Source organism: Streptomyces sp. JH34 (genome assembly GCF_029428875.1).
GTDB lineage: Bacteria > Actinomycetota > Actinomycetes > Streptomycetales > Streptomycetaceae > Streptomyces.
Genome location: NZ_JAJSOO010000001.1, coordinates 1 through 56,361, shown reverse-complemented (window position 1 = coordinate 56,361; position 56,361 = coordinate 1). Strand labels below are relative to the sequence as shown.

Below are 56,361 nucleotides of genomic sequence, written 5' to 3'. Positions count from 1 at the left end.
TTGCCGCGCTACGCCGCCGCAGCCAGGAGTTCGCAGCCCTTTGGGACACCCACGACGTCGCGGTGCGCCGCATGGACCACAAGAAGATCGTCCATCCCACGCTCGGCGTCATCGAACTCGACTGCTACAACCTGCTCAGCGAGGACGGACGCCAGCGTCTGCTGTGGTTCACCGCGCCGCCCGGAAGCCGGGGAGCCGAGCAGCTGGAACTGCTGTCTGTCATAGGGACCCAGGACCTCAGCGTCACCGAGGGCACGGCACCGGAGAAGTTGCCCGCGGCGGAGTCCCGATCGCCGCGCTGACCCGCGCCGCAGGGGGAGGGCCAGGTCGCCGGGGCAGGCGCGCTTGTCGCCCTTGTCGTCGCCTACCGCCGTCAGCGCGTCGACGAAGCCGGCGCCCACCGCGAAGCTACCCGACTCCACACCGAACGCTTCTCCCAGGCCGTCGAACAACTCGGCTCCAACTCCCGGGCCGTCCAGCTCGGCGGCGTCCACGCCCTGGCCGGACTCGCCGACGACGCCCCCAACGACAGCCTCCGCCAGACCTGCATCGTCCCGGGGAGCCGCCATGCACTTCGGGCACGGATGGCGTTCGACGAGATCGGCTTCCGACCCGGCGGGTGGGGCAAGCTCTTGAGGGTCCGTCATGAGCCCGGGTTTTCGCACAACTTAAGTCGCAGAACTGCCCTCCTGTCACTTATGAGTGAGAACGGCTTCTGAGACCCGATCCGGGATTTGACGGTCTCCGGATGCCCACTTTTGATCTTGCTCGGGCAAAGGGTCGTTTGTGAGAGGGCGGAGTGCAGGGCCGCGGCGCGCGCCGTTGTCCGGCCCTCACGCCATGGCCCGGGCCCACCGTCTCTTCAGTCCAGGTCGGACATGTCGAGCACGAAGCGGTAGCGGACGTCGTTTCGCCGGAGGCGGTCGAGTGCCGTGTCCACCTGTGACGACGGGAGTACTTCGATGTCGGCGGCGATGCTGTTGTCAGCGCAGAATCGGAGCATCTCGGCTGTCGCCAGGCGGCCTCCGCTGCCCGCGGAGCTGAGCTTCTTGCGGCCGATGAGCAGGTCCATGGCCTCGACGGTGACGGGGCCCAGGTACCCGAGGAGGCTGAGGGTGCCGTCCATCGCCACCAGCTTCAGATACGGGGCGAGGTCGTGAGGGTCGGGGATGGTGTCGATGACGACGTCGAAGGTGTCGCGTGCCGTGGCCATCTGCTGGGTGTCGGTGGAGTCGATGAGGTCGTGAGCGCCGAGCTTGCGGGCATCGTCGAGCTTGTCCCGGGTGCGGCTGATGACGGTCGCGGTGGCGCCGAGTGCCACGGCCATCTTGACAGCGAGGTGGCCCAGGCCGCCGAGGCCGGCCACGGCGACGCGACTGCCGGGGCCCACGCCCATGGAGCGCAGGGGTTCCCAGACGGTGACGCCGGCGCACATCAGCGGGGCGGCTGCGGCCGGGTCGAGGCCGGAGGGGAGCGGGTAGGCGAAGGTGTCGCGCACGACGTATTCGCGGGAGTAGCCGCCCAGGGTGGTCGACCCGTCCTGCCGGTCGGTGCCGCCGTAGGTCAGAGTCGGGAAGGAGTGGCAGAAATTCTCCTGTCCAGCTTCACACATGGCGCACACGCCGCAGGAGTCGACGATGTTGCCCACCGCGACGTGGTCGCCGACCGAGAAGGTGGTCACCTCGGGGCCGGTGCCGGTCACCACGCCGGTGAATTCGTGCCCGGGCACCAGGGGCGTTTTCGTGTGCTGGTCGTAGGCGTGCAGGGCGTGCAGGTCGGTGTGGCACACGCCGCAGTAGTCGACCTGCACCGCGATGTCATCCGGGCGCAGGTCACGGCGCTCCAGCGACGTGCGCCGCAGCGCCGTCGGACCGGCCGCCTGCCATCCGGTGGTCGTCCGCATACGTGACTCCTTAAACAGACTGTTCTGTCTGTCGCAGCGTAGGTGTGACCGCACCCCAAGGCAAACCAACTGTTCTGTTTGGTAAGATGCGGGCATGCCGGAACAGCCCCAGACCTCGCGAGGCGCCGCGACCTACCAGCGCATCCTGGAGGCCGCCACGGAAGAGTTCGCCCAGCACGGCATCGCCGGGGCGCGCATCGAACGCATCGTGACGGCAGCGCGCACCAACAAGGCACAGCTCTACGCCTACTTCGGCGATAAGGAACGACTCTTCGACGCGATCTTCCTCAGTTCGCTGGAGCGCATCACCAACGTCGTGCCCATCGACGCCGACGATCTCGCGGACTGGGCTGTCCGTCTCTACGACGAATACCTGCGCCGCCCCGACCTCATCCGACTGGCGACCTGGACACGACTGGAGCGCCGTCCTGACGGGCACCTCGTCGAGATGCACCAGCACTACGACGACCGCAAGCTCAGGGCCATCGCCGAGGCCCAGGACGCCGGGCGGGTCCGCGCAGGTGACCCGTTCGACATCATGGCCATGGTCATCGCCATGTCCATGGCCTGGTCACCGGTCAGCAACGTATATGCGGCCAGCAGCCAAGAACCCGATGACCTACATGACCAGCGCCGCGCCCTGCTCCGCGACTGCGTCCAAAGCGCCACCGCGGCCGGCAGAGGCGACGCATCCCCCTCGTGACTGCCACCAACATCCGGTGACACTCACGCACGTTGCCTGGGCCTCGGCCAGGACCGGCCCAGGCCTCATGCCGGAACTGCCGCTGCCTCCACCTGCGGAGCGCGCGGGCCGGGCACCGTGGCCCCGGTGGCCGCAAGGTCCAGGTCGAGACGGGTGTTCATATCCAGTTCGAACCTGCCGTACGGGTTCGCATGGGTCCAGAACAGCGGCCCCATCTCCTTGTCGACCTTCTTCTCCGCCCTGGTGTTGATCTTCAGCACCAGCTGGATGAACAGCTCCACCAGCGAGTCGGTGATCTCGGTGTGCCGCACATGGCGCAGCGCGGCCAGCGGCGTCAGCCGCATCGGCGGCTTCATCCGCTCCAGGTTCGCCGGGTACTCCTTCGCCGCCCGCCCGCCCGCCCGCCCGCGCCCGCCAGGCGTCCACCTGCTTCTCCGACACATCCGCGAACAGGTCAGCCGGAAGATCCAGCTTCCGCACCCGCTGGAGCTTGTCCACCTCCGCGAACAAGCTCTCCAACCCCGGGGCTCCAGGGTCGGCTTCAGCTCGGTGAAGAACGACCGCCACCGCCCGCCCCCGGCCACCGCCTGGTCCCCAGCCGACTCGTCGCCGTCCTCGTCGCCCGCCACCAGGTCTCCCAGCCGCGAGCGGGCCGCGTGGGACAGCCGGTCCACGGTGGTACGGCAGAACCGCATATCGATGAGGAGGGCAAGCAGACAGCCCGGCAACTCATGAGCGGCTGCCATCCAGAGACCGGCGCCCGGCTGATCCGTACGCAGACGTCGTCCCGCGCACACCCGTCGGCGAAGCTGACGACCGCCCGGCTGGTCGAGGCGATCGAGGCCGCGGCCGAGGAGAAGGGCGTGACGGGCGCCGAGTTGCTGGAGGGCGAGCCGAAGCAGCAGAAGGTGCTGGCCCAGCAGCAGCGGATGGTGCACCGGTTCGGTGACCGGCACCGGATACAGGTGACGACCCTGCACAGGCTCGCCCGCGCCGCCGGCCTCTCGCTGGACGACGTTTACGGGGAGAGGGAGCTGGCCGAAGCGCGCGAGCACGCGGACCAGCGGGTGGACGATCGGGTCCGCGGCTGGGAGGAGAGCCGGGAGGTCCCCCGGCCAAGGCCGTGTCGTCGCGCTCCCCGACCGGACTGCGCAGGAACACGTCCTCCTGCCGGACCGGGCAGTCCTCCAGGAGGACGTCCACACTGCCGGAGGCCCGTATGCCGAGCCTCCAGTTGTCCAGGACGCTGAGCCCCGGCGTCCGCCGGGACAGGACGGCGGCGGCCGAGCAGGTCACGCCTGCCACCTCCACCCGTGCCGACACCACGAAGTCAGTGGCGATCGGCCCCGTGCCGGTCCAAAGGACTCCCAGGGCCTACGGGCGCCCCTCGGCTCTACTCGACGCAGGGCAGCGACGGTCGTGCCGTCGTGCCGGGCGGCGGCCAGGAGCGCGGTTCTCCGTGTGGCGACGCAGTTACGAGGGAGCCCGTCCGAGCCTCTCCGCCTGTCCCGTCCGGTCAGCTCGTGGCGCGTACCGCGTCCATGATCAGGGCGGCGACCTCCTTGGGCCGGGACATGGCGACCGCGTGCGACGCACCCTCGATCTCGACGACGGTCGCCTCGGCCCGCTCGGCACCGAACCGCTCGACCTCTGGGTTGATCGCGTGGTCGGCGCCCGCCACCAGGGCCCAGGAGGGCTTGGTCTTCCACGCGGCAGCGGAAGCAGTCTCCTCGAACGCTGCGGCAGCCAGCGGACGCTGCGTCACCGCCAGGACCTTGGTCACGTCGACGGGCAGGTCGGCGGCGAAGACGTCCGGGAAGGCCTCGGGCGCGATGGTGACCTCGACTGCGGAATCCACGCCCTCGACGGGGTACGTCCACTGCTTCAGGTTGCTCACCAGCGGGCTGTCGGGGAACCGGCCCTGCAGTTCGCCGAGGCTCTCGCCCTCTTCGAGGACGTAGGCAGCCACGTAGACCAGACCGACGACGTTCTCGGTGGTGCCGGCCACGGTGATGAGCGCACCGCCGTAGGAGTGCCCGACCAGGACGACCGGACCGTCGATCCGGGCAGCCACGGAGGCAACGTACGCGGCGTCGGAGGCGAGCCCGCGCAACGGGTTGGGCGGCGCGATCACCGGGACGCCGTGACTCTGCAACTCGGCGATGACCCCGGACCAGCTTGCCGCGTCGGCGAAGGCTCCGTGGATGAGAACGGCGGTGGGATTGGTAGTAGTCATGTCAGGGTTCTCTCTTCGCGTTCAGGCGGTGTGAAGGGCGGCGCGCAGGGTGTCGACGGCCAGCGTGATGGCGGTCGCTGCTGCGTGGGTCTCGCGCAGGGCGTTGAGCATCACGAAGTCGTGGATGACGCCCTGGAACCGCACGGCGGTGGTGGGCACGCCGGCCTCACGGAGCTTGGCCGCGTACGCCTCGCCCTCGTCGCGCAGGACGTCGGCCTCGCCGGTGATGACCAGGGCCGGGGGCAGTGCGGTGAGCTGCTCGGTGGTGGCACGCAGCGGAGACGCGGTGATCTCGGCGCGCTGCGCCTCGTCGGTCGTGTACTGGTCCCAGAACCACTGCATGCCGTCGCGGCGCAGGAAATAGCCGGTAGCGAACTGGTGGTAGGAGCCGGTGTCGAAGGCCGCGTCGGTAACCGGGTAGAACAGCACCTGCTGGACGAGAGGTACGTCGCCGCGTTCCTTCGCCATCAGAGTCAGGGCGGCGCTCATGTTGCCGCCGACGGAGTCCCCAGCCACGGCCAGCCGCGAGCCGTCCAGGTACTTGGAGGCACCCTGCTGGACGACCCACTGGGCCACCGCGTAGTTCTGCTCGATGGCGACCGGGTAGCGGGCGTCGGGCGACAGGTCGTACTCGGGGAAGACCACGGCGGCACCCGCGCCGACGGCGAGTTCCCGCACCAGACGGTCGTGGGTGTGGGCGTTACCGAACACCCAGCCCGCACCGTGGATGTAGATGATCACCGGGAGAGTGCCCTCTGCACCGGCGGGCCTGACGATCCGCGCGCGGACACTGCCCGTCGGCCCGCCCGGAACGGTGATCCACTCCTCGTCGACCGCGGGCTTGTCGATCTCACCGGACTGCACCTCGTCGACGGCCTTGCGTCCCTCCGCCGGGGGCAGGTCGAACAGGTACGGCGGATTGGCGGTCGCCGCCGCGAAGGCAGCTGCTGCGGGTTCCAGCACCGGCTGAACGGGCTCGACAGTGTCGGACATGTGAGTCTCCTGGAATGTCTATGGGGATGCCGGTTCTTCCGGCACCACGGCCAGGATCCCGAGAGGATTTCCGAAGCCGCTGGCCGTCACGCTAAGGCCACCGGCCGCACTGCGATTGCCCATGGGTGCACCGCTGCTGTGCGCGTAGCGCACGGATGCTTCCGGCGCTCTCCACCACAGCCGGCGAACGGATGGGTGCGTGCACTGTGAGGCCAAGTCCTGTGCACTGGCGGGACATGGGGGTGCGTCCCGTCGTGTCTATCGTGATGGCGAAGAAACCGCGGCAGGAACACACAGGGCCTGCCCTCGTCATGGAGGCACGGCGAGAGTCGGTGGAGTTCACTCGCTTCGATGCGCGTAAACGGACATTCGAGCATGACTGAATCGCCGAAGTCCGCTGCCACAGGCATGACGTGAATCTACATCGCTTTCTCCCGGAAGGGCTGTCAAGAGATGTCACCCATGCCCGTCGGCGGACTGGTTCCGCACGCCATCGACAATGCCGCGGACCTCATCGTCCGCAACGCGAAGATCCACACCGGCAACCCGAGCCGCCCGCACGCGGAGGCGCTCGCCATCCGCGACGGCGTCAACACGGTCGTCGGTGACGACAAGGACGTGGCTCCCCACGTCGGCGTGGGCACGAAGGTGGTCGACGCGCCCGGACGACGGGTGATCCCCGGCCTCAACGACTCCCACCTGCACGTGAGTCGGGGTTCGAGCTGACAGATGCGGTGCTGTGTGCGGACGGTGCTGTGAAGTCCCCGGTGGACTTGACACTGTTGCCCGAGCATCGGCGTGGTCGCCGAAGGAACAAACCCCGTGCGCCGGTGGTCGACGACGACCGGGAGGCCGGTATGGCTTGTCTCTGACGCCCACTCGGTGTCAAAAACCGACACCCCGCCCCCTGCCATGACGTTGGTAAGTTGGTCAAACGAGAAGACGTGACGGGTACGGGCAGACCACCACGACGACGGGGGCCATGGCCGCTCGGCGTGCGAGGTTCAAAATTCGATGCTGTGGGACCGATGATTTTTTCGCTGTGCCGCTGTCCCATCTGCATCAGAAGTACGGCACCTCCACGTGGAGCGGAGAGAAGAGCATGTCAGCAACTCGCCAGCCGACGGGCACCGTGAAGCCGACGGTTGTCTCGAGCGACGGCACCCCCATCGCGTTCGAGCAGTCCGGCAGCGGGCCTACGGTAATCCTGGTGTCCTCGGCGCTGGCTGACCGCTCCGACACCAAGAAACTCGCCGGCCTCCTCGCCCCGCACTTCACCGTCGTCAACTATGACCGCCGCGGCCGGGGCGCCAGCGGCAACAACGCCGACTACACGGTGCGGCGCGAGATCGACGACATCGCGGCGCTGATCGAGCATGCAGGCGGTATTGCCTCGGTGTTCGGCAGTTCGTCCGGTGCGGTACTCGCCCTGCGCGCCGCCGCGGCCGGCCTGAACATCAAGCGGCTCGCGCTCTACGAGCCGCCCTTCGCCGTCGCACCCAGCGACTTCGGACCGCCGCGGGACTTCGCACGGCACATCGACGGCCTGATCGCCGAGGACCGGCGCAGCGAGGCGGTCAAGACCTTCATGACCAAGGCCCAGGGCATGCCCGCGTTCATGGTCGGATCGATGCGGCTGATGCCCGGAGTGTGGTCGAACCTCAAGGCAATGGCCCATACCCTGCCCTACGACATCGCGGTCATGGGCGACACCCAGCAGGGCAAACCCCTCACCTCCGAGATGTGGTCGCCCGCGACTGCACCGACCCTCGTCATGACCGGCTCCAAGAGCCCAGACGGCTTCCAGAGCGCCGCGCGAGCGGTCATGGAGGTGCTGCCCGACGCCGACCATCACACGCTCCAGGGCCTCAATCACGGAGCGGTGGTCATGGCGCCCAGGAAACTCGCGCCGAAGCTCATTGAGTTCCTTCAAGGCTGAGCTTGTTCTTGATCTTCTGGCTTCGAACGGCGTCCCGAACTTGATCACCCAGCCAGGGGTTCGCCGGACGTGGGGGCGGCCTTCGTCTGATCATGTGCTCCGACCACGGTGCACGTGACCGAGACGAAGGCCGTGAGGGTGTCTGCTGTCCGGAGGGAAGCGTTCGCGGAAGCGTCAGGCCTTCGGGGAGAGTTCCAGGAGTGTCTGACCGCCCGGCGCGACGAGTTGTTCGAGCTGACAGATGCGGTGCTGTGTGCGGACGGTGCTGTGAAGTCCCCGGTGGACTTGACACTGTTGCCCGAGCATCGGCGTGGGCACGGCGCGATGTACGGCGGCCTGAACCACGGCCGGACCGATATGGGCCGGCTGCGGAAAGTGCTGCTGCGGGTTTCGATGGTGGACGCCTGGTGCTGGCGGTTGATGTGTCGCCGTGGCTTCGCTACGGATCGCCAGGGAGTCCTTCGCCGTGCCGGGGGGACCCGACCGTGGTACGAACGCGCCCACGAACTCCGCTCCGCCGGCGAGGGGCCGCGCCGATGGGGGATGGTGCGGGAGAAGCCCCTGCCGGACGGATGAGAACCCGATGCCGGCGGCCGCCTGCCTTGCCCTCAGTCGAGACGCAGGTCGGAGAGCTGCTGTTCGAGCACGGTGACGTCGTCATCGGGTGTCTCCCCGGGCGGGCGGGGGACCATGACGGCGGCCAGCTCGCCGGCCGCCCGCCGTATGCGCCCGGGCAGGCCCTCTGTGTACTCGTCACCGCCGGATCCCCAGTCCTCGGACGCTGCGTACACCGCGGTGGGGACGACGGCGGCGCGCAGGTAGGCGAAGAGCGGGCGCAGGGCGTGTTCCAGGACCAGGGAGTGGCGGGCCGTGCCTCCCGTCGCCCCGAGGAGAACCGGCTTCCCGGTGAGGGCGTCCGGGTCGATCAGGTCGAAGAAGGACTTGAACAGCCCGCTGTAGGAGGCGGTGAACACGGGGGTCACTGCGATCAGACCGTGGGCACCCGTCACCGAGTCGATCGCGGCGGCCAGTGGGGGTGACGGGAAGCCCGTCACGAGATTGTTGGCGACGGCGACGGCCAGTTCGCGCAGCTCGATGACATCGACCTGCACGTCGTGGCCCCGGTGGGTGAGTTCGCCGCGGGCCGACTCGACGAGACGGTCGGCGAGCAGACGTGTGGAGGACGGGGTGCTCAGCCCGGCGGACACGGCGACGAGTTTCATGCGGCGGACACCTCCTGAACAGCCCGCAGCGACTCGTGGGTGGGAGCGTCCGGCACGTCGGCCGAGCGGCCGATCGCGAACTCCTTCCGCAGGACGGGCACCACCTCCTCGCCGAGCAGGTCGAGCTGTTCCAGAACGGTCTTCAGGGGCAGTCCCGCGTGGTCCATCAGGAACAACTGCCGCTGGTAGTCGCCGACGGTCTGTCGGAAGGAAAGCGTCCGGTCGATGACCTCCTGGGGGGAGCCCACCGTCAGCGGAGTCTGCTCGGTGAACTCCTCCAGCGACGGCCCGTGCCCGTAGACGGGCGCGTTGTCGAAGTACGGCCGGAACTCCCGTACGGCGTCCTGGGAGTTCTTCCGCATGAACACCTGACCCCCCAGCCCGACGATCGCCTGCTTGGGAGTGCCGTGCCCGTAGTGCGCGTATCGCCGCCGGTACAGCTGCACCATCCGCCTCGTGTGGTCGGCCGGCCAGAAGATGTTGTTGTGGAAGAAACCGTCGCCGTGGAAGGCCGCCAGGTCGGCCATCTCCGGAGAGCGGATCGAGCCGTGCCAGACGAACGGCGCTACGCCGTCCAGCGGCCGGGGCGTGGACGTGAACCCCTGCAGTGGCGTACGGAACGTGCCCTCCCAGTCCACCACGTCCTCGCGCCACAGCCGGCGCAGCAGTGTGTAGTTCTCCTTGGCGAGGTTGAGACCCTGCCGGATGTCCTGCCCGAACCACGGATACACCGGTCCGGTGTTGCCTCGCCCCATCATGAGGTCGACCCGGCCGTCGGCCAGGTGCTGGAGCATCGCGTAGTCCTCGGCGATCTTTACCGGGTCGTTGGTGGTGATCAGCGTCGTGGCAGTGGAAAGGATCAGCTTCTCGGTACGAGCAGCGATGTAGCCGAGCATCGTGGTAGGTGACGACGGCACGAACGGCGGATTGTGGTGTTCACCGGTCGCGAAGACGTCCAGGCCCACCTCCTCCGCCTTGAGTGCGATGGTGACCATCGCCTTGAGGCGTTCGTGCTCCGACGGGGTACGGCCGTCGGTCGGATCGGGGGTCACGTCCCCCACCGAGAAAATACCGAACTGCATGGGGGCCTCTTTGTTTCGGCAACTGTGTGGGTGCCGAAAATGTAGGCACCGGCCGGATGGCCGTGATGTCTGTGCGTGCAGAGAGGCTTGCCCGTCAGCGCTCTCCCGGCCGGGTGATGGGCCGCTGCCTGCCCGGCCGCACGTGTGCTGCGTCGGGCAGGCGCACGGCGCTCCTGAACGTGGTACCTCCCCAGCCGTCCCGCGTGTCAGTGCGACAGGGCGGCGACCAGGTACTGATCCGCTCCGGGGCCTCCCTGTTCAAGGCGATGGATCGGGATGCCAGTCCATCTCCATCGGAGATGAGCGAGCCCATCCGGCGTGTGCGGGGAAAGGAGGCCGTCCGATATCTGCCGCAGCCGCGTCGACGCCCTGACCTGGGCAACCACGGTCCCGGTGCACGCAGAGAACAGTTAGAGTGCACTGACGGACAAATATTCACCAGCACATCGCCTCTCCTGCAGTCGCTGCACAGCCATCGGGCCGGTGGGACTTCGGCAAACGCGACGCAGGGTGACCGGGAGACTGCGTCCCGGAGTGGAGCGCGGTCATCAGTCGGCACGGACGGAGTCCGGGTTCGGTGGACGAGTGCAGGAGGATTGGGTCGTAGATGGCAGGAGCAGGCGGTCCGCTGTCCCGTAGCGGTCTGCGCGGCCGAGAGACCGAACTCGTAGAGCTTGAGGCGCTGATCACCTCCGTGGCCCGCACCGGGAGCGGCGGGTTGGCCCTCATCCAGGGCGAACCGGGCATCGGCAAGACCACGCTGCTCGCCGAAGTGGTCTCCAAGGCCGTCACAGCGGGATTCTCGGTCGGCGTCGGCAAAGCGGACGAGTTGCATCACGTCGTTCCGCTCTCGTCGTTGGCAGCCTGCGTCCTGCACGGCGATCAGCCACTGCTGACCGGCGACGACTTCGCCGAACTGGCCCGCAACCACGATCAGCGAATCTGGCTGGTGGAGCGCCTGGCAGAGGCGATCGAGACCAGAGCCGGCAGCGCGCCGGTACTGATCAGCCTGGACGATGTGCAGTGGGCCGACTCGCTGAGCCGGTTCGCCCTGCAACAGCTTCCGACACGCCTGCGTACATCGCCGGTGCTGTGGGTGCTGACCGGTCGACGGGAACCCACGGGACCGGCGGAGGAGATCGTCGCGGCCGCGACCGTCCTGCCGACGGTCACCGTCTCCCTGGGGCCCCTGTCCGGTGCGGACATCGCTCAACTGGCCGGCGACACACTCGGCACCGCCGTGGACGCACGCGTGCGGGAACTGCTCGACGGAGCGGGCGGTAACCCGTTTCTCGCTGTCGAGATGCTCACGGGGCTGCGGACCGCGGAGACGTCGAACGACCCCGTGCCCCCAGGGCTCGTAGTGGGTGTGCGCGGCAGACTCAGGTCCCTGCAGCCCGACACCCTGCGGTTCCTGCAGATGGGAGCGGTACTGGGACGCCGGTTCGCTTTCCACGACGCTGCCGTGCTGTGCGGCCGGTCGGCCGCCACATTGATCGCGGCACTCGAGGAAGCCGTGTGCGCCGGACTCCTGGACGACGACGGTGATCATCTGGTCTTCCGGCATGATCTGCTGCGCCAGGCGGTTTACGTCGACATCCCGCCGTCAGCCCGGAAGGCTCTGCACCGGGAGGCTGCCCGCAATATCGTCACTGCGGGCCACCAGCCGATCGACGCGGTGCCGCACATCCTCAGGGGAGCTCTGCCCGGGGACGAGGAAGCCGTGGTGCTGCTGCAGCAAGCGGCCGACGCCGTGCTGCCGGTCACGCCGGGCCTCGCGGCCGACCTGATGACGCGCGCACTGGAACTCGTGCCGTCAGCACATCCGCTGCGGTTCGCGGTGGGGGAGCAGGCGATCTTCTGCCTGACACGGGCCGGCCGGAACAGAGAAGCTCTGGAAACGGGCGACCGGCTATTGGCCGGCCGGCCCCCGCTGGAAGGGTTCAGCCGACTGCAGGCCGCCCTGGGCAGCACGCTCTGGAACATGGACCGCACCGGCGAACTGCGCCGCCGGGTCGAAGCCGCTCTTGCCACGGGGGGCGCCGCCCCGGAGATCGGGGCGAGGCTGGCCGGCCTACGTACTCTGGCCATGTCCCGGGAGCATGATCTGGTCGCGGCGCGTGAAGCCGGCGAGGCCGCGCTGCGGGCGGTCACCGCCATCGGTGACCGGGAGGCGACCACCCTGGCCCTCTCCGGGCTCGGAGAGATCGCGCAGAACGCAGGGGAGAACGCGGTCGCGCTGGAACGTTTCGCCGCTCTGAGCGCCATCGATTCCAGCTTCCTCCCCGAAGAGATCGTCGCGCACCTGCACGTCGACGACTTCGCGTCCGGTGAACGGCTGATCCGGCAAGCGACGGACGCCGGGGCGAGCCGTCAGGCAATGCTGCTGTGGGCCCAGGGACAGTACGATCTGGGACTCGGCCGGCTCGATGACGTCGACGCCGACTTCGTGACCATGGAGCGCCTGGAAGACGAGGTGCGGGTATCCGTCCAGCAGGTGAACGGCCGTGTGATCCGCTCCCGGATCGCACTGCTGCGGGGTGACCGGGAAGGGGCGCGGGAGCACTTGGCGGAGGCGCGGGAACGGCTGGCGGCCAAGCCGAGCCCGGGCAACACAGCTGCGGTGCGCTTCCTGGAGGCGGTCCACGCCGGGGCCGACGGGGACGTCGGCCTCGCCGTCGAAAAGATCCGGCAAGTGCAGCGAGAAGGTCCCTTCATGCGCTGGCGGCTTCTGCGCAACTGGGTCGATTCCGCGATACGCATAGCCCTGCGAGGCGGGGAGCTGGAGCTCGCCGAGCACCTGGCCGAACAGGCCAGGGCCCACGCTGAGCGCAACCCCGCCGTGCCGACCGCCACCGGCATCGGGGCGCAAGCCACCGGGCTGGTGAAGAGCAGTGTGGCCGAGCTCGAGCGCTCCGTGGAACTGCTCAGCACAGGCCCTCGTCCGCTGGTCCGGGCCGCCGCATACGCGGATCTCGGACAGGCGCTCCTGACAGCAGGCCGGAGACGTCAGGCGGTGAGCGCGCTGACGCACGCCCGTGACGAGTTCGCCGGAACAGATGCTCACGCCGAAGCGGCGCAGGTGCAGGATGCTCTGCGAGGCGCGGGGGAGGGCGGTCGCCAGGCAGCGACCACCGAGCGCCCCGTAGCGGGATGGGGGGCACTGACGCTCTCGGAGGAGAGGATCGCGCGCCTCGTCGCCGAGGGGCACACCAACCGGTCGGCTGCGGACCTGCTCGTTGTCTCCCCCCACACGGTGAACACCCACCTGACGTCCGTGTTCCGCAAGCTGTCGATCAACTCCCGGGTGCAGCTCGCCAACTTGGTCATGGCCCTGCCCGACGACTGAGGGGACGCGTTGGTACGTTCACGCGATGCCCTGCCGAACCTGGGCACGCTTGGCTGGGACGTTCCCCCACCCAGTCGGAGGTCACTGGCATGCACACATGTAGCTCTGCACCGCCGACCATCGTGCTTGTGCACGGTGCGTTCTCGGATGCCTCGTCGTGGGCGGCGGTCATCAGGCTCCTTCAGGACGCCGGACTGACCGTGCGCGCCCCGGCGAACCCGCTGCGGGGTCTGGCGCATGACGCCGCGTACCTCGGGAGTGTGGTGCGTGCCATCGACGCCCCCGTGGTGCTGGTCGGTCACGACTACGGTGGCTCGGTCATCACACAGGCCGCCGCCGATGCCGACAACGTCGTGGCGCTGTGCTTCGTCGCGGCGTTCAGTCTCGATGCGGGCGAGTGCGTTCTGGACATCATGAACCGCTTCGCCCCTACTCCAGTGGCCGACGCGACCTTCACCGCGGCTGTCCCCACTCGGATGTCGGGCGGCCCGGACAACGAGCTGTACATCCGTGGGGAACGATTCCCGCAGGTGTATGCCGCCGACCTTCCACCCAGCCTCGGAAAGGTGCTTTCGGTGGCGCAACGCCCGATCGCCTGCAACGCGCTGACCAGCAGATCGGGCGCGCCGGCGTGGGCTACGAAACCATCCTGGTACGCCATCGCGACCGCCGACCGGATACTCAACCCCGCCGCTCAGCGCTTCATGGCGCAACGCATGGCGGCGACCGAGCACGTGCTGGACGGTTCCCACGCCGTCGCGCTGTCGCAGCCCGACGCCGTATCAGCGATGATCCGCGAAGCGGCCGGACAGCGACCGTAGCGGCGACGAGCGCACGCGACACGGCCTTTGGGCGGCTGGGCACTCTCCCGAAGGCATCCCGGCAGTGGCCTGCCCCCGGTGCGTAGAATCTGTTCGAACGGAAGACGAATTCAGGCCGCTCCCACGGCCTCCTGGAGTCCGCCGGTCCGCGACACCCACCTCCGCCACAGACATCACTCAGTAGGGCACCAGCATGCTTCCACCAGGCCGACGACCGGTGCGGCGCATTGCCGCCCGCTGGACCGGGACCATGGCGCTGGCACTGGCCATCACCGGATGTGTCAATGGAACCGGTGGCGGATCCGACACCGGCAAGGTCGACTCCATCACCGTGCTCGACTACTACACCGACGAGCCCGAGCACACCCAGTGGAGCGAGATGCTCACTACTTGCGGCAAGGCCGCCGGTGTCAGGGTCGAGCACACGAGCGTTCCACCGGCGTCGCTCGTCCCCAGGGTCCTGCGACAGGCATCGTCACGGACCCTCCCCGATCTGTTGATGCTGGACAACGCCGACCTGCAGCAGGTGGCGCAGACCGGCGCACTGACACCGCTGGACCGGTACGGCATCGACACCAGAGGCTTCGCCGCGGGCATCCTGTCTGCGGGCACGTATCAGGGAAAAGTCTACGGGCTGGCCCCCTACGCGAGCACGGTCGCCCTGTTCTACAACAAGGACATGCTCGCCGAGGCCGGCGTCGCCGTACCCAGGACCTGGGGCGAACTGAAGGACGCGGCGGCCGAGCTGACCGGTCCGGGGCGTTACGGCATGGCGGTCGACGCGAGCGCCACTTTCGAGAGCAGTTGGCAGTTCCTGCCCTTTCTGTGGTCCAACGGAGGAGATGAGAAGCAGTTGGACACCCCGCAGGCCGTCCAGGCGCTCCAACTGTGGGTGGACCTGGTGAAGAGCGGATCCATGTCGAAGTCGGTGCTGAACTGGACGCAGGCCGACGTCCACGATCAGTTCGCCGCCAGAAGGACGGCCATGATGATCAACGGCCCCTGGCGGATACCGGCCCTGAACGAGGACGAGAACCTGCGCTGGGGAGTGGCCACCGTGCCCGTCCCCCGGGCGGGACAGACCCCGGTCACGCCACTCGGCGGCGAGGTGTGGACGGTTCCGCAGACTGCTTCCGGGGCCAGGCAGGAGAAGGCCGCCCAGGTCCTCGCCTGCCTGAACGACTCCTCGAACATGCTCACCCTGGCCGAGCAGCACTTCACCGTGCCCTCCCGTCCCGCGGTGGCCGCCCGGTACGCCGAGCGGAACCCGTCCATGACTGTCTTCGCCGAGAGCGTGGAAACGACGCGCGTCCGGACCGGCGAACTCGGCGTCAGGTGGCCCAAGGCGGCGACCGGCCTGTACACCGCCATCCAGTCAGCGGTGGCGGGGGAGCAGACACCGAAGGAAGCCCTCAGGGACGCGCAGCAGATCGCGACCAGCGACTGAGTCGTCCCCCGCACCCTCTTCGGGAGCACGGTCAGGGCGTCCGTCCATGCCGGCCTGCTGCTCGTTCCTTCTCAGCGCGTCGTCACTGCCGGCTCCGCCACCACCGGCGGAGCCATCAGGTGAGGAGCGGCCCTTTCCCACTCCTGCGTCGCTGATCTAGCGGGTTCACGCGATGTGCCGCCCCAGGGCCGGCTGGCACGGTGTTGCAGTAGGCACACACCAGCCGAAGGGCAAGACCATGGCGCCGTACGTCCAGGAGGGAAGCGCACCGGGCAGCTTCCACACCACTGATTCACTGCCCACTCAACACAGACGGGCGTACTGGCGCGAGGCCCTGTCCCAGACTTTCGGTGCCGTGAGCATGACCGTCCCCGACGAGGTGTGCTCCGGAGCGATCCGCGCAACACCGCTCGGCCGGCTCCAGGCCGTCACGGTGGACGGCGACTGTCTCTCCGCCGTGCGCACGCGCCAGCTCGTCAGCCAGGACGACCAGGACGAGTACGTCGTCGTCAAGCTGCTGGAAAAAGGAGTAGCCCGCCTGGAACAGGATGGCCGTGAAGCACTCCTCAGCGCCGGGGACATTTTCGTCTACGACATGGCGCGTCCCCTCCAACTGCATCTTCCCCAGCCCTTCCGAACCAAGTCACTCGTCCTGCCAAGAGACGTCTTGGGCCTGAGGGAGTCCGAGACGGCGCACGTCACGGCCTGCCCGCTCGGCCCCGACACCTCCCTCGGCGGCCTGCTCTCGCCCTTTCTGGCCGGGCTCGTGGACGGCGCCGGCAACTACCAGCCCCGCACCAGCGAGCTGATGGCCCGCAACATCGTGGACCTGCTCGGTGTGCTGGCCGACGAGGTCAGCGGACGGCCGGCGGAGGAAACGCCCGGCGGGAACCGGGCACTGCTGCTACGGATCCAGGCATTCATCGACCGTCATCTCGCGGACCCCAATCTGACCCCGCAGACGATCGCCCGGGCCCATCACATATCCCTGCGCTATCTGCACAAGCTGTTCGAGAGTGAGGACGCCACGGTCGGCCGGTGGACCCAGCGGCGTCGTCTGGAGGAGTGCCGACGCGATCTGGGACTGCACGGAAACGCCACGATCGCCGCAGTCGCACACCGCTGGGGTTTCACCAGTGCCGCCCATTTCAGCCGGGTTTTCCGGGCCACCTATGGAATGACCCCCCGTGAGTGGCGCGGTACCCGGCGCGGCAGGTCGCGCCATTCGCAGGACTCGCCGATGTCTGAATCCGACGCGCGCTTCTCTCTCATGCCGTGATCCGTTCAGCCTGTCGGACGGTAGCCTCCGACCTGACCGTCTTCGCCTGGTCGACACCCTCGCCGCCTCCGGCGAGAAGGGTCTGCAGGCGCTCCGGTCGGCACGCTCCGAAGTCCGTGACCGTGTCCGGTCGTCGGCCGCTGAGTATGCCCCGGAGGCCGACGGTCGGATCACCGTCGTTCTCCACGGTGTCCTCGTGATCGCCGAACAGACAGGACGTGGCCGCGACCTGGAAGTAGACCTACGGCCACCATCTGACGGCATCCGTCGACCACGGCCCCGGCGGAACCGGAGAGCCCGTCGCCGCCTCAGACCAGGAAACGCGGGCTCCAGCACGGCAGCGGACCACATCGTCCCCGCCCAGCTGCCCAAGCACCACCGGCGAGGGCGGCGGACGCTGATCCGCACGGACTCGGCCGCCGACACCCACGATTGCGTTTCCCGGCTCGCGAAGCGAGGATGATGGCTGTCCTACTCGGTCGGCATGACGGTCACCGAAGTGATCCACGAACACATGCTGAAGATCCTCGCCCCGGCCTGGACGGCGGCGTCGAGACCAATGGTGAGGTCCGTGACAAGGCCTGGGTCGCCGAGCTCACCGGCAAGCCGCTGGTCGGTTGGCCCGGGGGCATGCGACTGATCGCCCGAAAGGAACGGCCCCACCCCGGCGCCCGGTTGAGGATCACGGACGCGGACGGTAAGCGGATCACCTGCTTCGCCACCAAAACTCCTGACCGGCCGATCGCCGAACTCGAGCTCCGTCACCGGCTACGGGCCCGGGCCGAGGACTGCATCCGGGCCGCCCGGGCCACTGCGCAACCTGCCCCGTTCCGCTGAACGGAAGGAGCCCACCGGTGCACGGATGTCTGCACAGGAGCGAACGTCCGCGGGGGACGCCGGGCACAGTGCGCTGACGGGCACTGGCGCGTGCACTGCCGGGCAAGGCGATGCCGTGGCGCCGTCTAGCGTCGTTCGGGTACGTACAGCACAGCAACGCAGGAGGCGGATCATGACCACAAGCTCCAAACACGTGAGCGGCAGCCAGCCGTGGCTGCACCAGAAGGGCAAGGTGATACAGGACTTCGGGACCGTCAAGCAGTTCCCGCTGGGTCTGTCATACGAAGCCCGGATGTACTCGTGCCAGCGCCTGAACAAGGCACTGGCGGACACGCAGATCCTCTACGGTCTCTACAAGAAGCACCACTGGCTGATGCGCGGTGCGACCTTCTACCAACTGCACCTGGTGCTGGACAAGCACGCGGGCGAGCAACTGGAACTGGTCGATACCATCGCCGAACGTGTTCAGTCCCTCGGGGGTGTTGCCGTGGGTGATCCCCGGCACGTAGCGGAGATCACGTCCGTCCCACGGCCCCCGGACGGTGTGGAGGAGGTGCCGGCGATGCTGTCCCGGCTGCTGGAGGCGCACGAAGCCATCCTCATCGAAGCACACGACGCCGCCGCACGGACCGCCGCGCTGGGTGACGATGGCACTAACGACCTGCTCGTCTCACAGGTGATCAGGACCGGCGAGCTCCAGTCCTGGTTCCTGGCCGAACACCTGGTCGACACACCCCTCGTCCGCTCCTGAACCAGGTCTGCTTCCCCTGGTCGTCTCGGCGCCGGGCCGGCAACCGGCAGACCCGTCTCGCGGAGCTCGGCAGTCACCCGGGGCGAGCCGAAGGCACAGCCGGACTCCGCGTGGGCCACGCGATTTTTGCTGCCAGACGCTGGTCGGCCCGCTGCCGGGCATCTCTCGTGCTCCTCCCAGCAAGCTCTGCCCCGTCGCGCCGCCCAGCACGCACGCTCACCGCGTTGGCCAGAAGTCCTCGTACCTCCGCTACAAGGACGTCCGGCCGCCTTGCGATCGCACCCACTGGACGACGCTCCTCATGGGGCAAACAATGCCGGTCACGGCACTAGCCTCCCGGCCGGCCCGCCACTTGTAGTAGCTGGACCTGTTCAGGCCAGGACCTCAAAGAGAGCTTGTGATTGAGGCACACAGGCCGCAGCCCGTGTGGCCCGGTCGCTCTGGCGGGTGAGCCGTGGCCGTCATCGGTGCCCAGTGGTGGCACCGCGCCGTTGGGCACGTCATGCGAAGGATCGTGTGTGTGGTGGTGTCCGTGATGGCGTTGGAGTGTCTGCGCCAGGCGCCCGCGAGCGCGAGTGGGACAGCTGAGGACGGGCCGGTGGGTATCGGCGTCGTCGGTGCAGGGCTGAAGGTGCGTGAGGTGCGGAAACTTCTGGACGGCTGGGAGAACGGAGCCAGGGCCCGTGTGACCCTCTGGCAGCGCGGGAGCTACGTCCGGACGGGACGGGGGTGGAAGGCGACCGGTGCCCGGGAGACGCGCGGCCACCGGTTCGAGTACGCGGCGTGGAAGATCAACAAGAGCTTCCCGCACCGCTCGCAGCTGTGTGTGGAGTACACGGGCCATGACCGGATGCGCTGCGTCACCATCAAGCGCTGACACCCCGCATGACGACGGCGCCCGTCCCCGGGACGAGATCCGGGGGCGGGGCGCCGTTGTCATGTGGTCAGGATGCCCATTCCAGTCCGAGTGCGGCGAGTGCGGCGAGTTTCTGGGCGGGGAGCTTGGCCCGCCTGGTCTTGGAATTCGTGAGAAATACACCGAGCTTGACTGGGTGTTCCTCGCCGTCGATCACGACGTGTTCGATGTGGGCTCGGGGCACGGTCAGGCTGCCGGTGCGGTTCTTGTACTGCTCCAGTGCGAGGACACCTCGCTCGAACGCCCCGGCCTTGGCTGCCGTGGCCTGCTTTGCCGGTGCTGCGGGCAGGGGGGCCAGCCCCAGTGCCTCCAGCCGCTTCTGTTGCTCGGGCAGCAGTGCCTCCCACGTGGCAGCGTCGCGCTGTCGGAGCATCCATGCGCCGACGTCGCAGCCGTGGACGAGGACACCGGGCAGGACCTCTGTGAGTCCGCCCTCCTCGCCCAGCAGCGCACGGGCGGTGGCGTAGTGGCGCTGCCACTCCACCGACCATCCGGGGTGCCACTCCGGATCGATCGCTTCCAGTGCCGCCCGCCGCTCCCCGGCCCGGACCTCGTCCTTGCCGAGCCCGCCGGCCTTGCGGAGGTTGGCGAGCCACTGACCGACCGCCACTCCTTCGACCATGGCGTCCTTCGGGGCCGCGAGGGTGCCGTGCACGGCGTGGTAGGCGCGGGCCGCGGAGAGGTTGCGCCGGAATCCGGCGTCCGCGACGGACCACACCATCCCGAGTTCGTTCAGCAGATCGGCCCGCCACGCTTTCAGCGTGCCGAGCCGAAACGCGCGGCGCTGCTCGCTGACCCATGCGCCCAGCGCATACGTGATGCGGTCCTCCCCGAGCTCCACGGACGCGTCCAACGCCACCTCAGCGCTCCCGTGTTTGCGCGCCCAGTGGCGCAGGGCGTTGTAGCCGGTGAGCCAGATTTCGGAGTCGGGGTGCAGGATGCGGGTCCGCAGGAAGAGGGCGACGGTCCCAGGGTCGCGGGGAAGGGAGAATCGCAGCAACGGCACCGCAGCGCCCGCATGCTCGCTCTCGACTGCGCCGTTCTCCGTGTCGTCCTCGGTGACGGCCTGGGCCGTCTCCTCGTCCGTGCTGACAGTGTCGGCCTCCGCCTCGATGTCGGGCCCGTGCTCCTGGTCCTCGTCGCCGTCCTCCTGGCCGTCGCCGTCGTCGCCCTCCTCGCGGACGGGATCGAGCGCGACGACGGACGTCGCCTTCCCCCGGGCGGTGGTGGTGGGCAGGGCCAGGCGTTCGATGACCCGTTCGTCATGGGCCCGCAGGCCCTGGAGGACCGAGACCAGGGGCCGGTAGCTGGGGGAGGCCATCATGTCGGACGGGTCTTCGCCGGGCTCCAGGAAGACGGGCACGACGATGCGGGACACCTTGCCCTCGCCGGGGTCCTGACGCAGGCCCCGCCCGATGATCTGGACGATCTCCACCGGGGAACTGCGGGTGTCGGCGAACACGACCGCGCCCACCCCTCGCTTTCCCCTGATGTCGACCCCTTCTCCGAGGACCCGGCAGCTGGAGAGGACACCGAGCTCGGTGACCCACCCGTCCGCGTCGATTCCGTCCGCGAACCTGCCCAGCACAGTGCGGCGGTGCACGGCGGGGTGTTCCCCGGACAGCCATTCCGCACCGACCCGCCCGGGGTAGGTGACGGGGTCGGTGGCCTGGAGCTCCGCCGCCGCCTCCGGCAACGCCCGGGCAAAAGCCATGGCGTCCAGGGTCCGTGAGTGGAACGTCATGAACGACCGCACCCCGGTGGTGTCCGCGTGCTTGAGCAGCGCCTCCTGGAGCGCGGCGAGCCGACGTCCACGCCGCTCCTCCATGGTGGCGTCGGGTCCGGGTGCCTGCGGGTCGCGGATCTCCAGGACATCGATCTCGAACCGGGCCAGGACGCCCCGCTCGACACTCTCCATCAGCCCGAACTCGAACAACACCGGACCGTAGAGGGATTCGTCGTCCATGGACGCGACCAGGCGCCCGCCGGTCTCGTCCGCGCCGGCACCCCCGGGCGACGCCTCCCACAAGCGGGGCGTGGCCGTCATGTACAGACGCCGCACCGCAGGCACCCGGTGCTGGTCATGGACAGCGGCCCACGCCTTGCCGAGATCCCCGGAGGTCCGGTGCGCTTCGTCGACGATCAGCAGGTCGAAGGGCCGCAGCCGCTGCCCGTACGAGCCGAGCAGTGCGCGTTCCAGGGCGCCTGGCGCGGCCCCGGTCTCCTCGTCGCCCTGGTCGTCGTCCAAGCCCTGTGGGGACAGGCTGGCGTACGTCGCGAACACCAGCAGTGGCCCGTCCTTCGCTCCGGCCCACAGGGCGAGTTGGGTGGGGTTGGTCGTGCACCGCACGTTCAGCGCTTCCAGCAGCGGGTCAGCGCCCAGACTGCACACCGCGACGGCCGGGGCGGTGTGGCCGACCGCCCGCCAGGCTTCCACGGTCTGGGTGAGGAGATCGAGGGTCGGGACCAAGACGCCGACCACGCCCCGGGGTGCCATGCGCAGGGCGGCGACGGCCGCGGTGATGGTCTTGCCCGAGCCGGTGGACATGTGGACCTGCCCGCGCTGCCCCGCCTCAGGCACCGTGCCGTCCAGGGGGAGGGCCAGGCCCTCGATGATCGAGTCCACGGCCTCGACCTGATGCGGCCGAAGTGAGATCACGCCCTGCATACCCACCACTCCCTCACTCCTCACGACCTGCGGATTCCCTGGCGGCAGCCGATGCGGGCGCGTTGCCTCACTGTCCACTGTGCCGTTGTGCTGAGGCGACCGTAACGCATCCGTACAACACACCTTCATCACTCGTCCAAACCAAAACCGGAAGTCGTCCAAATGCGCTAGAATCGCGGCATGAGCGAAGAGAACAGCGTGGAGGCGCTCCTCGAAGAGGCGCGGCTGAACGCCTCGATTCCGTCCCCGGCTGAGCGGCAGCGTCTGCGGGAGGCCGCGAACCTGTCCCGCGCCCAGGTCGCCGCAGCGGTCGGCGTCGGGCGCACCACGGTCGCCAACTGGGAAACCGGCCACTCCGAGCCGACTCCACCCGGACGCCTGCCCTACCTGAAACTGCTCAAGGGCCTGGCCGAGATCTACCCGGCCACCCCCGCAGCCGCAGCAGGTCCCGGACCCACCGCGGATCCGGTCCCGCCCGCGTTCGCCGCCGCACCCGAGACACTGCGCGGCCCGGACGGGCGCGCCATCGAAGGCGACCCCGGCCCCTGCATCCGCTGCGGTGTCGAGACCACCTACCAGTCCACGGACGGCCGCCCCCTGCACTCCGGCGCCCTGTGCCAACCCACCGGCCCTCCTCCCACCGCACCCCCGGCCGCGCCCGCCGCCTCCAGCTCACCGGCGGCTCCCGCACCGGCCGCAGCCCCAGCAGCACCCGCGCCCACCTCACCGACCCCGGCGCCCCTGCCCAACCGGCCGGAGCGCCGCGCACGCAGCGCCGCCCGCGCCCAGGCCGACACCACCCTGCTCATCAGCCGCGCCGTCCAGGAGGAAGCCGAGCGAGCCGGCGGGGATGAGGAAGCGGCGTTGAAGGCGCTGATCAAGAGGGCGATCACCGATGTGATGCACCTGTTCAACGAGACCCGGGCCACCGGCCGTTACGACTACACCGCCTACCCCGCCCTGCCGGACATCCTGAAGAAGCCGTCCAAGAAGGACCCTGACCAGATCTGGGAGGCCCGCCCCAAGTTCCACCACCCCGGCTACTCCCTGAAGGTCCCCGGGGACGTCAAGGTCACCGCGCTCGACGTGAACGCCGCCTACCTGTCCGCGCTCAAGTGCTGGCTCCCCATCGGAAAACTCGAGCACAGCACCGGTACCGATGGCGTCGACCCGAAGCGTTCCGGTGTCCACCTGATCACCCCCGCACCGTGGGCCCACCCGCACCTGCCCGACCCGATCGGCGACCGCGACGAGCCCGGCGCCCTCTGGGTCACCAACGCCACACTCCGGCTGCTCCAGCGCCTCTCCGGTCCGAAGTACGCGTTGACGGACGCTCCGGTCATCCACGAGTCGTGGACGTCCGGCGCGACGGAGAACTTCCTCGACGCGCTGCGCAAGCTGCTGTCCGCCGCGCGGGACGAGGCGATCGAGAACAACGACACCCTGACGCTTGAGTACGTCAAAGCCATGTACTCCAAGTTCATCAGCACGATGGGGGAGTCGATCCACAACCGGGAGATGGTCCGCCCCGACTGGATGCACATCATCCACTCCCAGGCGTACGCCAACCTCTGGGGCAAGGCCTACAAGGCCCATCAGGCCGGGCTCGATGTCGTCGCGATGATGGGCACCGACGAACTCCACCTGACGGGCGACTGGCGCAAGGTCTTCGCAGAGGGCCGGGGCGTCTCTCAGATGAAGGTCAAGCACGGCGAGGGCAAAGCCACCGGTGAGTACACCGTCGGACAGGTGGCCCGCTGATGGCCGGGCGCTGGATGGACCTGGGGGCGCTCAACGCCCGGGGGCTGCCGGGTGCGGACGCCCTGGGCGTCGCGATCGAGCGCATGGTGACCGGCATCGCCTCGTCCGTCGACAGCGAACGCGGCCTCGCCGCCCGCCTGAACTACCTCACCAAGACCGATGCCGGATACGAGGCGATGGACCGCGCCGGCATCCACGTCTCACCGCGAACCCTGATGGCCTGGCTGGCGGAGGAGCGGATCCCGAACAAGGCGAACCGGTCCCGGTTGGATGCCGCGTACTGGGAGCTGCGCCGCCGCAACGTCGCGGCGGACCTGAAGAAGCGCCTCAACAACCACGGCCGCGGAACCCGGGTTGAGATCAACCCCGTCGACCAGACCCGCGTAGAGGGCAGGCATCAGCGGGACCTGTCCAGCCGGAGCCTGAACGTGCGTGGTGTCTGGGATCGTGCTGTCGATGCCTGGATGAACGATGACTTCGACGAACTCGACGCGGTGTGGGACATCGTTATCGAGGACCTCGGATCCGACTACGACGCCTACAGCAACGTGTCCTCGGTCGGCTGGGCAGCCTGAGAATCACGTGGGTACCAAGCGCACCCACCCCCGGCATTGCAGCCGCCGGGTGCGGGTGCGTTTCGCATGATAGCCGGAGCCGGACGGCGAGATCCGTCGTGCTTCGGGGACGGGTCAGCATGGAGGACTCCCTGCGTTGCTGCGCGTGCGGCAGGTGCCGGTCGGAGGGGAGCTGGTGGGGCGATCGGGCGTGCGGTATCTGCCGGCCCCGGCGTCAAGGCGGCGGAACCAGGACGCGCTGGTGGCCTGCCTGCGGTCGAGGTGAGGCTGGTGCGTGGTGTAGCGGTGCCGGAATGTGTTCGGCCGGGCCGTGTGTGAGCTCTGCTGCGGCTTGCACGCTAGAGGTATGACGCGGCGGGGATGCGCCGCTCAGTTCGGGGTGCTGCGTTAATCGTTTTCGCTGTGCAGGTCGCGCCGGAGTTCTTTCGGCAGGGCGAAGGTGATGGTTTCTTCGGTGGTCTGCACGGCTTGTACGTCGCTGTACCCGTGCTCCGCCAGCCACGTGAGGACTCCGTCGACCAGCGAATCTGGGGCGGATGCGCCGGCGGTGAGGCCGACCGTGGTGACGCCCTCCAGCCAGGCCTCGTCGATCTCGGAGGCGGAGTCCACCAGGTGGGCGGCCGGCGCGCCGGCGTCCAGGGCGACCTCGACCATGCGGATCGAGTTGGAGGAGTTCTTCGAGCCGACGACGATGACCAGCTCGGCGTCCTCGGCCAGCTTCTTCACCGCGACCTGGCGGTTCTGCGTGGCGTAGCAGATGTCGTCGCTCGGCGGGGAGAGGAGGTTCGGGAACTTGCTCTTGAGCGCCCCGACGGTCTCCATCGTCTCGTCGACGGAGAGGGTGGTCTGGGAGAGCCAGACGACCTTCGACTCGTCGCGGACCTCGACGTGTCTGACGTCGTCGGGGCCGTCGACCAGCGTGATGTGGTCGGGGGCCTCGCCGCTCGTGCCGATGACCTCCTCGTGGCCCTCGTGGCCGATCAGGAGGATGTCGTAGTCCTCCTTGGCGTACCGGACGGCTTCCTTGTGGACCTTGGTGACCAGCGGGCAGGTCGCGTCGATCGTGGCGAGTTTGCGCTCGGCGGCCTCCGCGTGGACCGTCGGGGCGACCCCGTGCGCGGAGAACAGGACGATGGACCCTTCGGGTATTTCGTCGGTGTGGTCGACGAAGATGGCACCTTTCTTCTGCAGGCTCTGCACGACGTGTTTGTTGTGGACGATTTCGTGGCGGACGTAGATGGGTGGCCCGTACTGTTCCAGGGCTGTCTCGACGGCGAGTACGGCGCGGTCCACGCCCGCGCACCAGCCCCGGGGAGAAGCGAGGAGGACGCGACGCGGGCGCGCAGCGGCTTCGGGCGCAGGGGTTGGGTTCGTCATGTTGTCCTCCTTGTCGCGCTGAAGGCCACGGAACGCAGTGCGGCTGTGATGTGGGGCGGGAGGGAGGCGGTGTCCAGGGTGGTGAGTGCGCTGCGGCGCCGCTGGGTGATCATTTCTTCCACGGCGGCGTGGGCACCGGTGTCGGTGAGGATGCTGCGTACCTGGTCGGCGTCGGCGTGGCTGAGGTGCGGGTTTCCGACGTGACGGCGCAGTGCGTGGTGCTGGGCGGGGGTGGCGTGGTGCAGGGCCAGGGCCATCAGGACGGTGGCTTTGCCCTCTCGAAGATCGTCCAGGGCGGCTTTGCCGGTGTCGTCGGGGTTGCCGAACACGCCCAGGAGGTCATCACGCAGTTGGAAGGCTTCACCGACGGGTATGCCGTAGGCGCTCAGTGTGCTGTATACGGCCGGGTCGGCGCCGGCGAGCGCTGCTCCCAGCAGCAGGGGGCCTTCGATGGTGTATTTCGCGGTCTTGTACCGGGTGATCGCCAGAACCTGTTCAGCATTGGCGGGAGGTCGTCCTGTGTGTGAGATGTCGAGGTACTGCCCGTAGATGGTGTCGGCGTGCAGGGTGTTGGCGATGGGCAGGGCTGCCCTGAGCTGGTCCGAGGTTAGGCCTGCGCCGTGCAGGAGCTCGTCGGCGAAGACGAGAGCGAGGTCGCCGATGAGGATGGCGGCTTCGGTACTGATCCTGCGGTGCACGGTGGGTTGGCCGCGGCGGGTGTCCGAGGCATCGATGATGTCGTCGTGGATGAGAGCGAAGGCGTGGAACATCTCCAGGGAGGCCGCGACTTTGAGGACGGCGGCGGGGGTGTCGGTGCCGCCTGCGGCCTGCCACCCGGCAACGCACAGGATGGGCCGGATGCGTTTGCCGCCAGATTCCAGGAAGCTGCTCAGCGCTTGGGCTGCTTGGGTTGGCAGGCCCCGGCGGTGTGCTTCGCGGCACTGGAGGCCCAGGAAATCGGTGAGGGCGGTATCCACCGCGCGGCGCACCGCGTCCTGGTCGAAGATGGCGGCCGGCGCTTGGGCGCTCATGTTTGCCCGGCCTGTTCCGGGGCGGACTCGGCGAGGTCCTCGCCCAGTCGCATCGCTTCTTCGACGAGGGCGTCGACGATTTTCGACTCGGGGACGGTTTTGACGACCTTGCCCTTGACGAAGATCTGCCCCTTGCCGTTGCCGGAAGCGACGCCGAGGTCGGCCTCGCGTGCTTCCCCCGGTCCGTTGACGACGCAGCCCATGACGGCCACGCGCAGCGGGTAGGGGAAACCGTCCAGGGCTGCGGTGACGCGTTCGGTCAGGGCGTAGACGTCGACCTGGGCGCGGCCGCAGGAGGGACAGGAAACGATCTCCAGTTGGCGGGCGCGTAGTCCCAGGGACTGCAGGATCTGCAGGCCGGCTTTGACCTCTTCGACCGGGGGGCGGTTAGTGAGACGCGGATCGTGTCACCGATTCCTTCATTGAGGAGGATCCCGAAAGCGGTCGCGGACTTGATAGTGCCCTGCGGTGGGGGGCCGGCTTCGGTGACGCCGAGGTGCAGGGGGTAGTCGCAGGCGGCGGCGAGCCGCCGGTAGGCGGCGACCATGGTCATCGGGTCGTGGTGTTTGACGGAGATCTTGAGGTCGGTGTAGCCGTGTTCCTCGAAGAGAGAGCACTCCCATAGCGCGGACTCCACCAGGGCTTCGGGGGTGGCTTTGCCGTACTTGGCCAGCAGCCGGCGGTCCAGGCTGCCTGCGTTGACGCCAATACGGATCGGTACGCCGACTGCGGAGGCCGCTTGGGCGATTTCCTTGACCTTGTCGTCGAAGGCCTTGATGTTGCCGGGGTTGACCCGCACGGCGGCGCAGCCGGCGTCCAGGGCGGCGAAGACATAGCGGGGCTGGAAGTGGATGTCGGCGATGACGGGGATCTTCGATTTCGCAGCGATCGCGGGTAGGGCGTCGGCGTCATCCTGGGAGGGCACCGCGACCCGCACGATTTCGCAGCCCGCGGCCGTCAGTTCAGCGATCTGCTGCAACGTCGCGTCCACATTCGCGGTGGGGGTGGTGGTCATGGACTGTACGGAGACCGGTGCGCCGCCGCCAACGGGGACATCGGCGACGTGGATTTGCCGGCAGCGGCGGCGCACCGGTGCCGGGGGGAGGGCGGGCAGAGGTAGGTCGACGGCGGTCATTTCGTGCTCCCGTCGGTAGTGGGGTACTCAAGGGGCTTTCCGGCGCGGGCCCGCAGAACTGCGTGGGTGATCTGTGCGGCCGTCAGGCCGGCGTCGGCCAGCCGCTGACTGCGATTGCCGTGCCCGATGAAGGCGGGCGGCAATCCCAGAGTGCTGACGGGGGTGGTGATCGCGTTGTCGCGCAGGGCCTGGGCGAAGTTGCTGCCGAAGCCGCCGGTGCGGCAGTTGTCCTCCACGGTGACCACTAGGCGGTGCCGGGAGGCCATCTCCAGCAGCTCGGATGTGACGGGTATCGCCCAGCGCGGGTCGGCGACGCTCACCCCGATGCCCTGCTCGGTGAGCTGGGCAGCTGCCTGCAGGCACAGGGATGCAAGGGATCCGTAGGAGATGACGAGCACATCACGGATCCCGGACTCCGACAGGATGTCCACACGGCCCGTGCTGCGTACTGCCGGCAGCGCAGGGCCTGCTGTTCCCTTGGGGAAGCGGATGACGCTGGGACCCTGGCTGTGGGCGGTTGCTTCGCTCAGTAGCGGGGCCAGTTGCTGGCTGTCGCGGGGCGCGGCGATGCGCAAGCCGGGCACCATGCTCAGCAAGGAGGCGTCCCACATACCGTGGTGGGAGGCTCCGTCGGGGCCGGTGATGCCGGCCCGGTCGAGGACGAAGGTGACTGGCAGTCGGTGCAGGGCGACGTCCATGAGGACCTGGTCCATGGCCCGGGTGAGGAAGGTGGAGTAGAGGGCGACAACCGGATGGAAGCCGCCCATGGCCAGACCGGCTGCGGAGGTGACGGCATGCTGTTCGGCGATCCCGACGTCGAAGACCCGCTCTGGATACTTCGATGCCATCGAATACAGGCCGGTGGGGCGCAGCATGGATGCGGTGACCGCGACAAGGTCCTCGCGTTCGTCGGCTAGCTCCAGCAGGGCCTGGCTGAAGATGCTGGTCCACGAGGCGGATGGCGGGCTGGAGGTGGGGGCAGGTTTGCCAGTTACGACGTCCACGGTGCCCACGGCGTGCAGGCAGTCCGCTTCGTCGCCCTCAGCCGGTCCGAATCCCCACCCTTTGACGGTCATCGCGTGCACGAGTACCGGCCGGCGCAGCGCACGCGCCTGGTCCAGCACGTCCTGCAGGGCGCGAATGTCGTGGCCGTTCACGGGGCCCAGGTAGGTGAAGCCGAGCTGGGTGAAGAGATTGGCGCGGTCCTGGCCGACGACGCCGGTGTGGGCACCGGGGCGCTTCAGGGTGTGCAAGTGGTTGGCCAGGGCGCCGGTGGTGGGCGCGTAGGAACGGCCGTTGTCGTTGAGGATGACGACCATCGGACGGTGGCTGGCGCCGATGTTGTTGAGTGCTTCCCAGGCCATACCACCGGTCATCGCCGTCAGCTGACGCTGCACAACCACACCCGGTTCGACGACACCCGGTTCAGCAAAACAGCCTTCACTCTCATGGCGCTAGTCCTCGGCCGCCGCCACCCGCCGCCGCGCTAACCCCGTCCCCGCCGCACCCACCTTCGGACGGGAGTCCTCAGCCCATGCCCTTGCCTTTCTCTTCCGGAAGGGAGCCGAAAATGATCGACAGTCCTGGACGAATACCCAGCGACCAGCCACAGCGCCCTGTGGGCTGAAATGAATCGAGCGCCTCAGCAGCGCGGCCTTGGCGAGGTTGAGCAGGGTCTGCCCGAGTGCGGCGACGGCTGCTATGTGCCTGCTGCCACCGCTTCTCTTCGCCTGGCCGTTTCCCTTCGATTTCAGTGGTCCCGGTCGTGGCCACGGCACCGCTTCTGCGGCGGCGATGAACCACTCCGCAGACCTCAGGTACCACGAGTCCCGTCATCCCTTACCCCAGGAGGAGAAGTCGATGGGCGAACATCCCCCCGGTCCGGCCGTGCCGACAGGGCAAGACGGATCATCCCGCGAACCGTCCAACGGTCAGCCGGAAGCCACCGCTGCCCGGACCGTCGAAATAAGGCTGACCTACCCGCGTGATTGGCAGTGCGCCACACCCGCCAGTGCTGATTTCGATGCGAACCCGCAAACGGAGTCGTGGCTTCGCAGCCTTGGCATCTTCTCTTCACGCGAAGAGAACGGCAGATACGTTCAGTGGGCAGACCCCGGACGGTGGGCGAGGGACGCGTTTCCTCTCGCACCGCCCGAGCGGAATCTGATCATCAGCAAGATCTTCGCCATGGCCACCACGCACGACGATCGACTCGAAAACGTCGGGATCCATGAGGAAGTGATTGAGAGTTACGGTCAAGCCATCATGGCTGAGTCAGACAGGCCAACGACGTTCGACGACCCGTACTCCGTCGGCTGGTGGGAGATCGGACAGGAGCTCTTGCGCGGCGAAATCAGCTTCACATGGCGCCGCCGGTTCGCCCAGCACATCACTGTGTGGTACCGCGGATTCAACGATGAGATCGCCCTCTTACATCGCTCGGGACGTCATCCCACCGAAGATGACTATATGACCCTGCGTCACAAGAACTCGGGCATGGTCTGGTGGATCGATCTCGCGGAGCTCTCCCTCGGGCGAACACTTCCCGGCCCTGTCGTCGGATCTAACCCGCTCTTCCGACGCCTTTGTCACCTCGACCGAGAAATCGAGCTGCTGTACAACGACCTCTACAGCGCCGAGAAGGACAGTCGGGACAGGCTTCCGAACCTCATCAGCATCATCTCGCGACAGAACGGGTGCTCCATGGCAGAGGCAGCACGCCTCATCGCGCACCGTCATGCCACTGTCCTCAGAGAAATCCAAGATGTGGAATCAGATCTACGGGCCGGTACCCCCGAGATCGGCTGGTGGCTCGACGCCTTCCGACACTACGTGCCGGGCACCGATCTTCCGCACGCCGACGTTGGCCGGTTCGGTCAACTTCAGCATCTGGAGGACGGTGGCGAAATCCGCGTCATCCCCCAATGGGCCGATTGAGATGACCGCCGTGCCGCCTACCGGGCCCGCATCCTGGAGCTGACCACCCAAGTCCTGACACACCCCTACTGGGCCACGTTGTCCGGCCCGGACCGCGTAGAGGTCCGTACCGCCCTCAAGCACGCCCACGACACCCCCGCCGCCTAGCCATGCCCGACGACACCCCGACCCCCGACGCCATCAGCGACCTGGAGAAGAACCGGGCCCTGCTGGACTGGCTGCGCTGGCAGGTCGGACAGACCGAACGCCGCGTCCGGGAACTCGAGATCCAGCAAGCCCAGGAACAAGCCCGCCGCGAGCGAGCACGCGCCGAAAAGTCCTGGAAGATCCAGCCGCAGCGCTCCTCGTCCAACGCACTGCTCCACCGCGGCGGCTGCGCCACCTACCCGGACCAAGTGGGCCTGATCTCCCGCGAGGACGCCATAGTGGAGCTCGCAGAGCCGGACAGCCGTGCGAGGTCTGCCGACCCCAGACCGGACTCCTGAGCTGACCGGCAGGGCGTCCGCCCCGGCGCCGCACACCGCCCCTGCCCGGAGCTACGCCGCCGCGTAGGTGTGTGCACGACCGCCCCGCCACTCCACCCATTCCGGCTGGTCGAGCAGCCGTTCCGCGTCCGGGAGCCCGGCCCGGCGCAGGAACTCGGTGACGTCCTGGTCATCGTGCGCGAGCCTGGCGATCTGACCCCGGATGGTGACCCGCCGCCCGCCCGTGGGCGAGGGCCGGTGAATGACGATCGGCGCGCTCATCTCTCCAGCCTGCGACGCCCAGCAGGCCATGGCACCCCGGGGTGCGGGGGCGGAAAGTGAAGCCAGCGCCGACATCGCCCGTCGGCTCGTCATGCGGGAGAGCACCGGCACGGCCGACGTCAGCCGTATCTTGACCGCGCTCGAGTCACCAACCGCTCCGTAAAGGCCGGCGTCTGTGTAGAGGCCGCCCGGCGTTTCGGCGTGACTTCGCGGTGTCGCCGTTTGTGTCCCTTGTTGCTCTGGCCTCGGGGTGGGTGGTGTTAGTGGAGCTGGTGTTTTGCTGGGTTTTCGGTGGGTTTGTCGGTGAGTGTGATGGTGGCTTTGATGCGTTTGCCTACGGGTTCGCGGTGCATTTCGAAGCTGCGGCTGAGGGCGATGACGATTTCCAGGCCGTGTTGTCCGACCCGGCCGGGGTCGGGGCTCTGGGGCACGGGGAGGGTGGATTCGGTGTCCCAGACGCCGATCTCCATAGCTCCGTCGGCCAGTTCGAGGTTGAGCAGGCAGGGGCCGGGGGCGTATTTGCGCGTGTTGGTGACGAGCTCGCTGACCACGAGCTGGATGCTGCCCATCGCGCGGTCGGATACCGGGATCCCGTGGACGGCCTGCAACTCGCTCACGAAATCCCGGGCAGCGTGCCGGGCATGGGAAACCGGCTCATCACCGACGAAGGAAACAGCCGCGATCACCGGGCGGCCGCTCAAGGGCTGATTATCGCGTCGGACCGGCACCACACTGCGCCCTCCCAGAACGATCGAGGCCACACGTTTACCCCGTGAACCGTTGCGTGCACCCGTTCATTCGCGACCCACATGTCCGGGATCTTAGGTGCAGCGGTCGCCGGGCCGGGGGCCCCGTGTACGGCGAAGGCTCGGGCTACGCGGGCCTTCGCCCGTGTGCCGGCCGGGCGGCCCTGACCTTGGGCGATCCCGCCCGCAGAAGCAGGACGGGTGACGGGGCTGGCTGCCGGAGAGGTGACGCTTGGACAAGGTCACTCAGCAGTGCGCAGTACCGGCATGTGAGTAAGTGGCACCAGAGGGATGAACGGAGGATCGAGGTGCCATCAGGATCGCCCGGACGCCACGCGGGTCCGGGTACCGCAGGACATCGATAGTGAGGTGGTCTCCGGTCAAGCAACCGCGATCCCCGCACTCCCGACACCGAACAGGTCGGGCCAGCGGAAACAACAGGCCGGCGCACGAGCCAAGCCGGCAGATGGTGTAACAGTCCTTCGGGGCCCCGGTGCAACACGGCACCGGGGCCCCTCCACGCGCTCGCAGAAGAGGTGCAAGTGACAGCAGGCGACTCCCTGGGACGTCTCGATGACGACGACTACCCCGCCTGCACCATGGGCCGCGCAGCCGAAATGCTCAACACCACCCAGGGCTTCCTCCGCGCCATCGGCGAAGCACGCCTCATCACCCCACTCCGCTCCGCAGGCGGACACCGCCGCTACTCCCGCTACCAGCTCCGCATCGCGGCCCGCGCCCGGGAACTCGTCGACCAGGGCACCCCCATCGAGGCAGCCTGCAGAATCATCATCCTCGAAGACCAGCTCGAGGAAGCACAACGCATCAACGCCGAATACGCCGCGCCGGCGAAACCCGCAGCACTGACCGCTGAGCATGTCGGCAGACACCGCCGGTATCAGGTGTAGGGGGTAAGCGTCGCTATGTCCTGGAAGATCCGAACGCAGCGCTCCTCGTCCACCGCCCTGCTCCACCGCGGAGGCTGCGCCACCTACCCCGACCAAGTGGGCCTGATCTCCCGCGAGGACGCCCTGGTGGCGCTCGCCGAACCGGACATCGAGCCATGCGAGGTCTGCCGACCGCAGACCGGACTCCCGAGCTGATCGACAGGACGACCGCTCCCGCGCCTTCCCCTCCAAGAACAAGAAGCGCTCTGCCCCTCGAAAACCGGAAAGACGCGGGGCGTGGCGCCACGACCTGCAGTCTCCGCCTCCGCACCGCCCCCCGCCCAGGGCTACACCGCCGCGTACGTGTGCGCATGCCTGCCCAGCCACTTCACCCGTTTACTGCTGTTCGGGCACTACTGTGTCCACTCGGACGCGTGGTCGGAGACGAATTCGGCAAAGGCGCGCGGCGGGCGGCCGGTCAGATCGAGCACCGCGGTGCTGACCTGGTCTTCGCGTCCCATCTTTATTCCGCGCTCGACGGCGGCAAGGGCATCAGCGAACTCGGCCGGCATTCCGGAGGCGCGGTAGGCGGCAGCCTGTTCCTCCTCCGTAATACGCTCCACCCGAACCTGTCTGCCGGTCTGCGCGGTGATGATCTGCGCGGCCTGTGGATAGCTCATCCCGTGCGGTCCGGTGATCAGGTAGTCGCTTCGAGCGTCCATATCCAGGTCAGCCAACAGGGCGGCAGCACTGGCCGCGATGTCTCGCGCGTCGACCCATCCCAGCTCGCCATCACCGGCTGCGGTGCGGATCTCACCGAGTCGATGGATATGTTCGGCCAGTGGGTGCGGGCGCAGGAAGTTCTGCATGAAGCCGGACGCGCGGAGTACGACACCTCCGGGAAGAGCCCGAACCTGAGCGGCCATCTCTACAGCGCTGGGCGCGTTCGGCAGCACAATGGCGGAGCCGAGCATCACCAGGCGCCGGATACCGGCCCGCTGCGCTTGGCGCAGGAAGGGCTCGACTAGCGGCAGCGGGTCCACACTGTCCACCGGCGGAAGCAGGAAGACCCGGTCCATCCCGTCGAGCGCAGGTCCGAAGGTGGTCGGGTCATTCCAGTCGAAGCGGATTGCATCGGGGCCGGCTGCGGCTGGGCTCCGGCTGGCGACACGGGCCTGCACACCATCGTTGCGGAGGACTTGCACCAGCGTCTTGCCGGTCTTGCCGGTTCCTCCGGTCACGAGCACTCCCGACATCAGGCGTCCTTCCTTTCGAGCGAGTCGATCAGCCCGGCGAGATTCCCGGCAGCGGCGGCCGCCGACAGCGGGCTCCAGTAATCCCGAAACAGAGCGATCAGCCCGTCGCGGACCGTGAGAACCACGATGTAGTCCAGACGGTAGGGCTGGGAGGTGGCCACAGTGCGGCCGGTCGCCGTCCACTCCACCACGACAGTGTCCGTTTGCTCCGTGGGCCGCACGGTGAGCGCGGCCACCTCCTTCATGTCCATCAGCTCCGGATAGTGAGCGAGGTAGGCGCGTACCTCCTCGCGTCCGCGGAGAACGCGAGGGGAGCCCCCGGCCGCGAAAGGGAATTCTGCAATTCCGTCAGGCGCCCACAGATCTGCCACCGCATTCATATCTTTGACCAGCATCAAGTCGATCATGCGGCGAAAAATTTCCTGAGGCGTGCTGGACATCAGTCCTCCTCGTACTCGACAAAACGACCAGACCACCATGCACAGCAGATCTGTTGGCGCGGAACGGACAGCTAAGCCCCGGACCGACAGTGCGAGGCTCAGCTGCCTCTCCTGTGACAGCATGGAACAGTGAGTAGACAGGAACTCGCAGACTTTCTCCGCCGCCGCCGCGAGGATCTGCGACCAGAAGATGCGCCGGCCGAAGCGACGTTTCCACCAAGCCGGCGCGCTCGTCGCACACCCGGATTGCGCCGCGAAGAAGTAGCCGCCCTGGCACAGGTGTCGGTGAGCTACTACGAACGGCTGGAACAGGCACGGGCACCCCGCCCCTCACCGCAGGTGCTGTCTGCGCTCGCGACAGCTCTCCAGCTCACTGAAGCAGAGCGTGACCATCTGGCCCGCTTGGCCGGGCAACTGCTGCCGACGGAGAACGACGGCGCGCCAGAGCACGTACCCGAGGATGCCCAACAGCTACTCGGCAGACTTAACGGCATCCCCGCCTACATCGTCAACGACCGGCAAGACGTCGTCGCCTGGAACGCAGCAGCCGCAACCTTGATTACAGACTTCTCTCGTCTTACACCTGACCAGCGCAACGTCACCCGCATCTCGATCAGGTTCCGTAACACCCTCTGCACCGGTGCCCCCGGTTCTGAGTCCGATTTCTCTCAACAGGCAGCCGCTCAATTGCGCGCAGCCAGCGTCCGGTACCCCACAGACAATGTGCTCGCAGAGCTAATCAACGAGTTCGCAACCCACGATCCAGATTTTGCGAGCAGCTGGCGTAACCACGCTGTGCGCCCCATGCCCAGCGTGCGAAAAAACCTGCTTCACCCCGCACTGGGCGAGCTGGAAATTGACCGGCACACCCTCAGTCTGCCCGGCTCGAGTTTCTCCCTGGTGATGTACACGGCAGAACCCGGCAGCCCCAGCGCCGCTGCACTGAAGAGCCTCTGACCCAGGGTGGCCAGGGTCTTTGAGAAGTGACCTTGTGTCCGGATTCGTCAGATCAGCCCGAGGGCGGTGAGGGGCCGCTGGTGGTCCCGTCCGTTGCGGCGGAGTGCGGCGGAGTGCGGCGGAGTGCGGCGGCGATGTTGGTGTGGCCGTCTTGATGGTGGACGCCGATGGCGAGGTTGCGCCATGCGCGAGCCCGGCGATCTGACCCCGGATGGTGACCCGCCGCCCGCCCGTGGGCGAGGGCCGGTGAATGACGATCGGCGCGCGTATCTCTCCAGCCTGCGACGCCCAGCAGGCCACGGCACATCGGGGCGACGCCCGGAACGTGAAGTGGCCGGTACCAGCGGGACCTGTCCAGCCGCAGCCTCAACGTGCGTGGCGTCTGGGACCGCGAGGTCGATGCTTGGATGAACGTCGACTTCGACGAAGTCGACGCCGTGGGGCATCGTCATCGAGGACCTCGGGTCCGAGTGCGACGCCTACAGCTACGTGCCCTCGGTCGGTTGGCCCGCCTGAGCATCACGTGGGCACCAAGCGCATGCCCTCGGCATCGCAAGCTGCCGGGGGCGGGGCGTTTCGCGTCGTAGCTCGATGCTGCGCGCAGGCCTCTGTGCCACGGAAGCCGCGGTACCGATGTATTCCGGGGCCGGATCTATGCTGCGGGCCGGGGTTCGAGTCGGGTCTGAGCGGCGCGGGGGCATGGTGGGGTGGGAGTTGGGTGCGGCCGGTCTTGCGGTGGGGTTGCTGATCGCCACGGTGACCGCGCCGGTCGGGGTGTCCGGTGCGGTGTTCCTGCTGCCGGTGCAGCTCAGTGTCTTCGCCGTGCCCAGTCCGGCCGTCACCCCCACGAACCTGCTCTACAACGTGGTCGCCGGGCCCGGCGCCCTCCTGCGCTACCGGCGTGACGGCGCTTTGAGGGGGCCGCTCGTACGCCGGCTGGTGCTCGGCACGCTGCCGGGCGTCGTCCTTGGCGCCCTCGTCCGTGTCTTCGCCCTCCCCGGCCCGGCACTCTTCCGGCTCCTGGTCGCCGCGCTGCTACTGCCGCTCGGCATCTGGCTGCTCATCCGGACGCTCCGCCCCCCACCCGCGGACCACCCACGCCCGGAGCCTTCACGCCGCACGGTGACCGCTCTGGCGCTCGCCGTCGGGATCGTCGGTGGCATCTACGGCATCGGCGGCGGCTCGATCCTCGGCCCCGTTCTCGTCGGCCGCGGGATGCCCATGGCCAGGGTCGCCCCGGCCGCGCTCGCCTCCACCTTCGCCACATCGGTGGTCGGAGCCGCCACCTACGCCCTGCTGGCGCTGACGCACAGCGGCGACGTTGCCCCCGACTGGGCTCTCGGGCTCAGTTGCGGCGCGGGCGGCCTCGTCGGGGGATACCTCGGTGCCCGCCTTCAGCCCCGCCTGCCCGAGACCTTCCTCCGCCTGCTCCTGGGCACACTCGCTGCCGCGCTCGGCGCCGTGTACGCCATCAACGCGATGCGCTGACCGCTCGCTGCGTCCACCGGGGTTGACGGCGGGCTGTCTTGGACGCTCCGGCGGCGGGAGACTGCGGGGCTGGCCGCACGTCCGCCCCGCCACTCCACCCATTCCGGCTGGTCGAGCAGCTGGTCCGCGTTCGGGAGCCCGGTCCGCCGCAGGAACTCGGTGACGTCCTGGTCGTCTTGCGCGAGCCCGGCGATCTGCCCGCGGATGGTGACCCGGCGCCCGCCCGTGGGCGAGGGGCGGTGAATATGACTATCGGCGCGCTCATTTCTCCAGGGTGCGGCTGCACGCTGGTCCCAGCATGCCGGGCAGGGCGGGGCGTCGTACACCAGCTCGTAACGAGCTCGTGCACGGTTAGCGGTGAGACGTCGAAGAGCCGGGGGCCTCGGTGCTCACGTCTGCCACGCCAGGATCCGGTCTGCGGTCTGTTGCTGGGACAGCAGGCCGGCGATGGCTTGGACGGTGTCGTCCATGTGCTCGCGGCGGCCGACGTGGCGAGCCAGTGCCCGCCAGTTCTTCAGGTGGGCGATGCCGTGCTCGACCCGGATGCGGCGTGAGGAGTGCGTTTTGCGCTGGCGCTCGTGTATCTCCTCGTACCAGTCCGGGGCGTTCTTCTTGAACTTGCGGTGCGGGGGCGTCACGACGCGTCCGCCGGTCTGTGCTCCGAGTCCTTGGTAGCCGGCATCGGCGAGGATCTCGACCGCTGGACCGTCGGTCAGGAGCTTGACCAGCCCTAACTCGCGGGCGTGGGTGATGTCCGCGCAGCTTCCGGGCTTGGTCGGGCTGCAGAACAGCAGCCGTCCGTCCCCGTCGGTGAACACCATGGCCTTCACGGCGTTCTGCTTGTTCTTGCCGGAGATGAACCTGTCTCGGTCCTTGCGGCCGACGGCCGGGCGGCGGACCCGGATCTCGGTGCCGTCGATGATGCCCGTCTTCCCGGTCTGGCCGAGATGCTCCACGACCTCAGCCAGAGTTCGCAGCCGCACGTCGGGGCTGACGGTGGACCCTCGCTCGGCGAGCGGGGGTCGCACCTCACCGACAGCCCGGGTGACGGTCGAGCGGTCCACACCGAACCAGCAGGCCAGTACCTCATGAGTAACCCCATGGCGAAGGTGCACCAGCGTGGCCAGGAGCCGGTCGACGAACACCATCTGGTGCTTCGCGCCAGCGCCCACGGCACGCTTCCGCGGCCTGGACGCAAGCCTGGCCTGGTGCCGCTCATGCCACAACGGGCCCACCTCAGCAACAAGTTCAGCGATCACAGCGGGCGACAAGCCCGTGATCCTCCGGTCGCTGATGATTGCTGTGCGCGTCACGTTCCCCACCACGCAGCCATGATCGCCGATCCGCGCTCGACGTCTCACCGCTAACCGTGCACGAGCTCGTAAGGGCTGTCCCGTAACTGCTGGTCACGGAGCTGTCCAGGGTGCGGAAACTGCGTAGCTACTAAGATCGCGGTGCCGGTATCGTCCGGCTTCTCGACCCGCCGTACCAGCGGCCTACGTTCAGAGAGCGATGCACATGACCAGCCAGCAAGCAACGACGACCCTGTGGCGCCCCACCGGCCCCAGGGAGCTGGATCTGGTTCGGGAGCTGAACTGGCGTGCGTGGCCGCCCCGGCTGCCCGAGCAGCCGATCTTCTACCCGGTTTTGAACGAGGACTACGCGATCAGGATCGCCCGGGACTGGAACGTGAAGCATGACGGTGCCGGCTTTGTCACTCGTTTTGAGGTGGAGTCGGAGTTCTTGAGCCGGTATCCCGTCCAGCAGGCCGGCGGGCAGACGATCCTCGAGCTCTGGGTTCCGGCCGAGGAGATGGACAACTTCAACGCTCACATCGTCGGCGATATCCAGGTGGTCCACGAGTTCCGCTGAGGCGGGGAGGGGTGCTGGGGCGGCACGTCGGGCCGGTGCGATGATCCCGGCGTGGCTGGTGTGATCACGGCGTCGGAGCCGTCCTGGACAGCCCAGTTCACCGGGCTGAGCCCGCGTATCTTCGGGAAGCTGGTGATCGTGCTGCGGCGCGAGGGTGCGGACGCGGTCCGCAAGGGCCGACCGTGGGGCCTGTCCTTGGAGGACCGGGCGGCGTCGAAGCGCTGAGGTTTACGCGCCCAGGGAACGGCAGCCCACCAGGGCTCTGCCTGCGGACCTACTCGCTCGGCGGAACTCGAACGAAGCCCTCGGTCCAATCATTCTCATCGAGCTCGCAGGGGTCGAAGGAGAAGCACTCCGGTTCGTCACGGAAGCCCGGTAGCAGCCGAGCCTGACGCACACGCTGTTCAACCCGTTCGCGGGTTGAGTAGATACCGAGCAGTTTTACGTCGTCGCCGTCCGACTCGTCGCAGAACACGCCACTCTCATCGACGTGCACTGTCGAGCCGTCGTCGCCAGCTTCGTTCTGGTGGCCGACATGCCACAGCGGATACACGATCACGGGCGCGAAGCTACCAGCACTCAAGTCCGTGGACGTTCGACACCCCTCACCTCCTGGGCCCCACAGATCACAAACCGGGCATGACGCGACTTCGCCGAGGCCCTGCCTGGGAGATGATCGCTGCCGCACTGGACGCCGGGTGGAGGCACCGTGGGTGACCGGCGACGAGGCATATGGGCAGGACACGCAGCTTCGGGCCGCCCCGGAGGCGCGAAGGCTCAACGTTCCGGACGTGATCGTGGAGCGGCTCGGCCTTCGCGCATGCGCAAGATGAAGGTGACCGCGTCTTCCGAGCGGGTTCCGGTAGTGAGGAGTTCCTGCAGGAGGAGACCGCGAATCGCGGCAGTGGTGATGGCGGCCACCTCCCGCGCGTCCTTCGCCTCGAGCCCTTCACGTTCCGCGAGTGAGGACAGCATCACGGTCAGGTCGTCGATCGACTCCACGAACTCACGGAAGTCGTCGGGTGCGTACGCGGCCAGTCCGACGACGTAGAAGAAGCCGCGGACACGCGACAGCTGCTCCGGCCGGCGAGGAAGCCGAGCGCTGGGAGCGGTTGCGCAACCGCGACCTCGTGCCGCCCGGCGAACCCATCGCGAAGGAGTACATCGATGCGGTGGAAATGGGGGTCGAAAGGGGTGTGACGACTCGCGAGCAAAGCGTTGTCCCGTAAATGATCTCTGAGCGGCCTCGAGCATGGTGGGCTGCTGCACGGCGGGTGGTCTATCCGGCGACGGCGAGGTTGTGCATCCGTGCGATGCCGAGCATGGCGTCGTGGACGCCGTCGCCTTTGAGACGGCAATCGCGGAGAATCTTCCAAGTCTTCATGCGAGCGAAAGCGTGCTCGACGCGGGCGCGGACCTGTTTGTGGGACTTGTTGTGGGCCTGCTTCCAGCCGGGCAGCTCCTTGCCCTTTTGGCGCCGGTGCGGCATCACGAGCCCGGTGCCCGGATAGCCGCCGTCGGCGATGGTCATCGTCGTGCCGACGGCCGCCTTCGCCCCGGACTCCTCCCACGCCTTGCAGTCGTTGCGGTTGCCGGGCAAGGGCCGGCTGACCACCACGACGAGGCGGGTGTCGGCGTCGATGACCACCTGGTGGTTGGTGGAGTACCGGTAGTTCTTCGACTGCTCAGCAACGGTGTGGTCACGGGTGGGCACCAGGGTGCCGTCCACGATGAGCACCGTGTCCTTCGCGAACCGCTTGCGGGGCTGGAGGGCGAGCATCGGCCCGAGGTGATCGATGATCCGGTCCGCCGCCGACTTGGACACCCCGAACAGCGGGGCAAGCTGCCGCATGGTCAGATTCGTGCGCCAGTACGCCGCGACCAGCAGTGTCCGATCCTCCAATGACAGGCTCCACGGCCGGCCCCTGCGGACCGCATCAGCTCCCTGATGCCGCAAAACCGTCACGAGTTTCCCGAACTGCCGCGGACTCAACCCGGTGAAGGGGGCTATCCAAGAGGGCTCCGACGCCGTGATCACACCAGCCACAACAAGATCATCTCACCCATGACCAGAGACAGCTCAGGTGCGAAGGCTCAACCGCAGTCTGAGCAGGTGGCGTAGACGGGCAGAGGCGCCACGGAGGTTGCCGAGCTTCCTCACCGCGTCCGCATCAAGTTCCAGCCGGTCTGCAAGAGCAAGCACGGCGGCGTAGGGCCGTTCGCCCTCTTCGAGCTTCGCGGCAACGGCACCGAGGACAGCTCGAAGAACGACGGGGTCCGCGCCGGAATGTTTCGCCAGCAGACACAGGAGCCTGTTGTCGTTCCAGACGCTGTCTCGGGCCGTGCTCAGCTCCTGCAGGGCGACGGGCGGGGTGTGGGGATTGGCAGCCAGGGCCTGCCAGACGAAGGGGTACGGACATTGCGCGAGACGCTGCAGCACGACGCTGTCCTTCTCGGCATGCGCCAGTGCGAGGTAGTCGGCGGGCGTGGGCACGAAGATGACCTCTCAGGAGCGTCGAAGCCGTCATCTTGCCACTGCACCTTGTCGTGCCTGCCTCCACCATCATTTACGGGACAGCTCTAAGCCGACGCCTACCTCGCTGAATTGAGCGACAGCCGCGGGGACATGTTCCTGAACTTCCTTACCGACGACCTGCACCCGCGAATCGAACGCGACTACGGCACAGCCCCGGGCGGTCACGGTCTCTTCGGCTACTCCTATGGCGGACTCTTCAGCCTCTACGCCTGGCTCACCAAGAGCACCTTCTTCGAGAGCATCGGCGCGGGCAGCCCCGGCATCGTCAATGCGGTGGCTTCGTTCACTTCCAGCGACAGCGTTTGTCGATCTGTTTCAGCAGCAGTTCATGCTCGGCGTCGCGGTGGGTGTTCACGAGAAATGACGGCACTGCGGCTTGGCGTGTCGGCGTGCAGGTCAACGTGCCCAAACGATTACGGCTGAACGTGCTGTGTGCGCCCCAAGGCATCGGCGGTTGTATGGTCGACGCCTCAATCAGCAGGAGGGCAGCGGCAGGGCATGCGGGTGACGATGACGAGCGCTGCGGCGCGGACTGGCCACGCGAACGAGGACTTCACCGGCGCTGTACCGACGGGAGTCGTGCTAATCGACGGCGCCGGCATCGCCGGCACCGAATCGATCTGCCGACACGGCGTGGCCTGGTACGCCAGCCACCTGGGAGGCAGCCTCCTCAGCCTCCTGTCACGCGAGCGGGACCACAGCCTCGCGGCGCTCCTCGCCGAGGCCATCCAGCAGGTGACGGACATTCACCGGGGCACCTGCGACGTCGCCAACTCCATCAGTCCGTCAGCAACCGTAGCCATCCTGCGGCTGTCCGGCGGCCTCATCGAGTACCTGGTGCTCGGTGACTCGGTTCTCGTGCTCGACAAAGCAGTTGGTGGGCCGCTGGTCGTCTCCGATCCCAGGGAGGTGGTCATCAGCCGGTCGTACCAAGCCGCGCTCGAGTCCGTCGCCGAAGGGAGCGACGAGTACCACCGAATCCTGCGGGACTTGCGCGCCAACCGAAACCAGCCGGGCGGCTTCTGGGTGGCCAAGGACGACCCGTGGGCGGCAGAGGAGGCGATCACCGGGAGCTGTCCGGTTTCCGAGCTGACCGGTGCCGTCCTGCTCAGCAATGGAGCCAGCCGCATCGTGGATCGGTTCCAGCTCGCGGACTGGCCAGGGGTCATGGCCGTCTTGGCGTCGAGCGGACCCGTCGAAATCATCCATCGTGTCCGGCAGGCGGAGGCACGCCACGCGGTGGCGGCGGACGATGCGACGATCGCACACTGTACCGGGCTCGACGAGGCCCTTGGTCGGTCTGAAGGCGTCTGACCAGTGCTCTTGCTGCTGTTTCGCGCGCCGTCAGCATAGGCGGAACCGCCGCCGGCGAGGCGGCGGTCCATCGGCGTGGGAGATGCAGGGTCAGCTGGCTTTGGCTGGCTCTTCGGCTCGCGCGCGTGTGCTGGCGAGGCGGTAGGAGCCGGTTCCGGTTTCGATGATGGTGCCGTTGAAGGTGAGACGGTCGACGATGGCCGCGCAGAGGCGGGGGTCGGTGAAGGTCTTGGTCCAGCCGCCGAAGGACTCGTTGGAGGCGATGGCGACACTGTTCTTTTCCTCGCGTTCGGTCAGAACCTGGAAGAGGAGTTCGGCGCCGTGTCGGTCGAGTTCCATGTAGCCGAGTTCGTCGATGCAGAGGAGATCGACGCGGCCGTAGCGGGCGATGGTCTTGTTGAGCTGCTTCTCGTCGGCGGCCTCGACCAGCTCGTTCACCAGCTTCGTGGCGAGCGTGTAGCGGACCCGGTAGCCCTTCATCGCGGCCTCGGTGCCCAGGGCGATGAGCATGTGGGACTTGCCGGTGCCGGAGTCGCCGATCAGGCAGAGCGGCTGACTCTTCTTGATCCACTCGCAGCTGGCCAGGGTGTGGACACACGCAGCGTCGATGTTCGGGTTGGCGTCGAAGTCGAAGGCCCGCAAGGACTTCTCCCGTGGAAAGCCCGCGGCCTTGATCCGTCGTTCCGAACGACGCCTGGCCCGGTCGTCGCACTCGGTCATCAGCAGCTCGGCGAGGAAGCCGCGGTAGGTCATCTGATCTTTGATCGCCCGGTCGGCGATCTCGTTGAACTCGTTGCGAATTGAGGGCAACCGCAGCAGGCGGCAAGCACTGTCGATCGCGGCGTCGGCGGCCTGCTCGGTCAAGCCTCGCTGGCGGGGCAGGGTGGTCACTGTGCTTCTCCCTCATGGTGGTCGCTGCCGCTGGTGCGGCGGCGTCGGAGCAGTTGGTCATAGGGGGTCACCGACGGCAGCGGTCTGGTGTCCGGCGGGAGGTGCGCGAGGCGCCACTCGTGCAGCGACGTGACAGTCGCTGGCGTCCCGGGAATCGCCGGAGCGGATGCTCCGACTGTTGGCTCGTCCTCTGCCTGGGCGGCTTTGCGGGCCTCCAGGGCAACGGCGTCAGCGGTCAGGGCGCCGGCCCGCAGCGCGGTGGCCAGGCCCGCGACCACATGCTCGTGGGCGAGGTGCCGGTTCAGCAGCAGGACCTCGATCAACGCCCGGGTGCCGTCCCGTTCTCCGTGAACTTTGCGGGCCTGGGCCCACCAGGCGTCGTGGACCGGCGTGAACTTGCCCGCCGACCGGGCCTGTTCCAGAGCCGTGGCACCGGGAAAGGCACCGGGCTTGCGGATGAGGGCTTCGAGGTAGTGGTCCAGATCCAGGCGGCAGCTGCCCTTCGCGATCAGCCTTTCATGCCGGGCCACCTCGACATTCCTGTCATAAACCACCAGGTGAGAGGCGTGCAGGACGACGCGCACTCGCTTGCCGATGAGGCGGGTCGGGACCGAGTAGCGGTTGGTGCGAACGGCGATCTGGCTGTACCGGTCGACCCGCGGAGTGAACAGCCGGCCCGTCTCGAACGGCTCCTCCGGCAGCGGCATGAGCAGCGGCTGTTCGACGGTGAAGTACTCGTCCACGGTCCGCGGCCGCGAGCCGATCCGGCGGTGCCCGTCGTGCAGGTCCCACTGATCAACCATCTCGTTTAGCTCGGCGAGGGAGTCGACTTCCGGGACCGGAGTGAAGTGATTGCGTCGGAAGTAGCCGATCATCCCCTCGACGCCGCCCTTCTCATGGGCGCCTTCGATGCCCGGGGCGGCAGTAGAAGCTCTCGATGTTGAAGTGCGAGCGGAAAGCGATCCACCGATCGGTCTCCACCCTCGCCCGGCTCAGCCCTAGCACCTGGGCGACGGCCGACTTCAGGTTGTCGTAGCGGATCTTGGTCCGGGGAACCCCGCCCAGCGTCCGAAGCGCATGCACATGCCCTTCGAAGAACGCTTCCTGGCCGCACGAAGCGAAAACCCGGTGCACGGCCTTGCCCGAGTAGGACAGGCGAAGCGAGAACAAATAGCAGGTCACCAGCTCGCCGGCCAGACGCACCGTCACGTCACCGAAGTCGACCTCAGCCTCGTGACCGGGCAGGTGGGACTGAGGCACGAACGCTTCCACCGGGGCCTTCCCCGAGGCCGCGAGGATCTCCGGCTTCCGGTCGGAGACGTAGCGCCGGACCATCTGGTAGGACACGTCGGCGCTGTGCTCCTCGACCAGCCGGTGGAAGATCCGGGTGATCGTGTGCCGTTGCTTGCGCGGCGCGTCGAGGTCCGTCCGCAGCATCTCGTCGATCACCGGCTTGTACGGATCCAGCGCGGTCGGCCGCGGCGGAAGCTTCTTGCGCGGCTCCGGCCAGACCGAGTCCACGGCCTTCTTCACCGTCCGCCACGACACGTTGTACTTGCGCTCAAGCTCGCGCATCTTCATGCCAGCTCGGTGATCACGCCGGATCGCCGCGTACAACTCGACCTTCGACATCTGCGGCATGACCAGGACCTTTCACCAGGAGCACCCCGATGCTGCCCTGGCAAGTACCCCGGTGCTGTCGAAACTCGTGAACATCACCCGACCGTGGATCTGGGTGCCTCCCAAACCCGTGAACAACTGACGGCACTAAAGCCACTGGCACGCCACCTACCGCCAGCTCGCCACACCCCGCCCCCGCCGCACCACCGCGCTACGCCGCCGCTTGCTGGTCTTGTCCGTGCGGATTCAGTGGCATCCGTTCTGGTCCACTGCATCCGGCCGCGTTCCCGCGGCCCGGGTGGAGCTGAAGCGCCTTGCCCGCCGTCAGGGGCAACTCGAGGCGAGGACGGCATGAGCTGGCTGGGCGCTCTGTCCGTCGGCAAGCCGCGATCCTCGGACCGGACACCAGTGGCGCTCCTGCCGCTTGTGCGCGTGAGGCGTCCTTCCTGCGACGTGGATTCGGTACGCGGCAAGGTGCGCAATCCCGCGCGATGCTTCCGCGCTGCCTTGAAGGGCACCCTGCGGGTGCGCAATCTGCGCAGTGCCTGCGGGGAGGTCGGTCGCGGGTGCAGCGGGAGGTCGCCTGTGTCAGTCGTCGGGGGTGGTGTTGCTGGCGCCGCATGACCAGCAGTTCCACTCGCTGGGCACTTCGTAGTGCGTGGTGGTCCAGAATCCATTGGGCCGGCCTGGATGAGGTTGGTCTCCCAGCATCTCCAGCAGTTGAACTCGAAGTCCTCCATACGCTCAGGATGGCTCTTGCGCCGGCCCGCCAGGACTCGATCGCTCAACCTGGCGAGAAGACAGCGGCGTGAGGCGCGCGGGGTTTCGACTTCCTCGTGGCGAGCCGTAGAACGTGCGGGCCTGCACTGCGGAGGTCTGTCCAGCCATCTGCCAGGGATCTGTCCAGGGACCTGTCGGGAATCCGTCCCGGGTCTGTTCGGGGGACAGATGAACGGGCCCTTTGGACGGATTCCCGACAGGTCCCTGGCGGATGTCCGGGCAGATGATCCGGTGCCCTCGCCGGGGTCGTCCGGCCGCGCCGGGCCCCTTCGGGACGACTGGAGCGCTTTTTCGGCCCTGAGGCCTGTCTGAGGGCGAAAACCGCAGATGGGCCGTTTTCGCTGTTTGGCCAGGTCAGGACCGCCACCCGGCACCGACATGGCACCGCCACCCCGCCCGTTTTGACCGTCATGCACCGCCACCCGATGACGGTGGGGTGGCGGTGGGCATGACGGTGCAAACCGGACAGGGTGGCGGTGGGTATGACGGTCAAACGGACACGGGTGGCGGTGCCCGCACCGACGGCACGGCACGGTTCCGGCCGGGCTTGCGGGCCTAACCCCTCGATGTCCCACACTGCGCCGAAACGCGTCGTTGGCACATCGCAGCCGGCCCGGAATCACCCGCCGCCCGCCCCGTCCAGACATCCGCTGACGCCCAGCGGACGACTGGACGGCCCGGACCCTCGTCCGGGCTTGCGCGGCTACTGTAAGTGACCACTTTTAGGATGGCGGACGGGGCGGAGCTGTAGCGCAGAGGTCGTCGCGCGCGGTCTCCAAAATCGCGAGGACGCCGGTTCGAATCCGGCCGGTTCTGCCTTCCTGCCGTAGCCGGCGCGGGTCAAGCGGTACCGGTGCTGGGTCGGCGTGGCTCTACAGCGCTTCGTCCCGGGCCAGGATCAGGCTGACCGATCCCGTCTTCGAGATTGATGCCGCTCTCGAGGTGCTCGTGGTACCCGTCGCTGAGTTCGGGATCTGTGAGCCCCATGAGTCGCTCAGCCAGGTCGCGCAACCCTGCGGCGTTCGCCGCAATGGTGATCTCGGTCGCTGAGCCGTACACCTTGATCCTGGGTTCATCCACGCGGTCACGTTACGGCGAGCCCTCACGCCGGCCTTCGTGGCTGCCGACGAACCAGATTCCCCGTGATTCCTCAGCCTGTTCCGGCACGGGTGTGGCACGGCTGGCCCCTCGGTGCGCCACAGTGCGGCAGGGCCTCGTGCCGACCCCCGCAGTCGGCCGCCGAGCAACCCTCCGAAGGGCACCCGGGACGCGCGCCCGGTGGTTCCTTACTCCTCACCTCCTGGCATGGAGCGGCCAATTGACTGGCCTGGAGCCTGGTGGCGGGCTCTCTCCGCCGAGGGAGGAGGGAAGGAGTAAGTAACCACCGTGCGGGGCTTGCTCCTCGGCGCGCGACAGCTGGGTCAGGCGCTGTCGCCGACCCAGTGCAGTCGGTCCGGGTCGCCGGGCTGGCCCTCGTAGTGGGCCCGCCCGGCCCGTACGCACCCTGCTCGGTGATGAGTGCCGCGCCGTCCACCAGCTGCTGCACGCTCCACCCGGTGACGTCGAGGCGCTGCCCGTCCAGTGGCCCGCCGATCAGTGCCGCGTACCGGTGCCCGGCCACCTCAACGTCGGGCTCGCCCGGCTGCGCAGCACATCGGCTGTTGAAGGGTCCGTCGGCCGCATGCGCAGCCGGCCTGGGAACGCGGCGCCGCCCGCCCCTGGGGTCTCTGGACCCCGTCCAAGACAACCGCTCTTTCGATTCTGACGGATCTACGGCCAGGCGATGATGTCGAAGGTCACGAAGTGGCCACCGTCCCGCTGCTCTGGAGCGGTCCGGATTGTCACGAGCCCCACGTGATCGTTACTGAGAACACAGACCCTGGTTCCCTGGGTCAGCTGCGGTTCCCCGACGGCGTCGGTGTATCGGGTTTCTGATTCGCATTCGGCCCGCGTCCCGTCCTGTCCGGAGTCCAGTCGGACGAGCTTCCCCGATTTCGAAGTCAGTCCATTCGCGACGGTGTAGGAGAGATCGGAGTTGAAATCCTGACGAGGCTTGATCGGGTTGTCCGAAAGGAAAAGGCTGTAGTCGGCGGGCATGCGGAGGTTTTTGCTGGTGACCGCCGCGGGCTCCGCCGACGAGGAGGGGGCGGTGGAAGCCGGGGTGGACTCGGTGGCAGTCGGCGTGTGCGTCACGGTGACTGTGGCGGGTGGCTGTGCCACCGGCGTTCTCGCAGTCGGCGAATTGAACACCACCGGAAGTCCGAAGAATCCGAGTAAGAGCCCAGCCACGCCTGTCAGCGCAGACAGGACGGCTGCCCATTCGCCCAAGCGGCTTCTGGGAGGTGTCGGGCCAGGCGACGGCGGGTTAGGAGGCGGTGGTCCTGCAGGACTCGGCTCACTCATGGACGGCTCCTCTTTGGAAGGAAGTAGTGCCCGGACTCGGCGCAGCGGGACATCCGGCCCACGTTGTTCTGACGTTGCCGCTGCCTGAAGAGCATCATGGCCGGGTATCTGATCAGCTGCGCGACCTTTGTGATTTCGGACGTTGCCGCTTGCCGTTCGGTTGCCGCCACGCGCCCTTTCAGGGAGTCGCGAGACAGTGTCGAGGACCTGTTGGGCGGCCCCCCAACGCGTGCCGAGCGTGTCCCGTGCCGGGCGTGCTGCGCACACGCATACGCAAGGCACCACCACCCAGGGCTGCGCCCGCGCACCCGTCCCCGCAGCCGCGCCTGCCTGTCCGCCCCTGGACGACTGCGCGGCTGCGCCGGTGCGAGGGCGCGGCCGTGGGCGGGCGTCGGGTGAGCGGTGGGTGTGCGGCCCGTACGGGAGGCACGGGAGCCCGGCGGCCGGGGTCCGATCCGGAGACGTCCTCCGAGAGCGTCCAGGCCACCGGAACCGGCTCGGTGGGGGTGGTCGCGCGCGTTAATGCGTGCACACGTGCACGTGCACGTGCACACGCGTGCACACGAGGGAAGCCCTCAAACCTGGCCGCCGGATCGGGTGCTTGCGGTGCTAGCCCCTCGGCGCGCCACAGTGGGTCAGGCCGTGTCGCCGCCCCCTTGCAGCCGGACTTGCGGGGCTTGCTGGCTCAACGCGCTTAATGGGCGCGGTCCCTATGGGGTGTCGCCGATCCAGTGCAGCCGGTCCACGCCAGGGAAGAGACGCAGACGGTCCCGGCGCCTACGGAGTCGGTGCTCGACGTTCCCCCGCTGGACCAGATCTCTGCGGTCCTGCGGGTGGCCGCCGAGCAGCTGGCCGAGCAGGACCGGGAGCTCGATGTCCCGCGCGAGCACGTCGGGCTCCGTCCCGTCGACCGCGTACCCGAAGGCCCCACGATTGTCCCGGGACAAGTCGTGGACAACTCCGAGAACGCCCAGGCAGCAGTAGTTGTCCACACCTTGCCCGCGGATCACCTGGACAACGATCCCGTCGAGGTGTGGGCACCCGCTACAGCGGCCGTGCCGGGCCCGGGTGACCGGCCCGGCACGACGGACAGCCACCCAGCTGCGCGGCGCCCTGGAAGGGCAGCCGTACCGGGCCCGTCTCTGGTGGAGAGCCTGGCCACGGTCCGTACCCCGGATGAGTTCGGGGCGCACCTGTGGGCACTGCGTTCCCGGCAGGCCTGGCAGGGCAGGGACATGGTTCTCGCCGCGCTCCACAGAGGACATATCAGTCCCACCGGACAGCTCACCGAGCAGGAACAGCGCACCGCAAAGGAGTGGCTGGGCGGAACCCTCCTGCCATACGGGCGCGAGCTCGACGGGATACTGCTGGCGAGCGGCGTCACCCCGGAAGAAGCAACGGCCTTCCGGGCTGGGTCGCCGGGATCTTCATCTCGTTTGCTGCCGATTCAACCGTGATTGACACGGCAACCATGGTCGCAATTGTTGGTGTTCCGTTCGCCCTGCCTGCAGGGCTGGTCATTCCATGGATCCCCGGTATGGATGCTTGGGGGCGCCATTTGGCCGAGAACATCGGCCTGCTGTAGCCGCGCACCAGACCGCCGACGCGAAGCCCACAGGCACGTTGCCGCCGGACAACGGTGGCGGGCGTGGACCCGGGGAAGCAGGGCGGCGCTGTACCAGCAGCTAAGGACAGTCCGTCGACCGGAGGACCGCCGCGAGGGGCAGGGTCACCGCTGGAGCCGTCTGGACCGCATCCGGCGGGCTGGGCGCTCCCCTGGCCCCGCCAAGCACCCCGGTGTCGTCCGGGGCGGGTGTTCCGTAACCGGCCGGGCACCAGCCACCCGCCCCAGACCCACGGCACCCTGCCACACGACACCGCGAGCACTCCCCGGAGCCGCTGTACGGGCGGGGCGGGCACCGTCGTTGTTCTGTCAGGGTGCGGTTCTGCGGGGGTGACGTGGCCCGTAGAGCGTGGCACTGTCGTCTGTCCTGTCTTCGGAACTGGCCTGGGGGAGTCCGCAATGAGCATGTTGCTATTAGTTCTGGTGGTATTCGCGGTGGTGTGGGTACTAGTCGCGCTTGTGCCGTTGCGTACTCCTTCTGCCTCCAGGGCGTGGGCGATGGGCGTCCTGGGTGTCTCGGTTCTCGTCGTTCTGGTCGCCGCTCTCTACGGGGCTAACGCAGAAGTAGGGATCGGCTATGACTGGCCATCGCCCGTGCTGCTGACGACGCTCGTGTCGGCGATCGCCGTAGCGCCGGGTGCGATCGTCGCCCTCGTACGGAACGGGAAGAACCGGTAGGCGACCCGGGCTGCGCCGGTCGCCGCGCCGCAGGACCTACCGGCCGCCCCGCCCCGTGTCATGCCGGTGGTCCTGGGCGGGTGTCGCGGTCGTGGGTGCGGCGGAGGTGTCGGTGCTCGCGGTGGTTGGTCCACCAGGTGAGGCGGTCGGGGGAGTCCTGGGGGAAGAGGTTCTGGACGGATGTCGCGGCCAGCGTCAGGACGAGGCAGATCACGACTCCCCACCAGGGGGCGCCGGCCATCGCGGTGGCGAGACCGCTGACTGCGGTGACGGATGCGGGTACCAGGTTCGGGGAGAGGGCCATCGTCCGACCTCATTCACTCGGGTTTCGCGTCCGCCCTGTGCGTCCGCTGATGACAGCTTTGGGCGACGGTGTGCGGTGCGGGAGTGGGAACGGCCCGTTCCCGGCAATCGGTAACGCCCGGCCGGGTCCAGTCGTGTGCGGCTGTCCTCGACGAGTCGGCCCCGGCGCGTCGAGGGATACGCGACAATCGGTCAACTGCGCTGCTTGCGGACGGTGTTCACGGGGGTAGAGGGGCCGGGATGGGTGGATCCGAAGAGGGAGCGGCGGCGGGTGCCGCGTACGCGGCAGCGTTGCGCGACGTGGTGGACGGCTTCCTTGCCACCGGGGGCACGCAGAAGGACATAGCCGCAGCGCTGTATATCTCGCAGGCCGCCCTCTCGCGTTACCTGAGCGGGGACCGGGTCGCCTCGTACGACTTTCTTCGTAAACTGCGGGCCTTCCTCGAGGAGCGGGGCCTGCTCTGGGACCAGGAGACGGGCGACCTGCTGGACGCCCTGTGCAGTCAGGCACACGCCACCAGCGGGTCCCCCGCGGTCCAGCTCGTCCAGATCAGGGAGGAGCTGGACCGCCTGCGGGACGAGCAGCAGCACGCGAAGCGGGTCGCCGACACACGCCTGGCCGACCTCGAGACCCAGGCCCGCGACCTCGCCGCGAAACTGGCCCAGGCACTCGATCACGCCCGGACCACCGAAGGCGCACGAGCACTCCTGCAGGAACAGGTCCGGGAACAGGATGAGAGCCTGCGCCACGCCCAGGACTACATCCACCAGATCGAGGCCGACCTCTCCGAGCAGCGCAAGCAGGCCCGGCTGCTGCAGCAGGAAGTCGGTGTCCTGCGCAAGCAGAACCAGCGCCTCGTCGAGGAGCAGCCACACACAGTTTCCGGGGTGTCAACGCAAGACACCGGCATGGAAGCCATACTCGCTCAACGCCGTACTCGGACCGCCCAGGCGAGTACGTCAGGTCCGCACCGTCCCCCTGTTGCTCCTGCGCGGAAGTCCCGAAGCTCGGGCGACCGCTACTCGCCGGAGCTGCACACCTTTGACCGTGCCCGGAAACGTACCCGGGTCGTCCTGCACTCCAGCGTGTCGCGGCCCAAAGCGAGCTGCGACACGGTCTTCATCTGTCTGGCGCTAGTGGTGACCGGGGCTCTGGGAACAGGGCTCAGTGCAGGGTTTCAGGCCGAGCCGGGCCTGAGCATCGCCAGGCTCACCGTCGCCGTCCTGGCCGTCCTCGCCGGGGCGATCGTGTGCTGGTTCACTGTTGTCGCGCTCGGCGACAAGTACCTGATGACGAAGTGGGCCTCTGTGCCAGGAGCTGACCGGATGCTGCTCGGTGCGGTGCCCCTGATGTTGATCACCGCGACCGTGGCCCCCTTCTACTTGGAGACCGATCTGCTCGGGCGCTGGCTCGCCGACGTAGCCGGACTGCTGTAGCCAGGCATCCGCCCTCCCACCCCTGCGGCGAAGGGGTAAGCCCACGAGCCGGCAGACGGCATCCACCGCCGACGTCCGGAAGCCCGGAGAGCGAGGCCGGGAGGGCCGACTCCTGATCTCCGGGCCTCCAGCTCATGTTCAACACCGCCGAGATCGGTGAATCCGCAGGTGCCAAGACGCGCGTGCAGGCGCACGGCCGGGTGCCCAATGAACTCCGCCCAGCGCCTAAGGCTGAGCTGTGCGATCACGGAGTTGCGCCGCTAACTCGTGGCTCGGTCATTGTGCTGCCACCACCCCGCACCAACCGTTCGTCAAGTGCTCGCGAATCCGCCCCACGCCCCGTCAGAGACCTCTCTGCGAAGGCCCGGAACGGATCTTCGCGAGGACTCGCTTCGCCGTCCGGGATTGCGGACTGTGGCCCGCGCTCTACCGGAGCGCACCCACCGAAATGGAGAACGCCGTGTCCACGCTCACCCTCGTCCTCGTCCTGTTCGTCGGGCTGCTCCTGGTCCTGGTGTCCGGGCTCGTCCTGGCCGGCCTGGCCTACGTCACGCACCGCCACCCCCGTATGGAGAAGCCGCTGGGTGTCGCGATCGGGGGCGGCGGCCTCCTCGTTGCGGTCGTCGTGGGCTTGGTCGCCGTCGTCGCTCTCGCCACCTGACGACGATGACGACGGGTCCCGGCGTCGACGTCCTCGAGGTCCAGGACCTCGACGCCAACCGCCCCGGCGGGCCGCTGACCTGCGGCAGTGAGTTTTCCGCGGTGAGTCCGCACGGGGCAGTGAGTTTTCGCGGTGAGTGCGCACGGCGGCAGTGAGTTTTCGCCCCGGGGCGTGGTGAGTTTCCTGGTCGGAAACTCACCACCGCAGGTCAGAGGCGGGACGGCACTCACTCACCACAGCAATCCGCAGACCTCAACCCGTTGGAAATTTTTCTTGTCGGACCTGAAATGCGGTGTGCAGAGTGTCACGCTGCGGCACCCTGGTGGCATGGCTTCCGTGGGCGCCTTTGGGTGCTATATCCGTTTCGGTGAAAGTGTGTCAGAACCGCTGTGCGGCGCGGTAGCGTCGCAGGTCAAGCAGTCTGCTCCCCGCGCATGCGGGGATGGTCCCCCGTCGCAGACAACCAGCCTCCCGCTCCGGGCCTGCTCCCCGCGCATGCGGGGATGGTCCCGGTCCTGGCCCAGGCAGTTCTGCCAGGGCGTCCTGCTCCCCGCGCATGCGGGGATGGTCCCGCCGACGGCATGAAGGGCGGCTACGGATGACTCTGCTCCCCGCGCATGCGGGGATGGTCCCAACACCAAGAGCGCAGCCGAGCGAGCCCGCGTCTGCTCCCCGCGCCCGCGGGGATGTGGTCCCGGGGGTGTTCGGGGCGGGTGTTCCGTCACTGGTACCGGGCACCAGCCACCCGCCCCGGACGCCTGGCACCCTGCCACACCTCGGCGCGGGGCAGTCCGGGGCCCTGTACGGCCCGGGGAGGCCGCGCCGGCCCGATGGCAGGACGGCGCCCTGGTCGACGCGTTCAGGACTGGGCGGGGTGGTTCGGCGGCAGGGGCGCACTATCCGTACCGCTATCCGGTCCACTATCCGTTCTGCTATCCGTACCACTATCCGGCGCGCATGTTTCGGCCCGGTCCTTGCACAACCGCAGGTCAGACCCCGGTTCGCATTCGGTGAGTGCTCGGACTTCCCCTTGTTCTCCTGGCCTGCCCTGCTGTGGTGGTGGGGTGTGGTGTCTGGTGGTGGGGGCGGTCGCGGGGAAGACGGGGCGGCGCTGCGCTGGCCTCTGAGGGTGTCGCGGCGGCCGGTGGGCCACCGCGACGGACGAGGCGGCCCCGGGGCGCCTGGCGGCCTCCTGGGCGGCGTTCCGGGACCCCCGGGGCTCACCCTCGGGCGCTCCCGGCGTGCTGGGCGCCCTCGGCCCCCATGGGGCCACGGAGGACCGGTCGTATAACGGCGACACTATTGGCGACGGTAATGACGACGGTATTAGCGACGACAACAGCGACAACAATGGCGACACCGGAAAATCGGCGGCCGTTGCACAACCGCAGGTCAGGCCCCGGTTCGCGTCTGGTGAGTGCTCAGACTTCCCCTTTTTCCCCCGGCTGCCTGCTGTGTGGTGGTGGTGTGGTGCTGGGGGTGGTCGCGGGGAAGTCGGGGCGGCGCTGCGCTGGCCTGTCTCCTCGCCGACGCGGGGCGCCCGGGCCGACGTGGGAGGCACCACGGGCGCAGCCGCTCCTACCCCGGGGCCGACCGCTGCGCCTGGTGCTCGTGCTCCTCGTCGTACGCGGTCCGGGCGTCGTGTGACGGCCCGCCCCATGTCCGTTCGCCGCGCCGTGCGTACGGGCGAGCCGGGCCGCCAGGCCGCGCTGGTGGCCACCGGCCCGCCGGAGCTCCGCCAGGGCGACCTCGACGGTCTGAGCGCGCTCTGAGGACACCGGACGGCCCCCGCCCCCGCTCTCCTGCCCTGCCCCGCTCCTACGCCCGGAGACGCCCAACCGTGCCGTCCCCACGGCCTCTGGTGCGCAGCCCAGAACGCTTCCACCTCCGCCTGGTCGTAGTAGTCGACCCGGTCGATGGTGACCACCCGCTCCGGGTGACGGCGCCCTCCGGCTGCTCGTGGCGCAGCGCGTACCACCGGGCCACGGTTGAGCGGCCCGCCCCGGTGTAGGCGACGATCCACGCACGGCTCACGACCGCACGCCCCTCGACGACATGGCGCAGCCCAGCATCCATGTTTCCGGTCGGCTCCATCAATTGCCCCTCTTTCCATGCGTAGAATAGAGCGCTCCGCTCGGGTGAGTGGGGCGCAGCTGGCGGGGAATTAATTGGAATTCGAGTGCCGCTCATTTCAATTGCAGTACATCCCTGCCAGCCTAAAAACAATTAGCGCGCGTCCTCCTCCGGAGGAACGGCGCACGACCCTACGGGTCGTCAAGATGATGAAACCCTAAGGGTTTTGGGACCTGATTCCTCCGGAATCCTCGCCCGCCCCGGGCGGGCGCTGCGGCAGGGACGGCGGCGCCGGGGCGCAGGTGGTGCAGCCCTCGCGGCCGCACCACCGCCCATGGCTACGCGCTCAGGGCTACGACCGGCAGCGGGGTGATCCGGCCTTCCCAGAGGTCCCAGGAGCGCGTCACGTGGCTGCTGGCCGGGGAGACCCACACGATCTGGCCCTCCCGCTCAGCGTCAGCCACGCCGACCGCCAGCAGGCACATGACGGCCTCCCAGCCCTCCCGGTCCACGGTGTGCCCGCCGCCCGTGGGCACCTCCACCCGCACGGTGAGGGTCATACGGTCCGGCAGGGTCAGCTCTCGCACGTCGACACCACGGTCATGATGTGCGACCCGAGAAAGCTCCGCGAGCACCAGACGCATGCCTCAGCAGCCACGGACTCACCGGCGTTGAATTCTCGGATT

General features: G+C 68.1%; 48 protein-coding genes, 1 tRNA gene and 8 pseudogenes (1 of these 57 only partly in view). 29 read left to right on the top strand and 28 right to left on the bottom strand.

What is annotated here, in order from left to right; genetic code table 11:
- Both LWJ43_RS00285 and LWJ43_RS00280 read left to right on the top strand, forming a co-directional pair.
- Positions 1-302, top strand: partial view of a helix-turn-helix transcriptional regulator gene (locus LWJ43_RS00285; RefSeq protein WP_277330229.1) — the end only. It extends 604 nt beyond the left edge of the window; 302 of the gene's 906 nt are visible here — the last part of the coding sequence; its start codon lies beyond the left edge, outside the window; its stop codon occupies positions 300-302.
- Between the two features lie 18 nt (positions 303-320).
- A pseudogene (locus LWJ43_RS00280) lies at positions 321-551 on the top strand (pentapeptide repeat-containing protein); the annotation flags it as partial.
- Positions 552-862: 311 nt separating this feature from the next.
- Here the strand turns inward: LWJ43_RS00280 and LWJ43_RS00275 are convergent.
- Positions 863-1,903, bottom strand: coding sequence for an NAD(P)-dependent alcohol dehydrogenase (locus tag LWJ43_RS00275; RefSeq protein WP_277330228.1), 1,041 nt, complete (start codon positions 1,901-1,903; stop codon positions 863-865).
- Positions 1,904-1,997: 94 nt separating this feature from the next.
- Here LWJ43_RS00275 and LWJ43_RS00270 point away from each other — a divergent pair, with 94 nt between their 5' ends.
- Positions 1,998-2,606: a TetR/AcrR family transcriptional regulator gene (locus LWJ43_RS00270; RefSeq protein ID WP_277330227.1), complete on the top strand. Its 609-nt coding sequence runs from the start codon at positions 1,998-2,000 to the stop codon at positions 2,604-2,606.
- 65 nt (positions 2,607-2,671) lie between these two features.
- On the opposite strand, the gene LWJ43_RS00265 is transcribed toward LWJ43_RS00270, so the two are convergent.
- The 3 genes from LWJ43_RS00265 to LWJ43_RS00255 form a co-directional block, all read right to left on the bottom strand.
- Positions 2,672-3,562 (bottom strand): hypothetical protein, encoded by an 891-nt coding sequence (locus LWJ43_RS00265; RefSeq protein ID WP_277330226.1) that lies wholly within the window; start codon positions 3,560-3,562, stop codon positions 2,672-2,674.
- A gap of 560 nt (positions 3,563-4,122) precedes the next feature.
- Entirely contained in the window at positions 4,123-4,842 is a 720-nt protein-coding gene (locus LWJ43_RS00260; protein WP_277330225.1) for an alpha/beta fold hydrolase, read from the bottom strand.
- Positions 4,843-4,863: 21 nt separating this feature from the next.
- Complete coding sequence (locus LWJ43_RS00255; protein WP_277330224.1) at positions 4,864-5,835, bottom strand: alpha/beta hydrolase; 972 nt, start codon at positions 5,833-5,835, stop codon at positions 4,864-4,866.
- A gap of 453 nt (positions 5,836-6,288) precedes the next feature.
- Here LWJ43_RS00255 and LWJ43_RS00250 point away from each other — a divergent pair.
- The 3 genes and pseudogenes from LWJ43_RS00250 to LWJ43_RS00240 form a co-directional block, all read left to right on the top strand.
- Positions 6,289-6,552: pseudogene (locus LWJ43_RS00250) on the top strand (amidohydrolase); the annotation flags it as partial.
- 385 nt (positions 6,553-6,937) lie between these two features.
- Positions 6,938-7,774, top strand: a complete 837-nt coding sequence (locus LWJ43_RS00245) for an alpha/beta fold hydrolase (protein WP_277335766.1) — start codon at positions 6,938-6,940, stop codon at positions 7,772-7,774.
- A 114-nt stretch (positions 7,775-7,888) separates the two neighbouring features.
- A pseudogene (locus LWJ43_RS00240) lies at positions 7,889-8,253 on the top strand (transposase); the annotation flags it as partial.
- Positions 8,254-8,382: 129 nt separating this feature from the next.
- Here the strand turns inward: LWJ43_RS00240 and LWJ43_RS00235 are convergent.
- Complete coding sequence (locus tag LWJ43_RS00235; protein WP_277330223.1) at positions 8,383-8,997, bottom strand: FMN reductase; 615 nt, start codon at positions 8,995-8,997, stop codon at positions 8,383-8,385.
- Positions 8,994-10,079 (bottom strand): LLM class flavin-dependent oxidoreductase, encoded by a 1,086-nt coding sequence (locus LWJ43_RS00230; protein WP_277330222.1) that lies wholly within the window; start codon positions 10,077-10,079, stop codon positions 8,994-8,996. The genes LWJ43_RS00235 and LWJ43_RS00230 overlap by 4 nt, the downstream gene beginning before the upstream one ends.
- 607 nt (positions 10,080-10,686) lie before the next feature.
- Here LWJ43_RS00230 and LWJ43_RS00225 point away from each other — a divergent pair.
- From LWJ43_RS00225 to LWJ43_RS00195, 7 genes and pseudogenes are all read left to right on the top strand, one after another.
- Positions 10,687-13,428 carry a helix-turn-helix transcriptional regulator gene (locus LWJ43_RS00225; RefSeq protein WP_277330221.1) on the top strand — a complete coding sequence of 914 codons (2,742 nt, stop codon included), beginning with the start codon at positions 10,687-10,689 and terminating at the stop codon, positions 13,426-13,428.
- An 89-nt stretch (positions 13,429-13,517) separates the two neighbouring features.
- The gene (locus LWJ43_RS00220; protein ID WP_277330220.1) at positions 13,518-14,249 is read left to right on the top strand and encodes an alpha/beta fold hydrolase; all 732 of its coding nucleotides are present in this window, start codon (positions 13,518-13,520) and stop codon (positions 14,247-14,249) included.
- Positions 14,250-14,499: 250 nt separating this feature from the next.
- Positions 14,500-15,696: a sugar ABC transporter substrate-binding protein gene (locus LWJ43_RS00215; RefSeq protein ID WP_277330219.1), complete on the top strand. Its 1,197-nt coding sequence runs from the start codon at positions 14,500-14,502 to the stop codon at positions 15,694-15,696.
- 238 nt (positions 15,697-15,934) lie between these two features.
- The gene (locus tag LWJ43_RS00210; RefSeq protein ID WP_277330218.1) at positions 15,935-16,975 is read left to right on the top strand and encodes an AraC-like ligand-binding domain-containing protein; all 1,041 of its coding nucleotides are present in this window, start codon (positions 15,935-15,937) and stop codon (positions 16,973-16,975) included.
- A 37-nt stretch (positions 16,976-17,012) separates the two neighbouring features.
- Positions 17,013-17,788 (top strand): annotated as a pseudogene (locus tag LWJ43_RS00205) (transposase); the annotation flags it as partial.
- 196 nt (positions 17,789-17,984) lie between these two features.
- Entirely contained in the window at positions 17,985-18,563 is a 579-nt protein-coding gene (locus tag LWJ43_RS00200) for a Dps family protein (RefSeq protein ID WP_277330217.1), read from the top strand.
- Between the two features lie 520 nt (positions 18,564-19,083).
- The gene (locus LWJ43_RS00195) at positions 19,084-19,440 is read left to right on the top strand and encodes a hypothetical protein (protein ID WP_277330216.1); all 357 of its coding nucleotides are present in this window, start codon (positions 19,084-19,086) and stop codon (positions 19,438-19,440) included.
- A 67-nt stretch (positions 19,441-19,507) separates the two neighbouring features.
- Here LWJ43_RS00195 and LWJ43_RS00190 read toward each other — a convergent pair whose 3' ends face one another.
- Positions 19,508-22,147 (bottom strand): DEAD/DEAH box helicase, encoded by a 2,640-nt coding sequence (locus LWJ43_RS00190; RefSeq protein ID WP_277335765.1) that lies wholly within the window; start codon positions 22,145-22,147, stop codon positions 19,508-19,510.
- Positions 22,148-22,327: 180 nt separating this feature from the next.
- On the opposite strand from LWJ43_RS00190, the gene LWJ43_RS00185 reads away from it, so the two are divergent.
- Positions 22,328-23,908, top strand: coding sequence for a helix-turn-helix domain-containing protein (locus tag LWJ43_RS00185; RefSeq protein ID WP_277330215.1), 1,581 nt, complete (start codon positions 22,328-22,330; stop codon positions 23,906-23,908).
- The gene (locus LWJ43_RS00180) at positions 23,908-24,483 is read left to right on the top strand and encodes a transcriptional regulator (RefSeq protein ID WP_277330214.1); all 576 of its coding nucleotides are present in this window, start codon (positions 23,908-23,910) and stop codon (positions 24,481-24,483) included. The genes LWJ43_RS00185 and LWJ43_RS00180 overlap by 1 nt, the downstream gene beginning before the upstream one ends.
- A gap of 387 nt (positions 24,484-24,870) precedes the next feature.
- On the opposite strand, the gene LWJ43_RS00175 is transcribed toward LWJ43_RS00180, so the two are convergent.
- The 4 genes and pseudogenes from LWJ43_RS00175 to LWJ43_RS00160 all read right to left on the bottom strand — a co-directional run bounded on the left by LWJ43_RS00175 (position 24,871) and on the right by LWJ43_RS00160 (position 29,402).
- Positions 24,871-25,860 carry a 4-hydroxy-3-methylbut-2-enyl diphosphate reductase gene (locus LWJ43_RS00175; protein ID WP_277330213.1) on the bottom strand — a complete coding sequence of 330 codons (990 nt, stop codon included), beginning with the start codon at positions 25,858-25,860 and terminating at the stop codon, positions 24,871-24,873.
- The gene (locus tag LWJ43_RS00170; RefSeq protein ID WP_277330212.1) at positions 25,857-26,891 is read right to left on the bottom strand and encodes a polyprenyl synthetase family protein; all 1,035 of its coding nucleotides are present in this window, start codon (positions 26,889-26,891) and stop codon (positions 25,857-25,859) included. The genes LWJ43_RS00175 and LWJ43_RS00170 overlap by 4 nt, the downstream gene beginning before the upstream one ends.
- Positions 26,888-28,026 (bottom strand): annotated as a pseudogene (ispG, locus tag LWJ43_RS00165) (flavodoxin-dependent (E)-4-hydroxy-3-methylbut-2-enyl-diphosphate synthase). Before ispG ends, LWJ43_RS00170 begins: the two are co-directional and overlap by 4 nt.
- Complete coding sequence (locus LWJ43_RS00160; RefSeq protein ID WP_277330211.1) at positions 28,023-29,402, bottom strand: 1-deoxy-D-xylulose-5-phosphate synthase N-terminal domain-containing protein; 1,380 nt, start codon at positions 29,400-29,402, stop codon at positions 28,023-28,025. Before LWJ43_RS00160 ends, ispG begins: the two are co-directional and overlap by 4 nt.
- Positions 29,403-29,886: 484 nt before the next feature.
- Between LWJ43_RS00160 and LWJ43_RS00155 the strand changes: the two genes are divergently transcribed.
- Entirely contained in the window at positions 29,887-30,963 is a 1,077-nt protein-coding gene (locus LWJ43_RS00155; protein ID WP_277330210.1) for a terpene synthase family protein, read from the top strand.
- A gap of 149 nt (positions 30,964-31,112) precedes the next feature.
- Positions 31,113-31,448, top strand: coding sequence for a DUF6233 domain-containing protein (locus LWJ43_RS00150; RefSeq protein ID WP_277330209.1), 336 nt, complete (start codon positions 31,113-31,115; stop codon positions 31,446-31,448).
- A 51-nt stretch (positions 31,449-31,499) separates the two neighbouring features.
- Here LWJ43_RS00150 and LWJ43_RS00145 read toward each other — a convergent pair whose 3' ends face one another.
- Positions 31,500-31,709 (bottom strand): hypothetical protein, encoded by a 210-nt coding sequence (locus LWJ43_RS00145; protein WP_277330208.1) that lies wholly within the window; start codon positions 31,707-31,709, stop codon positions 31,500-31,502.
- Positions 31,710-31,969: 260 nt separating this feature from the next.
- Positions 31,970-32,470, bottom strand: coding sequence for an ATP-binding protein (locus LWJ43_RS00140; RefSeq protein ID WP_277330207.1), 501 nt, complete (start codon positions 32,468-32,470; stop codon positions 31,970-31,972).
- A gap of 527 nt (positions 32,471-32,997) precedes the next feature.
- Here LWJ43_RS00140 and LWJ43_RS00135 point away from each other — a divergent pair.
- Positions 32,998-33,363, top strand: coding sequence for a MerR family transcriptional regulator (locus LWJ43_RS00135; RefSeq protein WP_277330206.1), 366 nt, complete (start codon positions 32,998-33,000; stop codon positions 33,361-33,363).
- Positions 33,364-33,378: 15 nt separating this feature from the next.
- Positions 33,379-33,558, top strand: coding sequence for a DUF6233 domain-containing protein (locus LWJ43_RS00130; protein WP_277330205.1), 180 nt, complete (start codon positions 33,379-33,381; stop codon positions 33,556-33,558).
- 197 nt (positions 33,559-33,755) lie between these two features.
- Here the strand turns inward: LWJ43_RS00130 and LWJ43_RS00125 are convergent, their stop codons facing one another.
- Complete coding sequence (locus LWJ43_RS00125; RefSeq protein ID WP_277330204.1) at positions 33,756-34,598, bottom strand: NAD(P)H-binding protein; 843 nt, start codon at positions 34,596-34,598, stop codon at positions 33,756-33,758.
- Positions 34,598-35,038, bottom strand: coding sequence for a nuclear transport factor 2 family protein (locus LWJ43_RS00120; RefSeq protein ID WP_277330203.1), 441 nt, complete (start codon positions 35,036-35,038; stop codon positions 34,598-34,600). The genes LWJ43_RS00125 and LWJ43_RS00120 overlap by 1 nt, the downstream gene beginning before the upstream one ends.
- Positions 35,039-35,167: 129 nt before the next feature.
- Here LWJ43_RS00120 and LWJ43_RS00115 point away from each other — a divergent pair, with 129 nt between their 5' ends.
- Both LWJ43_RS00115 and LWJ43_RS00110 read left to right on the top strand, forming a co-directional pair.
- Positions 35,168-35,995, top strand: a complete 828-nt coding sequence (locus LWJ43_RS00115; RefSeq protein WP_277330202.1) for a helix-turn-helix transcriptional regulator — start codon at positions 35,168-35,170, stop codon at positions 35,993-35,995.
- Positions 35,996-36,694: 699 nt separating this feature from the next.
- Positions 36,695-37,483, top strand: a complete 789-nt coding sequence (locus LWJ43_RS00110) for a sulfite exporter TauE/SafE family protein (RefSeq protein WP_277330201.1) — start codon at positions 36,695-36,697, stop codon at positions 37,481-37,483.
- 74 nt (positions 37,484-37,557) lie between these two features.
- Here LWJ43_RS00110 and LWJ43_RS32965 read toward each other — a convergent pair.
- Together LWJ43_RS32965 and LWJ43_RS00105 are read right to left on the bottom strand one after the other, a co-directional pair.
- Positions 37,558-37,748, bottom strand: a pseudogene (locus LWJ43_RS32965) (hypothetical protein); the annotation flags it as partial.
- Positions 37,749-37,872: 124 nt separating this feature from the next.
- Entirely contained in the window at positions 37,873-38,655 is a 783-nt protein-coding gene (locus LWJ43_RS00105; RefSeq protein ID WP_277330200.1) for a transposase, read from the bottom strand.
- 340 nt (positions 38,656-38,995) lie between these two features.
- On the opposite strand from LWJ43_RS00105, the gene LWJ43_RS00100 reads away from it, so the two are divergent.
- Both LWJ43_RS00100 and LWJ43_RS00095 read left to right on the top strand, forming a co-directional pair.
- Positions 38,996-39,355: a hypothetical protein gene (locus tag LWJ43_RS00100; RefSeq protein ID WP_462100853.1), complete on the top strand. Its 360-nt coding sequence runs from the start codon at positions 38,996-38,998 to the stop codon at positions 39,353-39,355.
- Positions 39,356-39,406: 51 nt separating this feature from the next.
- Positions 39,407-39,565: pseudogene (locus tag LWJ43_RS00095) on the top strand (IS5/IS1182 family transposase); the annotation flags it as partial.
- 64 nt (positions 39,566-39,629) lie between these two features.
- Here the strand turns inward: LWJ43_RS00095 and LWJ43_RS00090 are convergent.
- The 4 genes from LWJ43_RS00090 to LWJ43_RS00075 form a co-directional block, all read right to left on the bottom strand.
- Positions 39,630-39,914, bottom strand: a complete 285-nt coding sequence (locus LWJ43_RS00090) for a DUF7336 domain-containing protein (RefSeq protein WP_277330198.1) — start codon at positions 39,912-39,914, stop codon at positions 39,630-39,632.
- Positions 39,915-40,132: 218 nt separating this feature from the next.
- Positions 40,133-40,357 carry a hypothetical protein gene (locus tag LWJ43_RS00085; protein WP_277330197.1) on the bottom strand — a complete coding sequence of 75 codons (225 nt, stop codon included), beginning with the start codon at positions 40,355-40,357 and terminating at the stop codon, positions 40,133-40,135.
- A gap of 277 nt (positions 40,358-40,634) precedes the next feature.
- Positions 40,635-41,402, bottom strand: coding sequence for a transposase (locus LWJ43_RS00080; protein WP_277330196.1), 768 nt, complete (start codon positions 41,400-41,402; stop codon positions 40,635-40,637).
- 33 nt (positions 41,403-41,435) lie between these two features.
- Positions 41,436-41,849 carry a hypothetical protein gene (locus LWJ43_RS00075; protein ID WP_277330195.1) on the bottom strand — a complete coding sequence of 138 codons (414 nt, stop codon included), beginning with the start codon at positions 41,847-41,849 and terminating at the stop codon, positions 41,436-41,438.
- 111 nt (positions 41,850-41,960) lie between these two features.
- Between LWJ43_RS00075 and LWJ43_RS00070 the strand changes: the two genes are divergently transcribed.
- A complete protein-coding gene (locus LWJ43_RS00070) occupies positions 41,961-42,314 on the top strand; it encodes an alpha/beta hydrolase-fold protein (protein WP_346771956.1) in 354 nt (117 codons plus the stop codon).
- Between the two features lie 75 nt (positions 42,315-42,389).
- Positions 42,390-43,205, top strand: coding sequence for a protein phosphatase 2C domain-containing protein (locus tag LWJ43_RS00065; protein ID WP_277330193.1), 816 nt, complete (start codon positions 42,390-42,392; stop codon positions 43,203-43,205).
- Between the two features lie 90 nt (positions 43,206-43,295).
- Here LWJ43_RS00065 and istB read toward each other — a convergent pair whose 3' ends face one another.
- Positions 43,296-44,096: an IS21-like element helper ATPase IstB gene (gene istB / locus LWJ43_RS00060; protein ID WP_277330192.1), complete on the bottom strand. Its 801-nt coding sequence runs from the start codon at positions 44,094-44,096 to the stop codon at positions 43,296-43,298.
- Positions 44,093-45,728 (bottom strand): annotated as a pseudogene (istA, locus tag LWJ43_RS00055) (IS21 family transposase). Before istA ends, istB begins: the two are co-directional and overlap by 4 nt.
- Before the next feature lie 1,509 nt (positions 45,729-47,237).
- Here istA and LWJ43_RS00045 point away from each other — a divergent pair.
- Positions 47,238-47,312, top strand: a tRNA-Trp gene (locus LWJ43_RS00045).
- A gap of 24 nt (positions 47,313-47,336) precedes the next feature.
- Here LWJ43_RS00045 and LWJ43_RS00040 read toward each other — a convergent pair.
- The 3 genes from LWJ43_RS00040 to LWJ43_RS00030 all read right to left on the bottom strand — a co-directional run bounded on the left by LWJ43_RS00040 (position 47,337) and on the right by LWJ43_RS00030 (position 49,909).
- A complete protein-coding gene (locus LWJ43_RS00040; RefSeq protein WP_277330191.1) occupies positions 47,337-47,576 on the bottom strand; it encodes an Imm32 family immunity protein in 240 nt (79 codons plus the stop codon).
- Positions 47,577-48,266: 690 nt separating this feature from the next.
- Positions 48,267-48,689 carry a hypothetical protein gene (locus LWJ43_RS00035; RefSeq protein ID WP_277330190.1) on the bottom strand — a complete coding sequence of 141 codons (423 nt, stop codon included), beginning with the start codon at positions 48,687-48,689 and terminating at the stop codon, positions 48,267-48,269.
- 920 nt (positions 48,690-49,609) lie between these two features.
- Positions 49,610-49,909 carry a hypothetical protein gene (locus LWJ43_RS00030; protein ID WP_277330189.1) on the bottom strand — a complete coding sequence of 100 codons (300 nt, stop codon included), beginning with the start codon at positions 49,907-49,909 and terminating at the stop codon, positions 49,610-49,612.
- 1,013 nt (positions 49,910-50,922) lie between these two features.
- Here LWJ43_RS00030 and LWJ43_RS00025 point away from each other — a divergent pair.
- A complete protein-coding gene (locus tag LWJ43_RS00025) occupies positions 50,923-51,201 on the top strand; it encodes a hypothetical protein (protein ID WP_277330188.1) in 279 nt (92 codons plus the stop codon).
- A gap of 58 nt (positions 51,202-51,259) precedes the next feature.
- Here LWJ43_RS00025 and LWJ43_RS00020 read toward each other — a convergent pair whose 3' ends face one another.
- Positions 51,260-51,505 (bottom strand): hypothetical protein, encoded by a 246-nt coding sequence (locus LWJ43_RS00020; RefSeq protein WP_277330187.1) that lies wholly within the window; start codon positions 51,503-51,505, stop codon positions 51,260-51,262.
- Positions 51,506-51,744: 239 nt separating this feature from the next.
- Between LWJ43_RS00020 and LWJ43_RS00015 the strand changes: the two genes are divergently transcribed.
- Together LWJ43_RS00015 and LWJ43_RS00010 are read left to right on the top strand one after the other, a co-directional pair.
- Complete coding sequence (locus tag LWJ43_RS00015; RefSeq protein WP_277330186.1) at positions 51,745-52,941, top strand: helix-turn-helix domain-containing protein; 1,197 nt, start codon at positions 51,745-51,747, stop codon at positions 52,939-52,941.
- Positions 52,942-53,401: 460 nt separating this feature from the next.
- A complete protein-coding gene (locus LWJ43_RS00010) occupies positions 53,402-53,602 on the top strand; it encodes a hypothetical protein (RefSeq protein ID WP_277330185.1) in 201 nt (66 codons plus the stop codon).
- Between the two features lie 2,411 nt (positions 53,603-56,013).
- Here LWJ43_RS00010 and LWJ43_RS00005 read toward each other — a convergent pair.
- A complete protein-coding gene (locus tag LWJ43_RS00005) occupies positions 56,014-56,262 on the bottom strand; it encodes a hypothetical protein (protein WP_277330184.1) in 249 nt (82 codons plus the stop codon).
- Positions 56,263-56,361: the final 99 nt, after the last annotated feature.

What these genes read in the sequence shown, in the direction of transcription:
- LWJ43_RS00220 (WP_277330220.1), top strand. Translation starts at nt 13,518, where the DNA reads ATGCACACATGTAGCTCTGCACCGCCGACCATCGTGCTTGTGCACGGT.
- LWJ43_RS00200 (WP_277330217.1), top strand. Translation starts at nt 17,985, where the DNA reads ATGACCACAAGCTCCAAACACGTGAGCGGCAGCCAGCCGTGGCTGCAC.
- LWJ43_RS00170 (WP_277330212.1), bottom strand. Translation starts at nt 26,891, where the DNA reads ATGAGCGCCCAAGCGCCGGCCGCCATCTTCGACCAGGACGCGGTGCGC.
- LWJ43_RS00020 (WP_277330187.1), bottom strand. Translation starts at nt 51,505, where the DNA reads ATGGCCCTCTCCCCGAACCTGGTACCCGCATCCGTCACCGCAGTCAGC.
- LWJ43_RS00155 (WP_277330210.1), top strand. Translation starts at nt 29,887, where the DNA reads ATGGGCGAACATCCCCCCGGTCCGGCCGTGCCGACAGGGCAAGACGGA.
- LWJ43_RS00245 (WP_277335766.1), top strand. Translation starts at nt 6,938, where the DNA reads ATGTCAGCAACTCGCCAGCCGACGGGCACCGTGAAGCCGACGGTTGTC.
- LWJ43_RS00210 (WP_277330218.1), top strand. Translation starts at nt 15,935, where the DNA reads ATGGCGCCGTACGTCCAGGAGGGAAGCGCACCGGGCAGCTTCCACACC.
- LWJ43_RS00160 (WP_277330211.1), bottom strand. Translation starts at nt 29,402, where the DNA reads ATGACCGGTGGTATGGCCTGGGAAGCACTCAACAACATCGGCGCCAGC.
- LWJ43_RS00125 (WP_277330204.1), bottom strand. Translation starts at nt 34,598, where the DNA reads ATGTCGGGAGTGCTCGTGACCGGAGGAACCGGCAAGACCGGCAAGACG.
- LWJ43_RS00100 (WP_462100853.1), top strand. Translation starts at nt 38,996, where the DNA reads ATGCACATGACCAGCCAGCAAGCAACGACGACCCTGTGGCGCCCCACC.
- LWJ43_RS00180 (WP_277330214.1), top strand. Translation starts at nt 23,908, where the DNA reads ATGGCCGGGCGCTGGATGGACCTGGGGGCGCTCAACGCCCGGGGGCTG.
- LWJ43_RS00130 (WP_277330205.1), top strand. Translation starts at nt 33,379, where the DNA reads ATGTCCTGGAAGATCCGAACGCAGCGCTCCTCGTCCACCGCCCTGCTC.
- LWJ43_RS00275 (WP_277330228.1), bottom strand. Translation starts at nt 1,903, where the DNA reads ATGCGGACGACCACCGGATGGCAGGCGGCCGGTCCGACGGCGCTGCGG.
- LWJ43_RS00120 (WP_277330203.1), bottom strand. Translation starts at nt 35,038, where the DNA reads ATGTCCAGCACGCCTCAGGAAATTTTTCGCCGCATGATCGACTTGATG.
- LWJ43_RS00025 (WP_277330188.1), top strand. Translation starts at nt 50,923, where the DNA reads ATGAGCATGTTGCTATTAGTTCTGGTGGTATTCGCGGTGGTGTGGGTA.
- LWJ43_RS00145 (WP_277330208.1), bottom strand. Translation starts at nt 31,709, where the DNA reads ATGAGCGCGCCGATCGTCATTCACCGGCCCTCGCCCACGGGCGGGCGG.
- LWJ43_RS00260 (WP_277330225.1), bottom strand. Translation starts at nt 4,842, where the DNA reads ATGACTACTACCAATCCCACCGCCGTTCTCATCCACGGAGCCTTCGCC.
- LWJ43_RS00255 (WP_277330224.1), bottom strand. Translation starts at nt 5,835, where the DNA reads ATGTCCGACACTGTCGAGCCCGTTCAGCCGGTGCTGGAACCCGCAGCA.
- LWJ43_RS00175 (WP_277330213.1), bottom strand. Translation starts at nt 25,860, where the DNA reads ATGACGAACCCAACCCCTGCGCCCGAAGCCGCTGCGCGCCCGCGTCGC.
- LWJ43_RS00235 (WP_277330223.1), bottom strand. Translation starts at nt 8,997, where the DNA reads ATGAAACTCGTCGCCGTGTCCGCCGGGCTGAGCACCCCGTCCTCCACA.
- LWJ43_RS00230 (WP_277330222.1), bottom strand. Translation starts at nt 10,079, where the DNA reads ATGCAGTTCGGTATTTTCTCGGTGGGGGACGTGACCCCCGATCCGACC.
- LWJ43_RS00110 (WP_277330201.1), top strand. Translation starts at nt 36,695, where the DNA reads ATGGTGGGGTGGGAGTTGGGTGCGGCCGGTCTTGCGGTGGGGTTGCTG.
- LWJ43_RS00185 (WP_277330215.1), top strand. Translation starts at nt 22,328, where the DNA reads ATGAGCGAAGAGAACAGCGTGGAGGCGCTCCTCGAAGAGGCGCGGCTG.
- LWJ43_RS00190 (WP_277335765.1), bottom strand. Translation starts at nt 22,147, where the DNA reads ATGCAGGGCGTGATCTCACTTCGGCCGCATCAGGTCGAGGCCGTGGAC.
- LWJ43_RS00225 (WP_277330221.1), top strand. Translation starts at nt 10,687, where the DNA reads ATGGCAGGAGCAGGCGGTCCGCTGTCCCGTAGCGGTCTGCGCGGCCGA.
- LWJ43_RS00270 (WP_277330227.1), top strand. Translation starts at nt 1,998, where the DNA reads ATGCCGGAACAGCCCCAGACCTCGCGAGGCGCCGCGACCTACCAGCGC.
- LWJ43_RS00015 (WP_277330186.1), top strand. Translation starts at nt 51,745, where the DNA reads ATGGGTGGATCCGAAGAGGGAGCGGCGGCGGGTGCCGCGTACGCGGCA.
- LWJ43_RS00065 (WP_277330193.1), top strand. Translation starts at nt 42,390, where the DNA reads ATGCGGGTGACGATGACGAGCGCTGCGGCGCGGACTGGCCACGCGAAC.
- LWJ43_RS00215 (WP_277330219.1), top strand. Translation starts at nt 14,500, where the DNA reads ATGGCGCTGGCACTGGCCATCACCGGATGTGTCAATGGAACCGGTGGC.
- LWJ43_RS00150 (WP_277330209.1), top strand. Translation starts at nt 31,113, where the DNA reads ATGCCCGACGACACCCCGACCCCCGACGCCATCAGCGACCTGGAGAAG.